37 protein-coding genes (2 of these 37 cut by a window edge) are annotated in these 57,671 nt (G+C 68.0%); 25 read left to right on the top strand and 12 right to left on the bottom strand.

From position 1 onward, the window contains the following. Positions 1 to 2,839, top strand: the 3' portion of a protein-coding gene (locus tag KIH78_RS04205) for a 5'-nucleotidase C-terminal domain-containing protein (RefSeq protein WP_219131399.1). It extends 587 nt beyond the left edge of the window; only the last 2,839 of its 3,426 coding nucleotides appear in the window; its start codon lies beyond the left edge, outside the window; its stop codon occupies positions 2,837 to 2,839. Positions 2,840 to 3,015: 176 nt separating this feature from the next. Next, positions 3,016 to 4,068: a PPK2 family polyphosphate kinase gene (locus tag KIH78_RS04200; protein ID WP_219131398.1), complete on the top strand. Its 1,053-nt coding sequence runs from the start codon at positions 3,016 to 3,018 to the stop codon at positions 4,066 to 4,068. Here KIH78_RS04200 and KIH78_RS04195 read toward each other — a convergent pair whose 3' ends face one another. After that, complete coding sequence (locus tag KIH78_RS04195) at positions 4,069 to 4,701, bottom strand: hypothetical protein (protein ID WP_219131397.1); 633 nt, start codon at positions 4,699 to 4,701, stop codon at positions 4,069 to 4,071. A 1,198-nt stretch (positions 4,702 to 5,899) separates the two neighbouring features. On the opposite strand from KIH78_RS04195, the gene KIH78_RS04190 reads away from it, so the two are divergent. The 3 genes from KIH78_RS04190 (at position 5,900) to KIH78_RS04180 (ending at position 11,859) form a co-directional block, all read left to right on the top strand. After that, the gene (locus KIH78_RS04190) at positions 5,900 to 8,644 is read left to right on the top strand and encodes a DEAD/DEAH box helicase (RefSeq protein WP_236034402.1); all 2,745 of its coding nucleotides are present in this window, start codon (positions 5,900 to 5,902) and stop codon (positions 8,642 to 8,644) included. 78 nt (positions 8,645 to 8,722) lie between these two features. Continuing rightward, entirely contained in the window at positions 8,723 to 10,090 is a 1,368-nt protein-coding gene (locus KIH78_RS04185; RefSeq protein WP_219131396.1) for a replication-associated recombination protein A, read from the top strand. Positions 10,091 to 10,311: 221 nt separating this feature from the next. After that, positions 10,312 to 11,859: an MDR family MFS transporter gene (locus KIH78_RS04180; protein ID WP_219131395.1), complete on the top strand. Its 1,548-nt coding sequence runs from the start codon at positions 10,312 to 10,314 to the stop codon at positions 11,857 to 11,859. Between the two features lie 143 nt (positions 11,860 to 12,002). On the opposite strand, the gene KIH78_RS04175 is transcribed toward KIH78_RS04180, so the two are convergent. The 4 genes from KIH78_RS04175 to KIH78_RS04160 all read right to left on the bottom strand — a co-directional run bounded on the left by KIH78_RS04175 (position 12,003) and on the right by KIH78_RS04160 (position 18,257). After that, positions 12,003 to 12,812, bottom strand: a complete 810-nt coding sequence (locus tag KIH78_RS04175; protein WP_219131394.1) for a TM2 domain-containing protein — start codon at positions 12,810 to 12,812, stop codon at positions 12,003 to 12,005. 138 nt (positions 12,813 to 12,950) lie between these two features. Continuing rightward, positions 12,951 to 13,262 (bottom strand): YhbY family RNA-binding protein, encoded by a 312-nt coding sequence (locus KIH78_RS04170; protein WP_214311006.1) that lies wholly within the window; start codon positions 13,260 to 13,262, stop codon positions 12,951 to 12,953. A gap of 140 nt (positions 13,263 to 13,402) precedes the next feature. Next, the gene (locus KIH78_RS04165) at positions 13,403 to 17,530 is read right to left on the bottom strand and encodes a DUF3418 domain-containing protein (protein WP_219131393.1); all 4,128 of its coding nucleotides are present in this window, start codon (positions 17,528 to 17,530) and stop codon (positions 13,403 to 13,405) included. Between the two features lie 70 nt (positions 17,531 to 17,600). Further along, a complete protein-coding gene (locus tag KIH78_RS04160) occupies positions 17,601 to 18,257 on the bottom strand; it encodes a class I SAM-dependent methyltransferase (RefSeq protein ID WP_219131392.1) in 657 nt (218 codons plus the stop codon). Between the two features lie 148 nt (positions 18,258 to 18,405). On the opposite strand from KIH78_RS04160, the gene hflX reads away from it, so the two are divergent. Together hflX and KIH78_RS04150 are read left to right on the top strand one after the other, a co-directional pair. Further along, the gene (hflX, locus tag KIH78_RS04155) at positions 18,406 to 19,887 is read left to right on the top strand and encodes a GTPase HflX (protein WP_236034416.1); all 1,482 of its coding nucleotides are present in this window, start codon (positions 18,406 to 18,408) and stop codon (positions 19,885 to 19,887) included. Between the two features lie 250 nt (positions 19,888 to 20,137). After that, positions 20,138 to 21,103, top strand: coding sequence for an L-lactate dehydrogenase (locus KIH78_RS04150; RefSeq protein WP_214311003.1), 966 nt, complete (start codon positions 20,138 to 20,140; stop codon positions 21,101 to 21,103). 223 nt (positions 21,104 to 21,326) lie between these two features. Here the strand turns inward: KIH78_RS04150 and KIH78_RS04145 are convergent, their stop codons facing one another. The 3 genes from KIH78_RS04145 to KIH78_RS04135 form a co-directional block, all read right to left on the bottom strand. Next, positions 21,327 to 22,292, bottom strand: coding sequence for a cation diffusion facilitator family transporter (locus KIH78_RS04145; RefSeq protein ID WP_219131391.1), 966 nt, complete (start codon positions 22,290 to 22,292; stop codon positions 21,327 to 21,329). 205 nt (positions 22,293 to 22,497) lie between these two features. Continuing rightward, positions 22,498 to 25,386, bottom strand: a complete 2,889-nt coding sequence (locus KIH78_RS04140) for an ABC transporter permease (RefSeq protein ID WP_219131390.1) — start codon at positions 25,384 to 25,386, stop codon at positions 22,498 to 22,500. Next, positions 25,383 to 26,255: an ABC transporter ATP-binding protein gene (locus KIH78_RS04135; RefSeq protein WP_219131389.1), complete on the bottom strand. Its 873-nt coding sequence runs from the start codon at positions 26,253 to 26,255 to the stop codon at positions 25,383 to 25,385. Before KIH78_RS04135 ends, KIH78_RS04140 begins: the two co-directional genes overlap by 4 nt. A gap of 72 nt (positions 26,256 to 26,327) precedes the next feature. On the opposite strand from KIH78_RS04135, the gene KIH78_RS04130 reads away from it, so the two are divergent. From KIH78_RS04130 to acnA, 12 genes are all read left to right on the top strand, one after another. Beyond that, positions 26,328 to 27,278 (top strand): tyrosine recombinase XerC, encoded by a 951-nt coding sequence (locus tag KIH78_RS04130; RefSeq protein WP_219131388.1) that lies wholly within the window; start codon positions 26,328 to 26,330, stop codon positions 27,276 to 27,278. 351 nt (positions 27,279 to 27,629) lie between these two features. Continuing rightward, positions 27,630 to 29,261, top strand: a complete 1,632-nt coding sequence (locus KIH78_RS04125) for a peptide ABC transporter substrate-binding protein (RefSeq protein ID WP_219131387.1) — start codon at positions 27,630 to 27,632, stop codon at positions 29,259 to 29,261. Between the two features lie 296 nt (positions 29,262 to 29,557). Continuing rightward, the gene (locus KIH78_RS04120; RefSeq protein WP_219131386.1) at positions 29,558 to 30,484 is read left to right on the top strand and encodes an ABC transporter permease; all 927 of its coding nucleotides are present in this window, start codon (positions 29,558 to 29,560) and stop codon (positions 30,482 to 30,484) included. Positions 30,485 to 30,500: 16 nt separating this feature from the next. Then, complete coding sequence (locus KIH78_RS04115) at positions 30,501 to 31,466, top strand: ABC transporter permease (protein WP_219131385.1); 966 nt, start codon at positions 30,501 to 30,503, stop codon at positions 31,464 to 31,466. A gap of 20 nt (positions 31,467 to 31,486) precedes the next feature. Next, the gene (locus KIH78_RS04110) at positions 31,487 to 33,502 is read left to right on the top strand and encodes a dipeptide ABC transporter ATP-binding protein (RefSeq protein ID WP_219131384.1); all 2,016 of its coding nucleotides are present in this window, start codon (positions 31,487 to 31,489) and stop codon (positions 33,500 to 33,502) included. 103 nt (positions 33,503 to 33,605) lie between these two features. Continuing rightward, positions 33,606 to 34,463 (top strand): exodeoxyribonuclease III, encoded by an 858-nt coding sequence (locus KIH78_RS04105; RefSeq protein WP_219131383.1) that lies wholly within the window; start codon positions 33,606 to 33,608, stop codon positions 34,461 to 34,463. Between the two features lie 96 nt (positions 34,464 to 34,559). Continuing rightward, on the top strand, positions 34,560 to 35,429 hold the full coding sequence (locus KIH78_RS04100) for a DUF3710 domain-containing protein (protein ID WP_219131382.1): 870 nt from the start codon (positions 34,560 to 34,562) through the stop codon (positions 35,427 to 35,429). A gap of 3 nt (positions 35,430 to 35,432) precedes the next feature. After that, positions 35,433 to 36,236 (top strand): DUF3159 domain-containing protein, encoded by an 804-nt coding sequence (locus tag KIH78_RS04095; RefSeq protein ID WP_219131381.1) that lies wholly within the window; start codon positions 35,433 to 35,435, stop codon positions 36,234 to 36,236. A gap of 7 nt (positions 36,237 to 36,243) precedes the next feature. Then, the gene (locus tag KIH78_RS04090) at positions 36,244 to 37,515 is read left to right on the top strand and encodes a class I SAM-dependent RNA methyltransferase (RefSeq protein ID WP_219131380.1); all 1,272 of its coding nucleotides are present in this window, start codon (positions 36,244 to 36,246) and stop codon (positions 37,513 to 37,515) included. After that, on the top strand, positions 37,512 to 38,168 hold the full coding sequence (locus KIH78_RS04085; RefSeq protein WP_338024110.1) for a type 1 periplasmic-binding domain-containing protein: 657 nt from the start codon (positions 37,512 to 37,514) through the stop codon (positions 38,166 to 38,168). The genes KIH78_RS04090 and KIH78_RS04085 overlap by 4 nt, the downstream gene beginning before the upstream one ends. A 28-nt stretch (positions 38,169 to 38,196) precedes the next feature. Beyond that, positions 38,197 to 40,737, top strand: coding sequence for an HAD-IC family P-type ATPase (locus KIH78_RS04080; RefSeq protein ID WP_219131464.1), 2,541 nt, complete (start codon positions 38,197 to 38,199; stop codon positions 40,735 to 40,737). Between the two features lie 155 nt (positions 40,738 to 40,892). Further along, on the top strand, positions 40,893 to 43,595 hold the full coding sequence (acnA, locus tag KIH78_RS04075; protein ID WP_219131379.1) for an aconitate hydratase AcnA: 2,703 nt from the start codon (positions 40,893 to 40,895) through the stop codon (positions 43,593 to 43,595). Positions 43,596 to 43,743: 148 nt separating this feature from the next. On the opposite strand, the gene KIH78_RS04070 is transcribed toward acnA, so the two are convergent. From KIH78_RS04070 to KIH78_RS04060, 3 genes are all read right to left on the bottom strand, one after another. Beyond that, a complete protein-coding gene (locus tag KIH78_RS04070; protein WP_219131378.1) occupies positions 43,744 to 45,849 on the bottom strand; it encodes a GmrSD restriction endonuclease domain-containing protein in 2,106 nt (701 codons plus the stop codon). Between the two features lie 185 nt (positions 45,850 to 46,034). Next, positions 46,035 to 46,736 (bottom strand): response regulator transcription factor, encoded by a 702-nt coding sequence (locus KIH78_RS04065; RefSeq protein WP_420830111.1) that lies wholly within the window; start codon positions 46,734 to 46,736, stop codon positions 46,035 to 46,037. A gap of 9 nt (positions 46,737 to 46,745) precedes the next feature. Then, on the bottom strand, positions 46,746 to 48,071 hold the full coding sequence (locus KIH78_RS04060; protein ID WP_420830115.1) for a sensor histidine kinase: 1,326 nt from the start codon (positions 48,069 to 48,071) through the stop codon (positions 46,746 to 46,748). 298 nt (positions 48,072 to 48,369) lie between these two features. On the opposite strand from KIH78_RS04060, the gene KIH78_RS04055 reads away from it, so the two are divergent. Then, positions 48,370 to 48,990 carry a hypothetical protein gene (locus KIH78_RS04055; protein ID WP_219131377.1) on the top strand — a complete coding sequence of 207 codons (621 nt, stop codon included), beginning with the start codon at positions 48,370 to 48,372 and terminating at the stop codon, positions 48,988 to 48,990. Positions 48,991 to 49,071: 81 nt separating this feature from the next. Further along, entirely contained in the window at positions 49,072 to 50,010 is a 939-nt protein-coding gene (locus KIH78_RS04050; protein ID WP_219131376.1) for a Bax inhibitor-1/YccA family protein, read from the top strand. Between the two features lie 141 nt (positions 50,011 to 50,151). Here the strand turns inward: KIH78_RS04050 and KIH78_RS04045 are convergent, their stop codons facing one another. Then, the gene (locus KIH78_RS04045) at positions 50,152 to 51,192 is read right to left on the bottom strand and encodes a LacI family DNA-binding transcriptional regulator (RefSeq protein ID WP_219131375.1); all 1,041 of its coding nucleotides are present in this window, start codon (positions 51,190 to 51,192) and stop codon (positions 50,152 to 50,154) included. Between the two features lie 243 nt (positions 51,193 to 51,435). Here KIH78_RS04045 and KIH78_RS04040 point away from each other — a divergent pair, with 243 nt between their 5' ends. The 4 genes from KIH78_RS04040 to KIH78_RS04025 all read left to right on the top strand — a co-directional run. After that, positions 51,436 to 54,447 carry a glycoside hydrolase family 2 TIM barrel-domain containing protein gene (locus KIH78_RS04040; protein WP_236034400.1) on the top strand — a complete coding sequence of 1,004 codons (3,012 nt, stop codon included), beginning with the start codon at positions 51,436 to 51,438 and terminating at the stop codon, positions 54,445 to 54,447. Position 54,448: 1 nt separating this feature from the next. Next, entirely contained in the window at positions 54,449 to 54,901 is a 453-nt protein-coding gene (locus KIH78_RS04035; protein WP_214310983.1) for a NanQ anomerase/TabA/YiaL family protein, read from the top strand. An 86-nt stretch (positions 54,902 to 54,987) separates the two neighbouring features. After that, positions 54,988 to 56,466, top strand: a complete 1,479-nt coding sequence (locus KIH78_RS04030; RefSeq protein WP_219131374.1) for an amino acid permease — start codon at positions 54,988 to 54,990, stop codon at positions 56,464 to 56,466. Between the two features lie 186 nt (positions 56,467 to 56,652). Beyond that, a protein-coding gene (locus KIH78_RS04025; protein ID WP_219131373.1) for a peptide ABC transporter substrate-binding protein crosses the window boundary here: on the top strand, positions 56,653 to 57,671 show its 5' portion. Its footprint extends 601 nt past the window's final position; only the first 1,019 of its 1,620 coding nucleotides appear in the window; it begins with the start codon at positions 56,653 to 56,655; its stop codon lies beyond the right edge, outside the window.

Raw genomic sequence — 57,671 nt, 5'->3', positions numbered from 1 at the left:
CGAGCACAAGAAGACGCCGCGCCCGGCGATTCTCTCCTATGACGTCAACGCCGCGGCCACGGACACCAACGGCGACGGCGCGCAGGACCTCACCGCCACCCACGAATGGGATCTCACCGCCGCGCTGAGCCAGTTCGGCGTCACGCTCGAGAAGGGCGACGACGCCAACCTCGGCGTCGAGGGCGTCGCGTTCATCCCCGACGCCACCCTCACCGCGAAGGGCTTCCAGGCGAACCTCGACCCCGGCAACGTGCACGCCTACGACCCCAAGGGCACCGCCAACGACTACGGCGGCCTGTTCTTCGCCGCGCTCGAGAAGACCAATGCCATCTACGCCTTCGCGCTCGCCACCGTCGGCGGCCAGGACGCCGCCTACCCGGTGGCGTCGATCCCGCTGCCGCAGGCCGCGAAGAACGCCGGCTACGACGGTCCGCGCGACCTCGTCTGGGACGCCGAACACGACCGGCTGCTCGCCGAAGGAGACAACGACGACGGCACCGGCGCGAAGATCGGCGTCTACACGTTCGACGGCACGGGCGCGCTCGCGCTCACCAAGCTCATCGACACGCCCAAGGAGATCTCCGGACAGAACTCCGAAGGCTTCGCCATCACGCCCGACTCGTACGCGCAGACCGTCGCCGGGGGAGCAGCGGGCAAGACCTACAAGCCGGTGTTCTGGGCCGACGACGGCGTGACCGGCGGCCACTCGCTGCGCCAGGGCTGGCTTGAGGCCGGCGCTTCGGCCGATTCCGGCAAGACCGTCATCAACCTGCTCAACGTCAACGACTTCCACGGCCGCATCGACACGGGCCTGACCGTGCCGTTCGCCTCCACCGTGCAGAAGCTCAAGGGCGAATACCCCGACTCCTCGCTGTTCCTCGGCGCCGGCGACCTCATCGGCGCCTCGCTGTTCAACTCGTCCGTGCAGCTCGACCAGCCGAGCATCGACGTGCTCAACGCGCTCGACCTCAAGGCGTCCTCCGTGGGCAACCACGAGTTCGACAAAGGCTTCGCCGACCTCACCGACCGCGTCATCGGCAAGGACGGCGCGCGCAACGCCCAGTGGGACTACCTCGGCGCGAACGTCTACGACAAGGCCACCGGCAAGCCGGCCCTCAAGGAGTACAGCATCCAGGACGTGGACGGCGTGAAGGTCGGCGTCATCGGCGCCGTCACGCAGGAGACGCCCACGCTCGTCTCCCCGGACGGCGTCAAGAACCTCACCTTCGGCGACCCGGTCGAGGCCGTGAACCGCGTGGCCAAGCAGCTCACCGACGGCGACCCGTCCAACGGCGAGGCCGACGTGCTCGTGGCCGAATACCATGAGGGCGCCCCCGCCAACGAGGACGACAAGACCGGCAAGCCCACGCTCGACGAGCAGAAGGCCTCCAGCCCCGTCTTCAAGCACATCGTCGACGACACGGACGCGAAGGTCAACGCCATCTTCACCGCCCACACGCACATGAAGTACGCGTACACCGACCCGTCGAAGAACGGCCGCCCAATCATCCAGACCGGCAGCTACGCCGCGAACGTCGGCCAGGCCGTGCTCTCCTACGACAAGGCCTCCCGCAAGGTGAGCGTCGTCAAGTCCGGCAATGTGGCCGCCCCGGCCGTGCCGGACGGCACGGGCAAGGCCGACTTCGACCAGCAGCTCGCCGACGAGGACAAGACCGGCGTGACCGCCAAGGTCAAGGCGATCGTGGACGCCGCCGTGGCCAAGGGCACCGAGGAGGGCAACAAGAAGGTCGGCTCCGTCTCCGCGGACATCACCACCGCCTTCAAGGACGGCAAGCGCGATGACCGCGGCTCCGAATCCACGCTCGGCAACCTCGTCGCGGATTCGCTGCTCGACTCCCTGAAGGACAAGGACCGTGGCGGCGCCCAGATTGGCGTCGTCAACCCCGGCGGACTCAGGGCCGAACTGTGCAGGACCGGCGCGAACGCCTCCTGCCCGCTCGCCGCCGACGGCACCATCACCTACGCGCAGGCGAACGCCGTGCTGCCGTTCCTCAACAACCTGTGGACCACCACCCTCACCGGCGCGCAGTTCAAGGAGGCCTTGGAGCAGCAGTGGCAGACCACGACCGACGGCTCCACGCCGTCGCGCCCATACCTGCAGCTGGGGCTGTCCCACAACGTGTCCTACACGTACGATCCGGACGCCAAGCAGGGCCATCACATCACCTCGGTGACCGTCGACGGCAAGCCGCTCGACCCCAAGGCCGAATACCGCATCGGATCGTTCAGCTTCCTGCTGCAGGGCGGCGACAACTTCCGCGCCTTCGCCCAAGGCAAGGACACGAAGGACACCGGTCTGGTGGATCGTGACGCGTGGATCGCCTACATCGGCAAGAGTTCGCCCCTGAAGCCCCGTTACGACCGCCGCGCCGTGGCCGTGACCGGACTGCCGACCGCCGCGGTCAAGCCCGGCGACTCGTTCACGCTGAAGTTCTCGAAGCTCACGCTCACTTCGCTGGGCGTGCCCGCCGAGACGAAGCTCACCGCCACCATCGGCGGCGCGAAGGTCGGCGAGACCGACGTCGAAAACGGCGACACCGCGACGCTCACGGTGACCGTACCCGCCGACGCCAAGGCCGGCGACGTGACGCTCACCGTCACCGGCGCCACCGACGGCACGACCGTGACGATTCCGATCGCCGTGGGCGCAGGCTCCGGCACCGGAACGCCGCAGCAGTCCAAGCCGCAGCAGACCGGCGACGCCGGCCGGCCGAAGCAGCTGTCCCGCACCGGGTCGGCGGTCACCGTGGCCGTCGCCGTCATGGCGGTGCTCGCCGCCGCGGGCGTGACGCTCGCCAAGACGCGCCGCAGCCGCTGACCGGCGGCGCGATGCCGATTCCACCGACCCGTGCGGTCGCGACGCAGCCGCGCCGCGACCGCACGGGCCGTTCCGTATTCGCGTATGCAGGTGACGCCCGCTGGGGGCGTCTGCTGGGGCGTCCGCCGGGAACGTCCGCGGCATCGGACGTACGTGGCGGCGTACAATCGGGACCTATGGCCAAGGACGACATCAAGGACGACAGGAAGACCGGCAAGGGCGGCAAGGACAAGGACCGTGCGGAGACGGACAAGGCGACCCGCAAACGCGTCGACAAGGCGCTCGACGCCGCCGAGGCGCGGATCGGCATGATCGAGGAGAGCGGGACCGTGGCGGAACGGCTCGCCAACGCCGCCAAATCCAGCGAACTGCTCAGCGCCGTATGGTCGCTGCCGCCCGCGCAGCGGCTCATGTTCCACCACGGGGTGAACGTGGGGGAGATGGCCGCCGTCGGCGCGGGGGAGACGCCCGGGTTCGACGGCGACAAGTTGGACGGCGAACGGTTCATCGACCTGAGCTCGTCCGGCATCGCCCGCTACCAGCGGCTCATGTACGCCAACGGCGTGAAGGGGTCGCCGCGGCGGCTGCTCATCGTGCTGCAGGGCATGGACGCCTCGGGCAAGGGCGGCATCGTACGTCACGTGTTCCGGCAGGGCGACCCGATGGGCATCCACTACCACGGCTTCGGCAAACCCACCGAGGAGGAGGCCTCCCACGGGTTCCTGTGGCGCGTGGAACGGGAGCTGCCCGAACCGGGCTGGATCGGTGTGTTCGACCGTTCCCATTACGAGGACATCGTCATGCCGCATGTGTACGGCACGTTCCCCGAGGACGTGTGGCGTGCGCGCTACGACCTCGTCAACGCGTTCGAACGGAACCTCGTGGCCTCCGGGTGCTCGATCATCAAGATCTTCCTCGTCTCCAGCCGCGAGGAGCAGCGCAGGCATTTCCTCTCCCGGCTCGACGACCCCACGAAATACTGGAAGTTCGACGTATCCGACCTGGATGCGCGCGACCGTTGGGACGACTACATGGCCGCATGGCAGGAGGTGTTCGAACGGACGAGCACGCCGGAGGCGCCGTGGTATCTCGTTCCGGCGGACAACCGCTGGTATTCGAGGGCGGTCGTCTCCGAGCTGCTGCGCACCACGCTGAGGAACATGAACATGTCCTGGCCGCCGCTCGAGGCGGAAGTCGACCCCGACGAGGCGCGCCGCCGGTTGGGATAGTTACAGGTCCCGTTCCGGATTGCGCTGTGTGGTATCGGGGAGGTGACGGTGCGACGGGCGGGCGTCGGGAAGATCCATGGCGGGGATCAGCACGTTGTAGGCGAGGAAATCCCGAGAGAACGAGGAGTTCGGCGGTTCGCCCCTGCGCGCCGACCGTTCGCGCTCATGGTCGATGATGGACGGCGGCAGTGGGGACCAAGGGGCCGTGAGACGGTAGCGTCGACCCGGCGTTACACATGTCGTCGCCATGATGCGGCGGGACGTGCCGTCGCCCCAATGCAGATGACGGTAGACGCCTGCCAACGTGGCGATCCAGCGTCGGTCCTGTATGCCGTAGGCGGCTTGCGTGAAGGCGATGCATTGGAGATTGCGGTCGGCGGCGTGGAAGAGGTCGTCGATGTGCGATGACAGTGAACGCCATGTCGCGCCGTTGTCGATGAGCCGTTGGTCGATCGGACGGCGCAGTTCGGTGAGCAGGGCATGGAGCTCGTCCTCCGGAAGATGGTCGAATGGAGCCGAACGTTCGACGCGGATCGTGAACCCGGCCTTCCTCAGGCCTTCGGCGAACAGATCGAATCCCATGCTTCTGTCGCCGCGAAGCGCCTTGGCGAGCGACGATTTGTCGATGTCCATATGTTGGGCCAGCTCGGCCGTATTCCATCCCGTCTCGTCCACAATCGACCGCAGGATCCGCTTGGACGGTCGCACCTCGGTCTCGGACGTTGGTGCTTCGGTTGTTGACGTTGGTGCTTTCGATTGGTTTGTCATCATCGCATCCCCTCTATGCGCATATGGAGGGCGACCATGCCCCCCCCCCATACGTCGATTCTATCCCCGCTCCGCTTGAAGGAGCTTGGCGATTGGTCGTTGCTGATTCTTCGGGGGTGAGTGTTCTTTCGTGGTCGTGGCAAGCTGGTGTCCGATGGGACACCGTTTCGTTTGTGCGGGTGCGGGGCGTGCAGGCGGATATGCGGCGTGGTATGTGTGGCCGCGTGTACGTTGCGGCAGGATCACGTGCCGTGATGTGTCGGGGTTTTCGGCAGGGTGCGTGGTCGTGCCCGCAGGGTTATGACAGTCTGGTGTCCGATGGGACACCATCTCGTCCAATGGATGACGGGGCGGCGCGATTGCACCGGTGGCGCGGTGTGTGTCGGGTACGGCTGGATGCGCATATGGCCGGATGAAGCGGTGACCCAAGGTATTCATACTGCCAGTTCCTGCTTTAGGGTGGATGCGCGCATGGCCGGGTGGTGACGTGGGTTGGATGTGTGTATGGCTGGGTGGTGGCGTGGGTCGGATGTGCGTATGGCTGGGTGGGGCGACGTGGCTGAATTATGACGGTCGGCTGTGTGGTGGTGCCTGGTGTCTTATCGGACACCGGGTTGTCATGAGCCGTGATGGTTTTGCGTTCTGCCGCCGTGTGTCCGAGATTCTTTCCGGCTTCCTGTGATGCCGAGGATGGCCGGACCTCTTCTCCGTGGAGCCGAGAACCCTTCGGGGGTGCTCCTTTGTGGTAGGGGGTGTTTCATGTGACGGCGTGGTCGGGTGTGCCACGGTCGGTTTTTGCGGTAAAGCCGGTGTCTTATCGGACACCGGGTTGCCATCAGCCGTGACGTCCGTATGTGTTGCGGTCGGTCTGGAAAGATATGGGAGAAGGGCGGTGGCAGCATCTCGCCGCGAAGAAGCAGATATGTCGAGCGAGACGGAAGAAGCAGGCATGTTGAACGAGACAGAGGAAGCAGGTGAATTGGGCAAGAAGGAGAGGCGGGCGAGACGGAGAGGGGGCGGGTTGACCGCGGGTGGTGCGCTCCTGCGGCTAAGCTAGGAAACCATGACCGACGGGAAGGAATACGGCGACATGGGCCGCGACGATGCGAGGTACGACGTGATGGACGATGCGAAGTACGACATGAACGACAACATGAAGGACGATACGAACGGCGGTGCGGCATACGGCGATGCCGCACGCGACGCGACGCGCGAAGGAGCCGATGGCGCGGACACCACGGCCCGATACGGGTCGCTGGGACGGCTCGCCCCGGAATGGGACGGCGACGAACGGGAACGCAACCTCACGGCCGACGACATCTACGAACGCTTCTTCGGCTGGGTGACGGACGTCAAGGGCATCGAACCATGGCCCCACCAGGAGGAGGCCATCATGGACATCCTCGCCGGCGACCACGTGATCCTCAACACGCCCACCGGCTCCGGCAAGTCGCTGGTCGCGCTCGGCATGCACTTCGCTGCCCTGTGCACCGGCCGCCGCTCCTACTACACCGCACCCATCAAGGCGCTCGTCTCCGAGAAGTTCTTCGACCTCGTCGAGGTGTTCGGCCGCGACAACGTGGGCATGATCACCGGCGACAGCCACATCAACGCGGACGCGCCCATCATCTGCTGCACCGCGGAGATCCTCGCCAACCAGGCGCTGCGCGAAGGCGAGCACGCGGACATCGGCCTCGTCGCCATGGACGAATTCCACTACTACGGCGACCCGGAGCGTGGCTGGGCGTGGCAGGTGCCGCTGCTCACCCTCCCGCAGACCCAGTTCCTGCTCATGAGCGCCACGCTCGGCAACGTCGACGCCATCGCCGACAAACTCGCCGACCTCAACGACACGCCCGACGTGGACGTGATCGCCGACGCGCCCCGGCCCGTGCCCCTGAGCTACGAGTACACGCTCGACCCGTTGGAGAAGACCGTCGAACTCGCGTTCCGCAACGGCGAGACCCCCATCTACGTCGTCCACTTCTCCCAGGACGCGGCGCTCGAGACCGCGCAGGCGCTCGCCTCCACCGGCGTCTCCTCCAAGGAGCAGCGCACCGCCATCGCCGAGGCCATCAAGGGAGTGAAGTTCACCACCGCATTCGGCAAGATCCTCCAACGGCTCCTCAGGACCGGCGTCGGCATCCATCATGCCGGCATGCTGCCACGCTACCGCCGACTCGTCGAGCAGCTCGCCCAGCAGGGCCTGCTGCCGGTCATCTGCGGCACCGACACGCTCGGCGTCGGCATCAACGTGCCCATCCACTCCGTCGTGCTCACCGCCCTGACCAAGTTCGATGGCACCAAGATGCGCCGCCTCAAGGCCCGTGAATTCCATCAGATCGCCGGCCGCGCCGGCCGCATGGGCTTCGACACCGAAGGTCTCGTCATCGCCGAGGCGCCTGAGTACGAGATCGAGAACCAGAAGGCCATCGCCAAGGCCGGGGGAGACCCGAAGAAACTCAAGAAGGTCAAGCGCAAGAAGGCGCCCGAAGGCTTTGTCACGTGGAACCAGAACACGTTCGACAAGCTCATCGACGCCGCTCCCGAGACGCTCGTGCCGCACCTCAAGATCACCCACTCCATGGTGCTCAACGAGGTCGAACAGGGCGGCGACGCCCGCGCCCGCATCGACGACCTCATCGACGATTCCGCACAGACCCCCGATCAGAAGGAGAAGCTCCACCAGCGCGCCGACGAGATCTTCCAGACCCTGTTCGACACCGACGTCATCGAGGTCCTCGAAGGCCGCGACGGCGGCAGGGACTATGTGATGACGCTCGACGTGCCCGACGACTTCGCGCTCGACCAGCCGCTCTCGCCGTTCCTGCTCGCCGCGCTGGAACTGCTCGACCCCGAATCGGACACGTACGCGCTCGACGTGATCTCCATGGTCGAGGCCACGCTCGACGATCCCAAGCAAGTGCTGCGCGCCCAGGAGCGCGCCGCCCGGGACAAGGCCATGGCCGACATGAAGGCCGACGGCCTCGACTACGACGAGCGTATGGACCGTCTCCAGGAGATCACCTATCCGAAACCGTTGGAGGACATGCTCGACGCGGCGTTCGACCAGTACCGCCATGACGTGCCATGGGCCAACGACTACTGGCTGAGCCCCAAGTCGGTCGTGCGCGACATGGTCGAGACCGCCTCCGACTTCACCGGCTACATCGCCCGCTACAACATCGCCCGCTCCGAAGGTACGCTGCTGCGCTACCTGTCCGACGCGTACCGGGCGCTCGCCCGCACCGTGCCGCCGGAGAAGCGCGACGAACAGCTGGACGACATCATCGCCTGGCTGCGCGTGCTCGTGCGCTCCATCGACTCCTCGCTCGTCGACGAATGGGAGAACGCGGGTGCAGACGGCTCCACGGACGCCTCCGAGGCGGCCGCCTCGCTCGCCGCGCCGGGCGCGAGGAACGCGGTGGTCGAGGACCGCCGCGGCCTCACCGTGCTCGTGCGCAACGCCCTGTTCCGCCGTGTCCAGCTCATGGACCTCGACGATCCGGACGCGCTCGGCGCGCTCGACAAGGACTGGGGCTACGGCGTCCACGAATGGGAGGACGCGCTCGACGACTACTACGACGAGCACGAATACGTGAACACCGACGCGAAGGCCCGCTCCGCCGAGCTGTTCATGCTCGACGACGCCCACGAGAGGGACGAGCACACGTGGAAGGTGCGTCAGATCATCGACGACTCCGACGGCGACCATGACTGGGCCATCGAAGGCGTCGTCGACCTTGACGCCACGCAGGAGAGCGGCGAGGTCGTGTTCCTCGACTACGCCGTCGGCGACGGCGACTGACCGGTGACGACGGCGTGCGGCCGCAACGCCCGGCCGCATGATAGAACGGATGTTCGAATCGTGGGGTAGGCTGGAGCCATGACCGACCATGACCTGTTCGCGGCGTCCGACGCCCCCGAGGACGTGACCCGTCCGCTCGCCGTACGCATGCGCCCGCGCACGCTCGACGAGGTGATCGGACAGGGGCACGTGCTCGGCCCCGGCTCCCCGCTGCGCCGGCTCGCCAACCCGGCGAGCCGCGGCAGCCTCACCGCGCCCAGCTCCATCATCCTGTTCGGGCCTCCCGGCGTCGGCAAGACCACGCTCGCCACCATCGTGGCGCGTCAGTCCGGCCGCGTGTTCGAGGAGCTGTCCGCCGTGACCAGCGGCGTGAAGGACGTGCGCGCCGTGCTCGACCGCGCGCACGAACGCCTCGTCTCAGGCGGACAGGAGACCGTCCTGTTCATCGACGAGGTGCACCGCTTCTCCAAATCGCAGCAGGACGCGCTCCTGCCGGCCGTGGAGAACCGCGACGTCACGTTCATCGGCGCCACCACCGAGAACCCGAGCTTCTCCGTCATCAAACCGCTCCTGTCACGTTCCGTTGTCGTCAAACTCGAATCGCTGGAATCCGCGCAGCTCACCGAACTGGTCGAACGTGCCCTCACATCCGAACACGGCCTCAAAGGCGAGGTGAAGGCCACCGACGAAGCGGTCGCCGAAATCGTGCGGATGGCCGGCGGCGACGCGCGCAAGTCGCTCACCATCCTCGAGGCGGCCGCGGGCGCCGTCACCGGCGACAAGGCGCGCGAGAAGGGCAGACGCCGCCCGATCATCACGCCGGACGTCGTCTCCACCGTCATGGACGTGGCCACCGTGCGCTACGACAAGGACGGCGACGACCACTACGACGTGATCTCCGCGTTCATCAAATCGATGCGCGGAAGCGACCCGGACGCGGCCGTCCACTATCTCGCGCGCATGATCCGCGCCGGCGAGGACCCGCGGTTCATCGCCCGACGCATCATGATCGCCGCCGCCGAGGAGGTCGGCATGGCCGCCCCGCAGATTCTCCAGGTCACCGTCGCCGCCGCGCAGGCCGTGGCGCTCGTCGGCATGCCGGAAGCGCGCATCATCCTCGCCGAGGCGGCCATCGCCGTGGCCACCGCACCCAAGTCGAACGCCAGCTACAACGCCATCAACGAGGCGCTGGCGGATGTGGACGCCGGACACATCGGCGCCGTGCCCCTGTACCTGAGGAACGCGCCCACCAAGCTGATGAAGGAGTGGGGCAACCATGAGGGCTACAAGTACGCGCACGACTGGCCGGGCGCCGTGGCCCCGCAGGAGTATCTGCCCGAGGAGCTGCGTGGGCGGGAGTACTACCGGCCCAACGACCGCGGCTACGAGCATGAGGTGAGGCCGCGGCTGGAGAAGATCCGCAGGATCCTTCACGAGGGGGAGTGACGCTGCCGGGACGGAGCCGTCCCCCGGCTTGATTGTCCACCATGATTGGCTAAGGTATCCGGTTGGTGAGGGCGGATGCGGGCCGCCGGCATGTGCAGGCCCGTCGAGACAAGGCGCCCGAACGGTTGGCAAACCACATTCCGCACGATTCATGACGCATGTGGTCGCCACCATGCGACCGGCCGTCATGACGAGGTTGAAGACAGGAAACGGAAGCACGCATGGAATCGCCTACAACGCATCAGACAGCGCATCGCACGGACCGCGAACGCGTCGCGCGGACCGCGGACGGACAGGGCGCCCCCGCAGCACAGCCGGACGAGCGCATCCCGCTGCACCTCATCGGCTCGATCGTCGCCGTCGGATCGCTCGCGTTCGTCGGCATCCTCACCGAAACCGTCATGACCGTGCTGTTCCCGCAGCTCATGCGTGAATTCCACGTGGATACGGCCACCGTGCAATGGATCACCACGATCTATCTGCTCGTCGTCGCGGCGACGATGCCGCTCTCGTCGTTCCTCAACCGGCGGTTCAGGCTGCGCTCGCTGTTCGTCGCCGCCGTGGCGTTGGCCGTGCTCGGCTCGCTGCTGATGATCGTCGGCCACGCGTTCCCGCTGATCCTGGTCGCGCGCGTGATCCAGGGCGTCGGCTCGGGCGTCGCCACGCCGCTGATGATGAACATCATCCTCCAGCAGTCGCCGCGCTCCAAGGTCGGCCGTCTCATGGGCGTGGGCTCCCTGGTGATCACCGTGGCGCCGGCCATCGGACCGACCGTCGGCGGCGCGATCGCCAGCGTGCTGCCGTGGCGTGCGATTTTCGTCATCGTCATCCCGATCGTGCTGTTCGTCTCCCTGCCGGTCGGCCTGAAATGCATCCGTCAGACCAGCCCCACCGAGGAGGCGCGGCTCAATCCGCTGCAGTTCGTCGCCATCGTGCTCGCCCTGTGCGGGCTGATCTTCGCGCTCAATCAGGCCGGCGTGGCGGTCGGCGAGGCCGTGTCCGGCGGTTCCGGCGCGGTGCGCTCTGGGATCCTGGCGGTGGTGAGCCTGATCGTCGGCGTCGGCTCCCTGCTGTTCTTCGGCTGGTCGTCGAAGCGTTCGTTCTCCCCGCTGATCCGTCTGGGCTGGCTGCGTGACCCGGTGGTGCGGCTGCATCTGCTGCCGTACCTGCTCATGCCGATCATCGGCATCGGCTTCGGCTACGTGGTCACCAACGTGGCGCAGCTGTCGCTCGGCACGACGGCGTTCACGGCCGGCGCGCTCGTGCTGCCGGGCGCGCTCATCGGCGCGTTCTTCGCCCCCGTGGGCGGCATGCTGTACGACCGGTTCGGCGCGCCCCGTCCGGTGCTCGCCGCGATCGGCACGGCCACGCTCGGTCCCGTCCTACTGCTCGTTTTCTCGATGCATCTGACGCCCGCGCTGTTGTCCGGCTTCTACTTCATCTTCGGCCTGTGCTATTCGCTCGGCTATTCGAATATCATGGCCAGCGCGTTGGGCGGCATCGACCATGAGTTCACACCGGACGGCAACGCCGTGTTCCAGACCTCGCTGCAGTTCGGTGGCGCCGTGGGCACCGCCCTGTTCTCCACGATCCTCGGCGTGGCGCAGGCCGGCGCCGGCGAGGAGGGGACGGCCGCGTTCCGCCATGCCACCGCGGTGGGCGGCGCGTGGGTGTTCGCCGTGATGATCGTGATCTGCGTGGTCTCGATCGTCTCGTTGGTCGCCGCGTTCCGCATCCGTTCGTCGCGTGCGGTGCGCGCGGCGCGGTAGACGGGTCGGCTCCGGCCCGTCTACGGGCCTTGTTCGCCGCCGATATGATGAAGCCCCGCAGGGACCGTCCGGTCCGTGCGGGGCTTCATCCGTCCATGCCGTTTCAAGCCGGCCGGGGCCGGCATGCGGCCATGGATGGAACGTCAATCCTGCAGTTCGTAGCCGTTGGCGTCCTTGTGCATGGGGGTGCCGGGCTTGCTGCACAGAATCATGATGCCTTCGACCAGTCCCCAGATGGAGGCGGCCAGCGGGCCGATGAGGATGATCCAGCCGATGAGGGTGAGCAGCAGCTGGGCGACGGCCTTGCCGGTGTAGCCCAGATAGAAGTTGTGCACGCCGAGCGAGCCGAGGAAAATGCCGAGCAGGCCGGCGGCCATCTTGGACTTGGTGCCGACGGCCATCTGGCCGTATCCCGCGGTGGCGTAGCCCGGGGCTGCGGGCGTGCCGTAGGCTCCCGCGGCGGGCGCGCCGTAGGCGGGGGCTCCGTACGCGCCGGGCGCGGGCTGCTGGGCTGGGGCGCCGTACTGCGGTTGGGTGGGGGAGCCGTATGCGCCGGCGGGTGCGCCGTATGCGGGCTGCGTGGCTCCGTAGGGGGCCTGGGTCTGGGCGCCGTACTGCGGTTGGGCTGGGGCGCCGTATGCGGCGTTCGCCGCCGGCTGGCCCGGGGTGCCGTACGTGGGGGCCTGCGTGGCGCCGTACTGCGGTTGGGGCTGGGCGCCGTAGGCCTGGGCCTGCTGTTCGCCGTACGCGGGCTGCGTGGCTCCGTACGCGCCGGCCGCGGGCTGCGGCTCGGCCGGTGCGGCGGCTGTGGCCGGTTCGGTGGCCGGGGCGGCGGGCGCGGCCGGTTCCGCGGCGGTGGTCTGTTCGACGTGTTCGGCGACGGCGTCACTGCCGTACGGTGCCTGCGCGGCGTTCGGATCGACGCCGGCGGGGGTGATTGTTGGTTCCGTCATGAGAATTCCCTTCTACGATGAATGTACCCAGTCCCATCATTGCACATTTCGGCCCCGAATGCACGAAATCCTCCTGTCCTGCGGCCCATCGAGCCGCAGGACAGGAGGATTTCACGGCATGCCCGTCCCGCGCGGAGGCTACTCGCGCACGAGGCGGATGTGCTCCACGTCCTTGCGCTTGGAGGCGCGGTACAGGGTGAACCGGTTGCCGATGGTCTGCACCACCTGCGCGCCGAGCTGGCCGGCCAGGTTCTCCGCGGCCTCCTTGGCGTCGAGGCCGGAGCCGTCCTGGATGCTGAACTTGACGAGCTCGCGCTTCTCGAGGGTCTCGCTCGCCTGCTTGACGAGCGCGTCGGTGATGTCGTTCTTGCCTACGCTGATGAGCGGCTTGAGGCTGTTGGCCATGCCGCGCAGCTGACGGGTCTGCTTCTTGGTGAGTGTCGTCGCCATGGGGCGTCCGTTCCTTTCCTTTTGGGTGTTCCGTGCGGCGTCTCGCGGCGCCGCGTCGTTCATATCCTTATTGCGTTCCTCCGTCCGTATTGTATCGGGACGGGTGCGATGCGACATACGGCGCGATGCGCCGCGACGGTTCAGGCGAGCGCCTTCTTGATGCGGTTGAGGCTCGCAGGCTTCGGGGTGCCGAGCTCCTGGGCCCACAGGCTCACGTAGAACTCCTCGAGCATCCACCGGGCCGTGACGGCCTTCCCCATCAGACGTTCGTGCGAGGGGCCCGCCGGTTCGGCCTTGGCTTTGGCCATCGCCTTGTCGACGAGCCGTCTCGCCTCGTCGGCCTCCCACGCCCATCGCACGTCACGGTTCTTGTCCTGCTTGGCCTTGTTCAGACGCATGAGGTCCGCGTGGAGGTAGCGTTCGATGGACTTCAGCGATGCCGGGGGAGCGGCGCCGATGAATCCGGGGAACACGAGCGTGGCGATGTGCTCGCGGATCGACTGGAGCACGGAGAGCATCGGCAGGTCCGCCTTGCCGGAGACCGCCTTGTCGACCTCCGCGTAGCGTTTGAGAATCGCGATCACGTCGTGCGCGACGGCGTACACAGTGTCCTCGTACACTTCGCGCACGTCGAGCACGGCGTTCGCGAGGGCCTCGTCGTCGGGCAGCTTGTCGACGTCCGGCAGCAGACGCTTGACGGCGGCGAGCTGCAGGTCCTCGACGAGGTCCTTCGTGGACTTGTATGGGGCGGAGGCGAGCATCAGCGCCTCGGCGCCGAGCCAGCGCGACGAGACGCGGTCCGATGGCAGCCGCAGCGCGTCCAACGCGCCGCGCCAGAGCATCGAGGCGCGCGATTCGGTGGTCGCGCCCGCCTTGTGCAGCAGGTCGGCGCGCTGGACGAGCTTGCCCGCGTCGCCGGCCTGATCGGCCTGCTTGCGCACCATCTTCCTCGCCGAGGCCTTCGCCTCCTCGGCGAACCGCACCTGCAGGGCCTTGAGGTCCTTGGAGCGGCCGAACGTCTTGACCTGCGCCCTGCCGCGGCGTCCGGGCCTGCCGTGTCCGGCCGCGCGCTCCTCGACGACGAACGTCATCCTGAGGTACGGCTGGAGGCGTTCGACGAGCTCCGGGCCCAGCACCTCCGGGTGGATCTGCGCGCCCAGGACGGCGATGGCCGCCTGCGTGAACACGTGGGCCAGGTCCGGCCATGCGGCCGCGTCGTCCGGCGGCGTGTTCGGCCTGCGCATGTCGCCCGAGCCGGGCAGGTCCGGGTAGTGTTCGTCGATCCACGCGCGGATCTTCCGCGCGGCGTCCGGCGCGGGCACGAACTGCACGCGCAGCTGCTTGGGCAGCGCCTTGATCATCGCGAGGATCAGCTCGTCCAGCAGACCCGGCACGTTCCAGGTGAACTGGTCGGGCAGGATGCGCGAGAGCGCCTTCATCGGCACGTGCACGGTCACGCCGTCGTTCTCGTCCGAGGGATCGTAGACGTAGCTGAGCCTGAGGTCGATGGGCTGACCGTCCGTGCCGAGCGTATGCCAGTGGTCGGGATAGTCGTCGAGGCTCACCGCGTCGGCCGACTGGAGACGCTCGACCTTCGAGGGGTCGAAGTCCAGCAGTTTCGGGTTCTCGTCATGGACGTCCTTCCACCATTTCGCGAGGGCGGCCACGGAGGTCACGTCGTTCGGGACGACGGCGTTGTAGAAGTCGAACAGGTCCTCGTCGGAGACGGTCTCGGCGATTTGGCGCGTGCGGTTCGCGTCGTCCGCGGCCTCCTCGAGAAGCTTCAGGTTCCGCGTGACGAAGTCGTCGTAGCTGAACCGTTGCTGGATGTCGCCCTCCAGGAGCCCCTGGCGGATGAGGAAGTCGCGCGCCTCCGGCGGATTGATGCGCCCCCACTGCACGGTGCGGTCCTGCACGATCGGCAGGCCGTACAGGAGCACGCGCGCCGTGGCGACGGCCGATCCGCGCGAACCGGACCAGTGCGGTTCGGCGTACGTGGTGCGGGTGAGCGTGCCGGCCAACGGCTCGGCCCACGCCGGGTCGATGGCCGCCGAATAGCGGGCCCACAGGCGCGATGTCTCCACCAGTTCGGTCGACATGACCCAGCTCGGCGTGGTCTTGGCCACGGCCGAGGCGGGGAACAGCGCGAAATGCGTGCCGCGTGCGCCGAGATAGTCGTTCTTCGACATCTTCTGCGCGCGTTTGAGGGCCTTCGCCCTCGCCGCACCCTTGAGGTTCGCGTAGTCGGAGGCCTTCGGCTCGCGGATGACCTGCATGCCCATCATGGACAGCAGTCCGGCGAGCATCGACTTGTGGATGCCGTCCGCGTCCCACGCGCAGCACAGGGAGTGCGCCGCCTGCTGGTTGATGGGAAGCTGGCGGATCTCCAATCCGGCGCGCGTGGAGGGCAGCGGGTCGCCCACCTTGAACTTCATCTCGCGGCACATCTGCCTCAGCTGCGCGACGAGGTCCTTCCACTGGCGCATCCTGAGCCAGCTGAAGTACTCGGTCTTGCAGATGCGGCGCAGCGCGTTGTTGCTCGGCTCGCCGTCCGCCTGGAACACGCGGTCCCAGATGTTCAGGGCCGTCAGGTAGTCGCTGGTCTGGTCGGCGTAGCGGTTGTGGATGCGGTCCGCCTCCTCGCGCTTGTCGTCCGGGCGTTCGCGCGGGTCCTGCAGGCTCAGGAACGCGACGACGACCAGGACCGCGGCCAGCGTGTTCGGCGACGCGGTCCGCGCCGCCTCGATGACCATGCGGCCGAGGCGCACGTCGATGGGGATGCGCGCGAGCTGCCGTCCGATGTGCGTGAGGGTCACCTCGCCGCGATGCCGGGCCACGGCCTTGAGCTCGGTGAGCTCGTTGAAGCCGTCGGAGACGGCCTTCATGTCCGGCGGGTCGATGAAGCCGAAGTGCGTCACGTCCTCGGCGGTGCGGGCCACGCCCACGGAGAGCATGTGGAGGACCACCGCGCCCAGCGAGGTGCGGAGGATCTCCGGCTCGGTGAAGCGGGGGCGCGTCTCGTAGTCCTCGCGCGAGTACAGGCGGATCGCGATACCGTCCGCCACGCGGCCGCATCGGCCGGAGCGCTGGTCGGCGCTCGCCTGGCTGATCGGCTCGATGGGAAGCCGCTGCACCTTCGCGGTCTTCGAATAGCGGGAGATGCGCGCGTTGCCCGGGTCCACCACGTAGCGGATGCCCGGCACGGTCAGCGACGTCTCGGCCACGTTCGTGGCGATGACGATGCGCTGGTGCGTATGCGATTCGAACACCTTGTGCTGGTCCGCGGCGGACAGGCGGGCGAACAGCGGCATGATCTCGATGGCGTCGGGCCGGCGCATGTCATCGACGCGCGGGCCGTAATGGTGCCGCAGCGCCGCCTCGAACTCGTGGATGTCGCGTTCGCCCGAGGCGAACACGAGGATGTCGCGTGGCCCCCGTTCGTGCGAGGAGTGGATGACGAGTTCGGCGCAGGCGCGTGCCACGGCCGTCGGCATGTCGGTGATCGCGTCCTCCTCGTAGGACGCGTTGCGGTTGGATCCGCGGCCGCGCGGCCCGTCGGAGCCGTCGTCGGCGATCGCGTTCGCCAGCTCCTCGTAGCCGGCGTCGCCGGGGCGGGCGCCCGTCGCGAAGCCCGGCACCTCGCGCATGAGCGCGGGGGCGGTGCCGAGCGGCTCGTAGACGACCTGCACCGGATAGGTGCGGCCGGACACCTCGATGACCGGCACCTTCTCGTGCAGCGCGTCCTCGAAATGCCGCTGGAACTTCTCCGAATCGATGGTGGCGGAGGTGATGACGAGCTTCAGGTCTCGGCGCCTCGGCAGCAGCGCCGTGAGGTATCCGAGCAGGAAGTCGATGTTGAGGCTGCGTTCGTGCGCCTCGTCGATGATGATGGTGTCATAGCGGCTCAGCTGCGGGTCGCGCTGGATTTGGGCGAGCAGGATGCCGTCCGTCACCACCCGCAGGCGGGTGTTCGGCGAGCTTTCGTCGGTGAAGCGCACCTGATAGCCGATCTCGTCGCCGAGGCGCACGCCCATCTCGGAGGCGATGCGTTCGGCCACCGTGCGCGCCGCGATGCGCCGCGGCTGCGTGTGCACGATCTGCCGGCCGTGCGTGCCGCGGCCGATCTCGAGCAGGATCTTCGGTAGCTGCGTGGTCTTGCCCGAACCGGTCTGTCCGGAGACGATCACCACCTGCGAGGAACGGACGGCCCGCGCGATGTCGTCGCGCGCGGCGGAGACCGGCAGTTCGGACGGATATTCGAAACGCATTCCCTTGACTTCCCGCCCCTGTCCGTCATCCGGCGCCGGGGCTGTGGCGGGCCCTCCGCCCGCCTGGACATTACTGGTTATTTCGCAAAACCTCAATGATACGGAAGCCCTTGGAGCTTGCGTACTTGGAGACCTCGAACCCTTCGCCGAGCGCGTCCGCCAGCCAGGGGATGAGCGAATCGGAGCCGAGGTTCCGCTGGACCACCAGATAGGCCGCGCCGCCCGTCCTCAGGCGCGGCAGCCACGTCATGAGCAGCGTGTGCAGCGCCTCCTTGCCGATGCGGATCGGCGGGTTGGACCAGATCACGTCGAACGTCAGGTCCGCGGGCATCGTCTCGCATGCGCCGCCGGGCTGGTCGGCGAGCGGCGCGCCCTGCGCGTCGGTCGCGGTCACATGCACGTTCGCGGCGCCGTTGCTGCGTGTGTTCCCCGCGGTGAGCTCCAACGCGCGTTCGTTGACGTCCACCGCCCACACGTCCAGTCCGGGGGCCTCGAGCGCGAGCGCGAGGGCGATGGGTCCCCAGCCGCAGCCGATGTCGAGCGCCGCGCCCGTCTCCGGGGGTTCGGGTGCGTGACGGAGCAGCACCGACGTGCCTAGGTCCAGGCGCGATCCGGAGAACACGCCGTTGGACGTCTCCATGTCCGCGTCGTGCCCGCGCAGCGTGACGTGCAGCGTGCGGCGCACGTCCTTCGATGATGGTTCCGCGGAGAAATACTGTTCCGCCATGATGGGCCTCCCGCCGTTCGTCGTCCTTCGCCGTGCACGGCCGGGCGGCCATGTCACCTCAATGATGATAATAAGGAACGTCAATCGAACCGCGCACAGCGACGCACAGTGAGGAATGGGAGTGCCTTTGACCCGCAACGCCGAAACCATGGGGGAGTCCAGCGAGGGGATGACGTCGATGGACGGCGGCGTGCTCGCCGAATCGTCCGACGTCCTGCTCGACCAGGGCGACAGGGAGCGGAGCGTCGAGCGGCATGACGAGGCGTGGCAGGAGCGTGAGTCGCGCAACCAGTTGAAGCACGTCGCGGGTCTCGGTGAACTCAAGGACGTCACCGAGGTCGAATACCGCAAGGTGCGTCTCGAACGCGTCGTGCTCGTGGGCGTCTGGTCCTCGGCCGTCACCACGCAGGCCAAGGCGGAGGAGTCGCTGCGCGAGCTCGCGGCGCTCGCCGAGACCGCCGGCGCCGAGGTGTGCGACGGTCTGCTCCAGCATCGTCTCAAGCCGGACGCCGCCACGTACGTGGGCTCCGGCAAGGCGCGCGAGATCGCCGACATCGTGGCCCGCGAGGAGGCGGACACCATCGTCGTCGACGACGACCTGCCGCCGAGCCAGCGTCGCGGATTGGAGGATGCGGCCAAGGTGAAGGTCGTCGACCGCACCGCCGTCATCCTCGACATCTTCGCCCAGCATGCCACCAGCCGTGAGGGCAAGGCGCAGGTGGAGCTGGCGCAGCTCGAGTACATGCTGCCGAGGCTGCGCGGCTGGGGCGGGTCCCTGTCGCGTCAGGCGGGCGGCCGCGCCGCCGGCGCGGACGGCGGCATCGGCTCGCGTGGCCCGGGCGAGACGAAGATCGAGATGGACCGTCGCGTCATCCGCACGCGCATCGCCCGCCTCAAACGCCAGATCCGCGAGATGGCGCCGGCGCGCGAGGTCAAACGCGGCTCGCGCCGCCGCTACGGCCTGCCCACCATCGCCGTCGTCGGCTACACGAACGCGGGCAAGTCGTCGCTCACCAACCGTCTCACCGGATCGGCGGAGCTTGTCGAGAACGCGCTGTTCGCCACGCTCGACACGGCCGTGCGCCGTGCGAAGGCGCACGACGGGCGTCTCTACGCGTACGTCGACACCGTCGGGTTCGTGCGCAGGCTGCCCACGCAGCTCGTCGAGGCGTTCAAATCCACGCTGGAGGAGGTGGCGGAGGCGGACGTCATCCTGCACGTCGTCGACGCCTCGCATCCGGACCCGTTCTCCCAGATCGACGCGGTCAACGAGGTGCTCGCCGACATCCGCGGCGCCGAGTCGATCCCGCGCATCCTCGCGTTCAACAAGACCGACCTGTGCGACGACGCCACGCTGCGTCGCCTCGCCGCGCTCGAACCGGACGCGCATCTCGTGTCCGCCTACTCGGGCGAGGGCGTGGACGGGCTGCGCGGCGCCGTGGAGGCTCTGCTGCCGGTGCCCGGCGTGCACGTGGAGGCGCTGCTGCCGTACACGGCCGGCGCGCTGCTGTCTCGCGTGCGCGAGTACGGGAACGTCGGGACGATCGAGTGGCGCGACGACGGCGTGTGGCTCGTGGCCGACGTCGACGCCCGTCTCGCCGCGGCCGTCGTGGACGAGGCCATCGGCTGAGCGTGGACGCGGCGGTCCGGCGGTCTGGTCCGCGCGTCCGTCCGCGCATCTGTCCTCGGACCGGTATGTGAGGTTGGTCACACTTTGGCGACGCGGTGATTGTGAGCGATAACAACCCAATGGCCGCAATGGTTTAGACGTCGCGCCCATGTTGCCGTGGTCAGGTTGTGGGAGTACATTGGTCACTGTTGGTTGAATGACGTCCCCGGCGAGGAACCGGGGCGTCCACTCGAAGAGAGGTTCATGAATCATGGCTGAAACCCTGGTTACCAAGCCCACGAAGCTTGCTGTCATCGGTGCCGGCGCCGTCGGCTCCACCCTGGCCTTCGCCGCCGCCCAGCGCGGCATCGCCCGTGAGATCGTGCTCGAGGACATCGCCAAGGAACGCGTCGAGGCCGAGGTGCTCGACATGCAGCACGGCTCCAGCTTCTACCCGACCGTCTCCATCGACGGCTCCGACGATCCCGAGATCTGCCGTGACGCCGACATGGTCGTCATCACCGCCGGTCCGCGCCAGAAGCCGGGCCAGTCCCGCCTCGAGCTCGTCGGCGCCACCGTCAAGATCCTCCAGGCCATCATCCCGAACCTGGTCAAGGTCGCCCCGAACGCCATCTACATGCTCATCACCAACCCGGTCGACATCGCCACCCACGTGGCCCAGAAGATCTCCGGTCTGCCCGAGCACCAGGTCTTCGGCTCCGGCACCAACCTCGATTCCGCCCGTCTGCGCTTCCTCATCGCCCAGCAGACCGGCGTCAACGTCAAGAACGTCCACGCCTACATCGCCGGCGAGCACGGCGACTCCGAGGTCCCGCTGTGGACCTCCGCCACCATCGGTGGCGTCCCCATGCTCGACTGGACCCCGCTGCCGGGCCACGAGCCGCTCGACGCCGACACCCGCGAGCAGATCCACCAGGACGTCAAGAACGCCGCCTACAAGATCATCAACGGCAAGGGCGCGACCAACTACGCCATCGGCATGTCCGGCGTCGACATCATCGAGGCCGTCCTCAAGGACTCCAACCGCATCCTGCCGGTGTCCTCCATGCTCAAGGACTTCCACGGCATCTCCGACGTGTGCATGTCCGTCCCGACCCTCATCAACCGTTCCGGCGTCAACACCGCCATCAACACCCCGGTCTCCGACAAGGAGCTCGCGGCCCTCAAGCGCTCCGCGGAGACGCTGAAGGAGACCGCCGCCCAGTTCGGCTTCTGATGAAAACGGCGATGCGCGGAGCGTCTTCGGCGTTGCGGGAGGCTTGACGTATTTTTCGTACGCCTGCGCCTCCCGCGCCTTGAAGCCGCACACGCGCATCACCATTTTTCGTGAACGAAACAACCCCTGTACGGATGCCTTGTGTGGCCGTACAGGGGTTGTTCTTTCCCGCTTCCGCCGGCGGGAGCTGTCGGACGGAGTCCGGCTGAGGGCGGTCCGCCCGCTACGCGTGAAGGGATTCGTCGGAGCGGGAGTGATACCCCTCCGGCTCCAGCTGGAACGTGGTGTGTGGCACCGAAACGGGGAAATGCCCGCGCAGACAGTCCTGCAGCTGCCGGAGCACCACGGCCGCCTGCTCCATCGTCAGGTCCCGCTCCACCACCACATGCGCGGTGAGGATCGGCATGCCCGTCGACACCGTGCTCGCATGCAGGTCGTGCACCGCCACCACGTGCGGCACCCGCTCCAGATGCGTGCGCACCAGGTCCAGGTCCAGGCCCTCCGGCGTCTCCTCCAGCAGCACGCGTACCGCGCCGTGCAGCAGCTTCGCCGCGCGCGGGATCATGAGCAGCGCGATCGCCGCGCCGGCCACCGCGTCGAACCGGTCCCATCCGGTGCACAGCATCACCGCCGCGGACGTCACCACGGCGACCGAGCCCAACGCGTCGTTGAGCACTTCGAGGAACGCGGCGCGCATGTTCATGTTGTCGCCTCGCCGCGCCGCGAGGATCAGCATCGAGACCACGTTCGCCGCCAGACCGAGCAGACCGACGAACAGCAGCAGCCGCACGTCCGAGATCTCGTCCGAAGCCATGCCGAGCAGGCGCATCGCCGCCTCGTACAGGGCATACACGCCCACCATGAACAGCATGACCGCGCCGCCGGTCGCCGTCAGCACCTCGAGACGCGCCCATCCCCAGGTGCGCGTGCTGTTCGGACGCCGCCGCATCAGCGCCGCCGTCACCGTCGAGGCCGTCAGCACCGACATGTCCGTGAGCATATGGCCCGCGTCCACGAACAGAGCCAGCGAGCCGGTCAGCGCGGCCGTCACCACCTCCACCAGGAACACGGTGGCGGTCACCGCCAGCGTGGCCGCGAGCCGATGCTGATGCGCCGCCGCATCGCCCGCCGCGCCGCCGTCCGTCCCGGTCTTCCGGGCTGTTCCGTCCTGTCCATGCACATGCGCCATCGGACCACACTCCTTCGCCGCTTCCCGCGGCCGTAGAACGCGGGCGGACGGTCGCATGGAGCGGCGCACGGCCCCGCGAAATGAGACCGTTTCTCACTACCATTCCCGTTTCGCCCGGAAACGCGGGGAGCCCCGGCGTGATGCCGGGGCTCCCAAAGACAATCGCCCAGTGTACACCGTCGCGGCGTGGGGCGGAGGACGCATCTCAATCGGCGTCCACCGCGTCCAGCACGGGCACCTTGAGCGCACGGCGCGCGGGCGGCAGCGCGGCCACCACGCCCACCAGCACCGACGCCGCAAGGAACACGCCGAGCTGGTCCCATGGCACGGCGAGCCGCTCCAACCCGTTCGCCGCGTAGACGCGTTGGATGACGGCGCCGGCCGCGACGCCCACGACGACGCCCAGCAGCGTGCCCAGCACGGCGATGAGCGACGCCTCGATGGCGAGCATGCCGCGCACCTGCCCGCGCGACGTGCCGATCGCGCGCAGCAGGCCGATCTCCCGCGTGCGTTCCGACACGCTCAACGCCAGCGTGTTCACGATGCCGAACACGGCGATGACGATCGACAGCGCGAGCAGCGCGTACAGGATGATGAGGATCTGGTCGACCATCGAGCTCATCGACGACTTGAATTCGTCCCGGTCCTGCACGGTGACGACGTAGAACGGTTTGACGGCCTTGATCAGACGCGCCTTGACCGCGGCCGCGTCCGCGCCGTCGCGCGCGTTGATGAACAGCATGATCGTGAACATCGTCGCATCGTCGGCGAGCTTCTCCGCGGCGGCGTCGTTCATCAGCACCATCGAGCGGTACACCGAGTTCTCGATGACCGCGCCGACCCGCATCCGCCGGTGCGTCGTCTCGGTCTTCGTCCTGACCAGCGTGGACGGGTCGATGTGCTGCGCCTCGTCCGCGGTCCGTCGCGCCTCATCCGCCTTGGTCTGCGCGCCCGCCGCGTCGCCGGCGGCCGCGAGGCGCCGCGCCTCCGTCTCGAGGCCGGCCACCTTGTCCTGCACCTGCGCCTGGTAGTCGGCCTGCGCCTTGGCGGTCGCCTCCTCGTCGACGACGACGCGTTTGCCGTTGACCCGCACCGTGTCGCCGACCTTCCAGCCGTGGTCCTTCGCCACCGTGAGGCCGACGACGAGTTCGCCGTCCCTGAGGGCGCGGTCCGCGTCGCCCGCGTTCTCGACCGGCGCGAACACCTTCGAGAACAGGGACGGCTGTTCGGCGAACGTCATCGCCTGCGCCGCGTCATCGTCCGAACCGTAGGTGACGCCCAGCAGCATGCGGCTCCTCGAGACCGACGCCACGCCGCGCGTCTTCTCGATCGCCGCGACCGCGTCGTCCGGGATGCGTCCGGAGGACGCGGACATCGCCGTGAAATCGGATTTCAGGCCGGTGTCGACGATGCCGGCCACCGACGTCTTCGCCGACGAAGCGACCACGCCGAGGCAGCTCACGATGGCGACGCCGACGAACAGCGCCGCCGCCGTGTTCGCCGTGCGCCGCTTCTGGCGGGCGAGGTTGCGCGTGGCGAGACGCCCCGTCACCGGGAACACGTGCGACGGCAGCCAGCCGAGCACCGCGCCCGCCGGCCCCACCAGCGCCGGGGCGAGGACGATCACGCCGACCACGACGAGGCCCGCGCCGACGCCGAGCGGCCATCCGGCGCCGAGCCTCGCGGCGAGGCCGTCGAGGAACGCGACATGCGTCGGCCTCCCGTCGTCGCCGGCGGCGGCGATCGCCAGGCAGAACGCCCACGAGGCGGCGCCGAGCAGAATCATCACGACGCCGAGCACGCCGCGTGGCAGCACCGGCCGCTCCGGGTTCACGGTCTCGTTCATCGCCTGGATCGGCGGGGCCGTCGCCGCACGGCGGGCGGGCAACGCCGCGCCGACGAGCGTCACCAGCACGCCGACGGCCACGCCGGCCAGCATGTCGGCCAAGCCCGGCGCCGCGGCGCCGTCCATCGGCGTGCCCATCCGTGCGAGCCCGGCGACGATGGCCTTCACCATGCCCCAGCCGAGCCCGATGCCGGCCGCCGAACCGACGACGCCCAGCAGCAGCGCCTGGACGATCACCGTGGAGAACACCTGCGCGGGGGAGGCGCCCACCGAGCGCAGCAGCGCGTAGCCGCGCATCGACTCGCGCACGATCATCGAGAACGTGTTCGCGATGATGAACGAGCCGACGAACAGCGCGATCACCGCGAAGATGAGGATGAGCGGCTGGATGAAGCCGAGCTGGTCCTTGATGGCCTGCGCGTATTCGTCGCGCAATCGGTCGCCGGTGATCGCGGTCGCCTTGGAGCCCTTGGGCAAAGCGTGCCGCACGCGGGCGGCGAGTTCGCGCTGCTGCGCGTCCGTCAGCGGCGCGCCCCCGTCGCCGGAACCGTACACGCCGATGTACTGCGTGACGCCGATCTCGCCGGTCCGCTCCTGCTGGAGCTCCTTGGCGACCGAGGGCGCCAGGCCGATGATGATCGCGCCCGCCTGCGAGGAGTCGGTGTCGAACACGCCGACGACTTTCACGTCCTTCGGGCCTGAAGGATAGACGAGCTTCGTCACGTCGCCGACCTTGAGCCCCGCGGTCTCGGCGGCGAACGCGTGCAGGGCGATCTCACCCTCGTTGTGCGCCCAGCGGCCGTGCGTGAGATGCGCGGAGCGCCACGTGCCCTTCGCGAGTCCGATGCCCATCGTCGGCGAACCCATCGTGGAGACCGCGTTGCCGTCCTTGGCGACGAGCACCAGCGATCCGGACACCGAATACGTGACCTCCGCTTTGGCCACGCCGTCCACTTTCGCGACGTCGTCCACGAGCGAGACGTCGATGTCGTTGTAGGTCTTCAGGGACGAACCGGAGGACGACGTGCCGGAGGATGCGCCCGACGCGTCGTCCTTCCGCTCCGTCACGCCGCGCACGTACACGTCATGGTCGGTGTTCGAGCCGAGCATGCGGTCGACCTGGTCGTTCATCATCGCGCGGAAGCAGAACGAGCCGATCACGAAGGACACGCCGAGCGCGATCGCGACGATCGACATCAGGAACCGTGGGAAGTGCGCGCGGGCGTCGCGCAGGCCGATGCGGATCATGCGTCGCGTCCCGTCCCGCGGGCGTCCGTCGCGGCATCCTCGTCGCCTTCGCTGGCGAACACCTCGAGGATCTCCTCGTAGCTCGGATGCCTGAGGTCGCGGGTGATGCGCCCGTCGGCGAGCACGAGCACGCGGTCCGCATAGCTGGCGGCGCGCGGGTCATGCGTGACCATCACGATGGTCTGGCCGTAGTCACGCACCGAATCCTTGAGGAAGCCGAGCACCTCGCGGCTCGAGCGTGAATCGAGGTTGCCGGTCGGCTCGTCGGCGAAGATCACCGAGGGACGGGCCATGATGGCGCGCGCGCATGCGACGCGCTGCTGCTGGCCTCCGGACAGCTGGCTCGGCCGGTGCGTGAGACGGGAGCGCAGCCCCGTCACGTCGACGACCCTGTCGAACCAGGCGCGGTCGATGGGGCGTCTCGCGATCTGCAGCGGCAGGAGGATGTTCTCCTCCGCGGTGAGCGTGGGCACCAGGTTGAACGACTGGAAGATGAAGCCGATCCGCTCGCGCCTGAGCTTCGTCAGCTGCCGCTGGTTCATCGACGACACCTCGAGCCCCTCGACGACCACCCTGCCGGAGGTGGGACGGTCGAGGCCGGCCATCAGGTGCATGAGCGTGGACTTGCCCGAACCGGACGGTCCCATGATCGCGGTCATCTCGCCGCGGTCGAAGCCGACGTCCACATGGTCGAGCGCCGTGACGCGCGACTCGCCGTCCCCGTACGTCTTCGTCAGGTCGATGGCGCGCGCCACGACGCCGTCGGTCTCCGTGCCGTCGTGCGTGCGCGCCGCTCCCGCCGTCCGTGCCGTCCGGGCGTCGCCCGCCCTGCGTGACGCCTTGGCCGCCTTGGCCGAATGTCGTGCCATGAATGCCTCTTCCCCGATGTTGCGAACGGTTATAGTCTAATGGAACACGGCATCGGGAGAGAAGGGGACGGCATGCGGTTCGACGGCGAGTTGGAGGCGTTCCTCGCGTTCCTCAAGGCGAACCGGGGGCTTTCGGACAACACGGTCCGCGCCTATCGCACGGACGTCGCCTCCTGCCTGCGCTTCCTCGAATCCCGCGGCACGGCCGACCTGCGCGAGGTGACCGGGGACGACCTGCGCGGATGGATGGCGTCGGAGACCGGTTCGCACGCCCGCTCCAGCATGGCGCGCATGACCGTGGCCGTGCGCCGGTTCTTCGATTGGGCCGCCGCCCACGGCGTCGTCGCCGTCGACCCGGCCTCCTCGATCATGACGCCGAAGACCGGCAACGCGCTGCCCGTCGTGCTCACCGAACGCCAGGCGGGCGAGCTCATGGACGAGACCGAATCCGAAACCGACGGCGCGGAACCGACCAAGGGGAGCGACGGTAGGAGAGAGGAGGAGACGCCGACGGCGCGGGCGCTGCGCCTGCGCGACGCGGCGATCCTCGAACTGCTGTACGCCACCGGCATGCGCGTCGGCGAGCTCGTCGGACTCGGCGTGGGCGACGTCGACTGGTCGTCGCACACGGTGAAGGTCACCGGCAAGGGCAACAAGCAGCGCGTGGTGCCGTTCGGCATGCCGGCCTGCCGGGCCCTGGAACGCTGGACGGAGGAGGGACGCCCGGCGCTCGCCGGCCGAGCCTCCGGGGATGCGCTGTTCCTCGGGTCCAGGGGAGGGCGGCTGGACCAGCGCGTGGCCCGCAGGGTGGTGCACAGGCAGGCGGAGCGCGCGGGCGTTCCAGATATTGGACCCCATGCGCTAAGACATTCCGCGGCCACCCACATGCTCGACGGCGGGGCCGATCTGCGTGAGGTGCAGGAGCTGCTCGGGCACTCCTCGCTCAAGACCACGCAGCGGTATACGCACGTCTCCATCGACCAGCTCAAAGCCCGCTATTCCCGAGCGTTTCCCAGGGCATGACCATGTGTCCGCAAGGCGGCCGCGGTATGGATCGGCGTCACGTCGGCACGGGGGCGCCGGCCCGTCCGCAGCCCGGAGGGGCATGGGGGAGGAGGGCCGTTCCCGGCATGCCGGCGCCGTCCGTCGGACGCCGTCGCGCCCACCGGTATTCACGTAACGTCCACAATTCGGTAACGTGCTGTCTCCAACCCGCGTCACAATGGGTCACGGTCAACGAGGGGGTGAGGTGCTGACGGCCACGCCGGCGCCGAACCTCTTTTTCGTTCCTCAGCGGGCCATGTCCGCAATGCGGGTGAGAGTCCCGTCCCGCGGCCGAACCCCGCGGGCAGATGAATAGGAGAAACAAGAAATATGAAGAAGCAAGCCTTCGCGATCGCTGCGGCCGTGTGCGCCGTCGCGACCATGCTCGGCGGCTGCGGCTCGACCGGCACCGCCTCCAAGGATGCGGCCTCCGGCAACATCATCACCGCGTACGCCTCCGAACCGCAGAACCCGCTCATCCCGGGCAACACCAACGAGACCGGCGGCGGCAAGCCGGGCGACCTGCTGTTCGCCCGCCTCGTCTCCTTCGACGCCAAGGGCAACGCCTCCAACGAAGTGGCCGAGTCCATCACCCCGAACGACGACGCCACCCAGTTCACCATCAAGCTCAAGGACGGCTGGAAGTTCACCGACGGCACGCCGGTCACCGCCGAGTCCTTCACCAAGGCCTGGAGCTACGTCGCCAACGCGAAGAACGCCCAGAAGTGCTCCTCCTTCTTCTCCACCATCGCCGGCTTCGACGACCTGCAGAAGGACGGCCTGAAGGGTGACGAGCAGCTCTCCGGCCTCAAGGTCGTGGACGACAAGACCTTCACCGTCGACATGAACCAGCCCGACGCCACCTTCCCGATCAAGGTCGGCTACCTGGCGTTCGCCCCGCTGCCGGAATCCTTCTACAAGGACCCGAAGGCCTTCGGCCAGGCCCCGGTCGGCAACGGCCCGTACAAGTTCTCCAAGTGGGACCACAACAAGGAGATCGACCTCGTCAAGAACACCGACTACAAGGGCAACGACGTTCCGAAGAACGACGGCGTGACCTTCAAGATCTACACCGATGACAAGGCCGCCTACGCCGACATCCAGGCCGGCAACCTCGACGTGATGGAGTCCGTCCCGGCCTCCGCCACCAAGACCTTCCAGAAGGACCCGAAGGTCCAGGCCTACAACAAGGCCGGCTCCGTCTCCCAGACCTTCACCATCCCGTCCAACCTCGAGCACTTCCAGACCAACACCGAGGAAGGCCAGCTCCGCCGCCAGGCCATCTCCATGGCCATCAACCGCGAGCAGCTGACCGACAAGGTCCTCGGCGGCATCGCCACCCCGGCCAAGGACTTCACCTCCCCGCTCACCCCGGGCTACTCCGACTCCCTCAAGGGCGTCGACAACCTGAAGTTCAACGCCTCCAAGGCCAAGGAGCTGTGGGCCAAGGCCGACGCCATCTCCAAGTACGACGGCCAGCTGACCTTCGCCTACAACGCCGACGGCGGCGCCAAGCCGATCTACGACGCCATCGTCAACCAGCTCAAGAACAACCTGGGCATCGACGCGGCCACCAACCCGATGCCGACGTTCCAGGAGTTCCGTGACGCGGTCACCAACCGCCAGATCAAGGGCGCCTTCCGCACCGGCTGGCAGCCGGACTACCCGTCCGCCGAGAACTACCTGTTCCAGCTGTACTCCTCCAAGGCCGCTGACGGCAACGGCTCCAACGACGGCGACTACAAGAACGCCGACTTCGACAAGCTGATGGACGAGGCCTACGCCGCCAAGTCCACCGACGCCGCCAACAAGATCTACCAGCAGTCCCAGGAGATCCTCCTCGAGCAGCTGCCGGCCATCCCGCTGTACTACTCCAACGCCGCGGGCGTCGCGAGCACCGGCGTCAAGGGCTTCGAGATGAACTGGCAGAACCTGCCGGTCTACGAGGAGCTGACCAAGTGAGCCTGACGCTCGCCTGATCGTCTTCCCGTCATCGGAAAGCGCACCGGAAGGGGCGGAACCCGCCAGGGGTTCCGCCCCTTCCTTTATATATGTGCGGGCACCATATGCGCGTGGGACGCCGTGGCGGGACGACCTTGGAGAACCCTGGTTTTCAGCCACGATTCACCTTCGTGAAACATTGGTGTCAACCCGTGGGGTAAACTTACGGGGTACTTAGCGACCGGCAGGGGCGCCCACGTCGCGCGCGTGCGCGTGCGGCGACGCCCCCGAAGGTCCGTAGATTCAAGGAGAAACCGATGGGCAAATATCTTCTGCGCCGCATTCTGCAGATGATCCCCGTGGTTCTCGGTGCGACGCTGCTGGTCTATGCCCTCGTCTTCGCCCTGCCCGGTGACCCGGTCAAGGCGATGTTCGGTGACAAGCCGGTCAACGAAGCCGTCGCCGCCCAGATCCGCGCCGAATACAACCTCGACAAGCCGTTCATCATCCAGTACCTGCTGTTCCTCAAGAACGCGTTCACCCTGGACTTCGGCCAGACCTTCGCCGGCCAGCCGGTCATCGCCGAGATCGGACGCGCGTTCCCGGTCACCATCAAGCTCGCCTTGATGGCGTTCGTGTTCGAAGCGGTCTTCGGCGTCGTGTTCGGCATCATCTCCGGCCTCAAGAAGGGCAAGTGGTACGACTCGGTCATCCTCATCGTCTCGCTGCTGCTCATCTCCGTGCCGACCTTCGTCACCGGCTTCGCCGGCCAGTACTTCCTCGGCGTGCAGTGGAGCCTCATCCCCGTGACGGTGAGTGCCGACACCACGTTCGGCGAGATGCTGTTCCCCGCGATGGTGCTGGGCTCCGTCTCCATGGCGTACATCATCCGACTCACCCGTTCCGAGGTCTCCTCGAACATCGCCGAGGACTACGTGCGCACCGCGCGCGCCAAGGGCATGTCCAACGGTTCCGTGATGCTGCGCCACGTCCTCAGGAACTCCCTGATCCCCGTGGTCACCTACCTCGGCCAGGATCTCGGCGCCCTCATGGGCGGCGCGATGATTACCGAGCAGATCTTCAACATCCACGGCGTCGGCTTCCTCACCTACCAGTCGATCCTCAAGGGCGAAGGCAACCTCGTGGTGTCCATCGTCACGATCCTGCTGCTGGTGTTCGTGATCTGCAACCTCATCGTCGACATGCTGTACGCGGCCCTCGACCCGCGCATCCGTTACGAGTGACCGGGAGGACAAGGACATGACCGACAACAACCAGACCGTGTACGAGACCCTCCCCGGCCAGGAACGCTACGTCGCGCCGATCGACGAGACCCCGCTCCAGGACGTCGACAAGGTCGACGAATCCGCCCCCGCCGCCAGCATGTGGGCCGACGCGTGGCGCACGCTGCGCAAGAACCCGCTGTTCATCATCTCCGGGCTGCTCATCATCTTCATCGTCTTCGTGGCCATCTTCCCGGGCGTGCTCACCAAGACCGACCCGAACTACTGCAACCTCGACAACTCGCTCGAGCCCGCCGAGGCCGGCCATCCGTTCGGATACGACTTCCAGGGCTGCGACGTGTTCGCCCGCACCGTGTACGGCACCCGCACCTCGCTGTCCGTGGGCCTGCTCACCACGCTCATCGTCGTGCTCATCGGCACGCTCATCGGCGCCGTCGCCGGCTTCTTCGGCGGTTGGGTCGACGCGCTGCTGAGCCGCATCATCGACATCTTCTACTCCATCCCGTTCCTGCTCGGCGCCATCGTGGTCCTCCAGATGTTCCGCACCTCCAGTTCCATCTGGAAGGTCGTGCTCGTGCTCGCCCTGTTCGGCTGGGTCTCCACGGCCCGCATCGCCCGCGGCTCCGTGATGGAGGCCAAGAACCTCGAGTTCAACACCGCCTCCACCGCACTCGGCTCCACGCCGATGAGGAACCTGTTCAGCCACATCATCCCGAACGCGCTGGCCCCGATCATCGTCATCGGCACCACGTCCCTCGGCTCGTTCATCGTGTCCGAGGCCACGCTGAGCTTCCTCGGCGTGGGTCTGCCGACCACCACCGTCAGCTGGGGCGGCGACATCTCCCAGGCCCAGGTCAACCTCATGACCAACCCGATGGTGCTGTTCTACCCGTCCATGGCTCTGGCCATCACCGTGCTGAGCTTCATCATGATGGGCGACGCCGTCAAGGACGCCCTCGATCCGAAGAGCCGCACGGCCTGAGAGTGAGGTAGGGAATACTCATGGAAAACACGAATGACGCCAAGCTGGTCGAGATGCAGAAGGCCAACGGCCCGCTGCTCGAGGTGAAGAACCTCGCCATCGACTTCACCACCGACGACAAGCGCGCCGTGCACGCCGTGCGCAACGCCTCGTTCTCCGTCTACCCCGGACAGTGGGTGGCCATCGTGGGCGAATCCGGCTCCGGCAAGTCCACGTCCGCCATGGCCGTCCTCGGTCTCCTGCCCGGCACCGGCCACGTGGTCGGCGGCTCCATCAAGCTCGACGGCCAGGAGCTCACCGGCCTCAAGCCCAAGGACTTCGACAAGCTGCGCGGCGACAAGATGGGCCTCGTGCCCCAGGACCCGATGAGCAACCTCAACCCGGTGTACCGCATCGGCACCCAGGTCAAGGAGGCCCTCAAGGCCAACAACATGGACGTGGCCCACGAGAAGCGTTCCGCCCTCGCCAAGGCCCTGGCCGGCGAGGAGGCCGACGTCGAGCTCAAGGGCAACGACGACGAGACCTTCATCGGCTCCGCCCAGCTGCCCGCCCTGATGGACGCCGCCAAGGCCGCCCTCGCGGAGGCCGGCGTGACCGGCGAGGCCTTCGACAAGGCCGTCGCCCACTTCACGGATGAATGGGTGCCGGGCTCCGAGACCCGCTGGCGCGTCGCCGACGACCTCATCAAGGCCGGCGTGAACGACGACAAGGCCTGGGCCATCGCCAAGGCGCACGTCACCGGCTCCACCATGGACGACCGCATCGCGGGTCTGCTTTCCGAGGCCGGCCTGCCTGACGCGGCCACCCGCGCCCGCCAGTACCCGCACGAGTTCTCCGGCGGCATGCGCCAGCGCGCGCTCATCGCCATCGGCCTGGCGTGCCGTCCCGACCTGCTCATCGCCGACGAGCCGACCTCCGCGCTCGACGTGACCGTGCAGAAGAAGATCCTCGACCACCTGCACATGCTCACCGACTCGCTCGGCACCGCCGTGTTGTTCATCACCCACGACCTGGGCCTCGCCGCCGAGCGCGCCCAGCACATCGTCGTGATGTACAAGGGCCAGGTCGTCGAGTCCGGCCCGTCGCTCGAAGTGCTCCAGCACCCGCAGCACCCGTACACCAAGCGCCTGGTCGCCGCGGCCCCGTCTCTGGCCTCCCAGCGCATCATCTCCGCGCACGAGCGCGGCGAAAACACGGACGCGCTGCTCGAGCACCATGTCGTCGGCGAGGAGAAGCTCGAGAAGAGCGAGAACATCATCGTCGTGGACCACCTGACCAAGGAGTTCAAGCTCCCGCGCAGGAAGGAGATGTTCAAGGCCGTCGACGACGTGTCCTTCTCCGTCAAGCGCGGCTCCACGCTGGCCATCGTGGGCGAATCCGGCTCCGGCAAGTCCACCGTGGCGAACATGGTGCTGAAGCTCCTCGAGCCCACGTCCGGCAAGGCGTTCTACGAGGGCGAGGACATCGCCACGTTCCACGGCGCCAAGCTCCTCGAGTTCCGCCGCCACGTGCAGCCGGTGTTCCAGAACCCGTACGGTTCGCTCGACCCGATGTACTCCATCTACCGTTCCATCGAGGAGCCGCTGCGCATCCACAAGATCGGCGACGCCAAGAGCCGCGCCAAGCGTGTGCGCGAGCTGCTCGACATGGTGGAGATGCCCGAGTCCGTGATGACCCGCTACCCGAACGAGCTCTCCGGCGGCCAGCGCCAGCGCATCGCCATCGCGCGAGCCATGGCCCTGAACCCGGACGTCATCGTGTGCGACGAGGCGGTCTCCGCCCTCGACGTGCTCGTGCAGGACCAGGTGCTGCACCTCCTCAACGACCTGCAGGCCGAAAAGGGACTGAGCTACCTGTTCATCACCCACGACCTCGCCGTCGTCCGCCAGATCGCCGACGAGGTCGTCGTCATGCAGCACGGCAGGCTCGTCGAGCACGCCACCACCGACGAGGTCTTCAACCACCCGAAGCAGCAGTACACCAGGGACCTGCTCGACGCGATTCCCGGCGGCAAGCTGAAGCTCGGCCTCGACTGATCCGAATCCCCGCCGGCGGTCCGCCTGCGGCATGAGACAACGTGGAGCCTCCCCGTCCATGGACGGGGAGGCTCCACGCGTTCCGGTGGTAGTCTCGGGAGACATGATCACCATCACCACCTCGAACATGAACGGGATCCGCGCCGCCGAGCGCAAAGGCATGACGGACTGGGCGAAGCGCCACACGCCCGACGTGTGGTGCATGCAGGAGGTCCGCGCCCCACAGCCGGACGTCGACCGCATCTTCTCCTCCATCGCCTTCGAATACGCGGCCGAAGGACGGGTGGCCGACCCGAACGCGCTGAACCGCGACAACGAGGTGTGCCGCGTCAAAGGCCGTGCCGGCGTCGGGCTTCTCACCGACCTCGAGGTCGTCGCGACCCGACACGGCCTGCCCGGACTGGACGAGGACGTCGACTCCGGGCGGTGGATTGAATCGGACGTCGTCACGCCGCAGGGCTACACGCTTACCGTCGCCTGCGTGTACGTGCACGCCGGCAACGCCGACGACGAGACGAAGATGGCGCAGAAGTTCCGCTTCCTCGACGCGATGTGCGCACGCATGGGGGAGCTGCGCGACGAGGCGGCGCGCGGCGGACGCCAGGCCGTGGTGTGCGGCGACTGCAACATCGCGCACACGCCGCTCGACATCAAAAACGCGAAGGCCAACGAGAAGCACGCCGGATTCATGCCCGTTGAACGCGTCTACGTGGACCGGTGGCTCGGCGAACTCGAATTCGTGGACATGACCCGCTACCTCGCCGGTGACATCCAGGGACCGTACACATGGTGGAGCCAACGCGGCCGCGCCTTCGACAACAACGTGGGATGGAGGATCGACTACCAGCTCGCCACGCCCGAGCTCGCCGAGACGGCGCGCGGCTTCGTCATCGACAAGGCGCCGTCCTACGACCTCAGATGGTCCGACCACGCGCCGCTGACCGTCACCTACGACGTGTGAGACCGGCGGGTCCGCCCACCGGCTCCATCCAGCCAAACGCAAGAACGGGTGCTACGCTAGGCAAGGTTGCAACCGCAAGACACGAAATGAGGAACCATGGGACTGTTCGGATTCGGCAAGAAGAAGGACAAGACGGACAGGAAGGCCGAGCCCGTCGAGGACGAGGACGCCAAGGCCGCCGAAGCCGCCAACGCCGCCGCCAGGGCGGACAGCGAGACCGCCGAGAAGACCGCCGCCGAGGCGCTCCCCGAGGCCAGCGACTCCTATGAGGGACGCGGCGAGGAACGCGGTCCCTGGGACGTGGACGACGAGGACGTCCCCGACTACGACGACTACCTCGACCTAGGCGCCTACTATCTGCCGTTCATGCAGCACATCGAGCTGCGCATCAAGGCCAACCGCGCCACCCGCGCCATCCTCGGATCGACCATCACCTACAAGCATTCCAGCCTCGAGATCGAGGCGTACGCCGCGCCGAAGACCCTCGGCCTGTGGGAGGACTGGCGCGAGGACTTCCTCGAAGCCAACCCGAAGGCCTCCGCGTCCGACGGCGTGTTCGGCACCGAGATCACGTTGCCCGTCGAAGTGAAGAACGGGCGCACCCTCATCACGCGCATCGTCGGCGTGGATGGCCCCCGCTGGATGCTGCGCGGCATCTTCTCCGGTGTGGCCGCCACCGACCCGGACGCCGAGGAGACCAAGGCGCTCAACCGGTTCTTCTCCGACATCGTCGTCGAGCGCGGCGAGGAGCCGCTCGCTCCGCGCGACCTCATCCCCATGCACCCGCCCGTCGCCCCCGCCGAGCGCAAGGCCGCCAAGGCTGCGGCCGAGCAGGAGGATGCCACCGAGGGCAAGGAGCACCTCAAGGACGTGCCCACCCGTCCGAAGGGACCGCTGAGCCAGGACCAGGAGACCCAGGTGAAGACCACGCTCTCGCGCGGCCCGATGTTCTCCGAAGTCCGCTGACGCATGGGCGAAACGAGGAAACGCACCGGCCTGGGCGCGCTCGCCCAGGCCGGCGGCGACGAGGACTTCTCCGTCATCGACGCGATCGGCGGGCCGCGCGGCGTCGTCGAATCGATGCTGCCCGGCGTGGTGTTCGTCGTGCTGTTCGTGGTGACGAACGACCTCGACCTCACCATCGGCGTGTCCGCCGCGCTGGCCGTGGCGCAGGTCCTCATCCGTCTCGTCCAACGCCAGTCCGTCATGGGCGCGCTGAGCGGGCTCATCGCCGTGGGCATCTGCCTCGTCTGGGCGTGGAAGAGCCATGAGGCACGCAACTACTACATGTTCGGGTTCCTCACCAACGGCGTGTACGCGGTGCTGCTGGCCGTCTCGCTCGCCGCGCGCGTGCCGGGGCTCGGACTCGTCATCGAATTCATCCGCCAGCTGCCCACCGAACGGTTCGGCGCATGGTTCCATGACTGGATGGACGACGCTCCGCTCAGACGCGCCTACACGGCCGTCACCGCATTGTGGTTCAGCCTGTTCGCGCTGCGTCTCGCCGTGCAGGTGCCGCTCTACCTCACCGATCATGTGGCCGCGCTCGGCGTGACCCGCCTCATCATGGGCATCCCGTTCTGGGCGTTGGCCATCTGGGTGAGCTATCTCGTCATCGCCACGCCGCTGCACCGCCACAAGGCGGCCGCCAAAGCCGCGGAGACCGCGGACGCGGACGCTGCCGGGGCCGCCGGGCCCACCGGGCCCACCGGGGACGCCGAGACCACCGCCGGGACGGACGGTCCGGCATATCAGACAGGTCAAGACAGGTAAGGAACGTATGGAAGCTGAAGTCCGCATCGAACGGTACGCCGACCAGGGCCGCTGCGTGGCCCACATCGACGGGCGCGTCGTCTTCGTCCGCTTCGCCCTGCCGGGCGAGCTCGTGCGCATCGTCCTCGACGAGCCGCACGACCGCGACGAACGGTTCTGGACCGGCGAGGTCGTCGAAGTCGTCGAGGCGAGCCCGGACCGTGTCGACCCCGCATGGCCGCTCGCCGGACCGCTCGCCACGGGCGGCGGCGTCGGCGGCGCGGACCTCGTCCACGTCTCCCTGCCCGGACAGCTGACATGGAAGGCCGTCGCCGTCAGCGAGCAGATGAGCCGACTGGGCCACGTCGACGTCACCGTGCCCATCGAACGCGCCGAAGGCGACGAGGCGCTCGGCGGCCTCCACTGGCGCACCCGCATCGAGATGATTGCCGACGACGACGGCAGGCCCTCGATGCGCCGGCGCGGCAGCCATACGCGCATGCCCATCGACACGATGCCGCTCGCCACAAAGACCCTGCTCAAGGTCGCCGACGACGCTCACGTGTGGGACGGCGGCTTCACGCCCGGCGCACAGATCCGCCTGTCCGTACCCGAACCGCGCGCCGGCGCGCCCCTGCCCGACGATTACGCCGTCCTCGTCGACGGCGAGCTCACGCACGGCTCGCAGACCCTCACCGAACAGGTCACCGTGTCCGGCATCACCTTCACGTACGAGGTCGACGCGAACGGCTTCTGGCAGGTGCACCGCGAGGCGCCCGTCGCCCTCGCGAACCACGTCATCGACCTCGTGCGCGCCGAACTCGACGGCGCCGACGCCGCCGTCATCTGGGACCTCTACTCCGGCTCCGGCCTGTTCACACTGCCGCTCGCCACGCTCGCCGCCGACCGTGCGCGCGTGTTCAGCGTCGAAGGCGGCCGCACCGCCGTGAGAAGCCAGCAGCGCAATCTGCGAGCCCTGGGTCTGGGCGATGTGGACGCCCGCTGCGGCGACGTCGCGCGCACGCTCGCGCACGTGCCCGCCAACTTCGCGCATCCGGACGTGGTGGTCCTCGACCCGCCGCGCGCCGGCGCGCACGCCAAGGTGTGCCGTCAGATCGCCGCCGCCGGGCCGCGCGCCATCGTCTACATCGCCTGCGATCCGACGAGTCTCGCCCGCGACACGGGCACGCTCGTCCCGCTCGGCTACGAGCTCGCCGACATCCGCGCCTACGACATCTATCCGATGACCCATCACGTCGAGACGGTCGCGTTGTTCCGCCGCGGAGGGGACGTCGCGTGACGTCGCGGCCCATCGGGACGGAGGGGCGTCGGCCCGGGCCGGCGCGCATGATGCGCGGCCCGCGCCGCGCCGCGGCCCGGATGATGGCCCGCGTCGGCGCGTCGATTGCGTGCATGGCGGCGGTGCTGTCGCTCGCCGCGTGCGTGCCGCACGGCACCGCCGTCGGCGACACGCAGGGGCATACGCCGTCGACCGCGCATATCGGCACGGTGCGTGACGACGCGGTGGTCGGCGTCGTCGGTTCGTCCACGGCCGCCGCCGACAAGACCGTGCTGGACGCGTTCGCCGCCGCCGACATCGACGCCGTGTACGTGTCCGTCAAGGACGCCGCCGATGCCGCCGACGCGGCCCATCGGGCGCAACAGGGCGTGCGCGACATGATCTCGCGCGTCGTGAGCCTCGTCATCGTCTCCGACATCGACGTGACGGCCGACGCGGACGGCTGGGATTCCGCGTTGCGGGATGCCCGGAACGCCGGCATCCCCGTCGCGCTGCTCTCGCCCGTTCACGCACCCTCCGACGCCACGCTCTACGCGGCCACGCTCGTCATCAACGACCGCGCCGCCGACGCCACGCCCATCGACGAGGCCGCCATGACCATCCTCAACGACGAACCCCATGCCCGCGAGATCACCGTCAGCACGGTGAGATAGACGAACCGAGGTGGATGATATGGACGCGATGCCCAAGACCAAGGAGACCGGCCTCGCCGCCGACGAGGTGGCGGCGCGCGTCGCGGCCGGAGCCGTCAACAAGGTGAAGGACTCCACGTCGCGGTCGGTGAAGGACATCGTGCGCGCCAACGTGTTCACCCTGTTCAACGGCATCATCCTCGCGGCGATGATCCTCGTGCTCGCCACCGGATCGTGGAGGGACGCGGTCTTCGGCTTCGTCATCATCATCAACACCGGCATCGGCATCGTCACCGAGCTCAAGGCGAAACGCACGCTTGACCGGCTCTCCATCCTCGTCGCCTCCGACTATCTCGTGCGACGCGACGGACGCGACGTCACCGTACCGCACGACGGCATCGTCATGGACGACCTGCTGTGGGTGCGCGCCGGCGAACAGGTGCCCGCCGACGCCGAGATCGTCGGCTCCTGGGGGCTCGAGGCGGACGAATCGATGCTCACCGGCGAATCGTGCACCGTGCGCAAACGCGAGGGCGACGACGTCTACTCCGGATCCACCGTCGTCTCCGGCGCGGCGCTCGCACGCGTCACCGCCGTCGGCGCGCACTCGTACGCGGCCACGCTCACCGCGAAGGCCAAGGTGTACAAGAAGACCGTCTCCGACCTCAACAAGGGCATCAACACCATCCTCAAGGTCATGACGTTCCTCGTCGTGCCGTTGTGCGTGCTGCTCATCATCTCCCAAATCCACACGGTGGGCGGATGGTCGGTGGCGCTCGCCACCGGCCAGTGGCGGCAGGCGGTCGTCTCCGCCGTCGCCGGCGTCGTCGGCATGATTCCCGAGGGGCTCGTGCTGCTCACCTCGCTCAACTTCGCGGTCGCCGCGATGCGTCTCGCCCGGCATGAGACGCTCGTCCAGGAGCTTGAATCCGTGGAGACGCTGGCGCGTGTCGACTGCCTCAACCTCGACAAGACCGGCACGATCACCGACGGCGGCATCGCGTTCGACCGCGTGGTCATGCTGGGTGGCGACGATGCGAACGGCGGCGATGCGACGGTCCGGGAACGAGAGACGATGCAGGCGCTCTACGACCTTGCCGACGAGGCGCAGCCGAACGCCACCGGCCGCGCCGTGCTCGACGGCCTGGGGGAGCGGGGATACGCGCCGGGCGAGGTCGTCTCGCGCGTGCCGTTCTCCTCCGCGCGCAAGTGGAGCGCCGTCGTGAAGCCGGCGCCGTCCCGTCGGGACGTCGCCGCCGCGTCCGATGCCGTCGCGTCCGCCGGCGATGCGGTCGGGACGTGGTACCTCGGCGCGCCCGAGGTGCTGCTCGCCGCGATCGGCGGCGACCATGCGGCCGTGCTCGCGCAGGCCAACGCGCATGCCGCCGACGGCGGCCGTGTGCTGCTCGTCGCGTACGCGCCCGGCGTGGGCGCCGACGCCGACGACCCCGCGTTGGACGCCTCCGCCACGCCCGTCGCCCTCGTCCTGTGCGCCGAACGCATCCGCTCCGACGCGGCCGCCACGCTCGCCTGGTTCCGCGAACAGGGGGTGCGATGCCGCGTCATCTCCGGCGACAACCCCGTCACCGTCACGGCGATCGCCCGCAAGGTCCGGCTCACCGGCGACCGCGACCCCGTCGGCATGGACGCGCGCGAACTTCCCGACGACCCGGCCGAGATCGGACGCATCCTCGAGGACGTGGACGTCATCGGCCGCGTCCTGCCCGACCAGAAGAAACTCATCGTCGACGCGCTGCATGTGCGCGGCTACACGGTCGCGATGACCGGCGACGGCGTCAACGACGCGCTCGCCCTGAAGGAGGCGGACCTCGGCATCGCGATGGGCAACGCCGCGCCCGCCACCAAGGCCGTGGCACAGGTCGTGCTCGTCGATTCGAAGTTCTCCCACCTGCCCGATGTCGTGGCCCGCGGACGGCAGGTCATGGCCAATATGGAGCGCGTCGCCGGCCTGTTCCTCGTCAAGACCGTGTATTCGGCGCTCATCTCGCTCGGCGTGGTCCTGACGGCCATCCCGTACCCGTACCTGCCGCGCCACATCACCTACATCGGCGCGCTCACCATCGGCATGCCCGCCTTCATCCTCGCGCTCGCGCCCAACACGCGCCGATACATCCCCGGCTTCCTCGGCCGTGTGGTGCGTTTCGCGCTGCCCGGCGGCATCGCCACCGCGCTGTCCGTGCTGTTCGCCGCATGGTTCCTGCCGTCCGTCATGGGATGGGACGTCGCCGGTTCGTCGGCGGACCTCGCCTCGCTGCGCGCCACCGAGGCGATCATCCTGTTCGTCATGGGCGTGTTCGTGCTCGCCCGCGTCGCCCGTCCCCTCAACAGCTGGCGGGGTGTGCTCGTCGCCGTGTTCGCCGCGGCGGGCGTCATCGGCATGTTCATTCCGTTCGTGGCCCGGTTCTTCGCGCTCGTCGTCCCCACCGGCGCGCTCGTCGCGCCGACGTTGAGCGCGCTCGCCGGAGCGGTCGTCGTGTTCGTCATCTGCCTCGCCGTGGTGCCGTGGGCGTCGCGTACGGCGATCGCCGGACTGCTCGGCCGCGCGCCCGACGACCGCGGAGGGCGATGACCGCGGACGCGTCGCACCGGTCTCCCACCCGTGTGCGCGGGCGGCGTATTGTCTCACGTTTCAAGCCGACACGCCAGAGGCATGGTTACGTTCCCGTACCATTTCGAGTGGATAATCGGCGACATCATCAGCCGGTCCAATGATTCGGAGGAAGCATGTCCCTACGTGACGACCAATTGGCGACCCTCAATGCCGCCGGCAAGGATTTCGACTACTACAACATCGCCGACCTCGACGGCGTCGACCACCTGCCGTACTCGCTCAAGGTGCTCGTCGAGAACCTGGTGCGCAACATCGACGGCGCCAACATCACCGACGAACACGTCAAGGCGCTGCTCGGCTGGGATCCGAACGCCCAACCCAGCCACGAGATCCAGTTCACGCCGAGCCGTGTCGTCATGCAGGACTTCACCGGCGTGCCGTGCATCGTGGACCTCGCCACCATGCGTGACGCCGTCAAGGACCTCGGCGGCGATCCGGAGGTCATCAACCCGCAGGTCCAGTCCGACATGGTCATCGACCATTCCGTGCAGATCGACAAGTACGGCGTGGCCGACGCCGTCGAGCAGAACATGGACATCGAATACCGGCGCAACGGCGAACGCTACCAGTTCCTGCGCTGGGGCCAGCAGGCGTTCCGCAACTTCCGCGTCGTACCGCCGGGGACCGGCATCATCCACCAGGTCAACATCGAATACCTCGCCAAGGTCGTCATGACGAAGGCGGGGGAGCGGGGCCGCGAGCTCGCCTACCTCGACTCCTGCGTCGGCACCGACTCGCACACCACCACCGAGAACGGCCTGGGCGTGCTCGGCTGGGGCGTCGGCGGCATCGAGGCCGAGGCCGCCATGCTCGGTCAGCCGATCTCCATGCTCGTGCCGCGCGTCGTCGGCTTCAAACTCACCGGCTCCATCCCCGAGGGCGTGACCGCCACCGACGTGGTCCTCACCATCACCGACATGCTGCGCAAGCATGGCGTCGTCGGCAAGTTCGTCGAGTTCTACGGCGAGGGCATCGCCTCCGTGCCGCTCGCCAACCGCGCCACCATCGGCAACATGAGCCCCGAATTCGGCTCCACCTGCGGCATCTTCCCCATCGACGACGTCACTCTCGACTACCTGCGTCTGACCGGCCGGTCCGAGGAGCAGGTCGCGCTCGTCGAGGCGTACGCCAAGGCCAACAAGCTGTGGGGCGACGCCAAGGACCCGAACTACGTCGAACCCGAATACTCCGAGTACATGGAGCTCGACCTCGGTTCCGTCGTGCCGTCCATCGCCGGTCCGAAGCGCCCGCAGGACCGTATCAAGCTGTCCGAGGCGAAGAAGACGTTCGAGGAGACGCTGCCCGCCTACGAGACCGAGAAGACCGTCCACGAATCCGTGCCCGTCTCCACCGACTTCCGCGGCGACTTCGATCTCGACAACGGCGACGTGGCCATCGCCTCCATCACCTCCTGCACGAACACGTCCAACCCGTCCGTGATGATCGCCGCCGGCCTCATCGCCCGCAACGCGCACCTGAAGGGCCTCAAACCCAAGCCGTGGGTGAAGACGTCGCTCGCCCCCGGATCCCAGGTCGTCGCCGATTACTTGAAGGCCGCCGGCCTCCAGGACGACCTCGACGCGCTCGGCTACCAGCTCGTCGGCTTCGGCTGCGCCACCTGCATCGGCAACTCCGGCCCGCTGCTGCCCGAGATCAGCGAGGCCATCAACGCCAACGACATGACCGTCACCGCCGTGCTGTCCGGCAACCGAAACTTCGAGGGCCGCATCAGCCCGGACGTCAAGATGAACTACCTCGCCTCGCCGCCGCTCGTCATCGCGTACGCACTCGCCGGCACGATGGACTTCGACTTCGAGTCGCAGCCGCTCGGCACGGACACGGACGGCAATGACGTGTACCTCAAGGACATCTGGCCCACCAACGCGGAGGTCGCCGCCGTGGTCAACGGCACCGTCAGTCGTGAGATGTTCCTCAAGGACTACGCCTCCGTGTTCGAGGGCGACCACCGCTGGAAGGGCCTCGACGTGCCCGAGGGCGAACTGTTCGCATGGGATCCGAAGTCCACGTACGTGCGCCGCCAGACGTTCTTCGACGGCATGAAGGCCGAGCCCGATCCGGTCGCCGACATCCACGGCGCGCGCGTGCTCGCCCTGCTCGGCGACTCCGTCACCACCGACCACATCTCCCCGGCTGGCGCGTTCAAGGCGTCCAGCCCGGCCGGCAAATACCTGACCGAGCGCGGCGTGGAGCCGAGGAACTTCAACTCCTACGGTTCGCGCCGCGGCAACCATGAGGTCATGGTGCGCGGCACGTTCGGCAACATCCGCCTGCGCAACCTCCTGCTCGCCTCCACCGGCAACGAGGTGACGCCCGGCGGCTTCACCTATGACTTCACCACCGGAGAGCCGTCCACGATCTTCGACGCCTCGCGCAACTACAAGGCCGCGGGCACGCCGCTCGTGGTCCTGGCCGGCAAGGAGTACGGCACCGGCTCCTCGCGTGACTGGGCCGCGAAGGGCACGTTGATGCTCGGCGTGAAGGCCGTCATCACCGAGAGCTTCGAACGCATCCACCGCTCCAACCTCATCGGCATGGGCGTGCTGCCGCTCCAGTTCCCCGAAGGCGAGTCCACCACGTCGCTGGGACTCGACGGCACCGAGACGTACGACATCGCCGGCGTCGAGAAGCTCAACGAGGGCGTCACCCCGAAGACCGTCCACGTCACCGCCACGCACAAGGACGGCTCCACCACCGAATTCGACGCGGTCGTGCGCATCGACACGCCCGGCGAGGCCGACTACTACCGCAACGGCGGCATCCTCCAGTACGTGCTGAGGAACCTCATGCGCCGCTGACGGGAGCCCGCGCCGCGCGGCGTAGGCCGTCCGTCGCGAGGGGCCTTGCATGACGAACCATCGTCATGCAAGGCCCCTCGTCATGTACACGTCGTATGCGGGAGATCGTCCACCGATCGTTCGTAGGGCGACCGGCCGCCACCTGCCGTCAGGCGGCCTGCCGACGGTACTCTTTCCAGATGTCCGCGAGCCCGCGGCCGTCGGAGACGCGCTTCCACACGTCCAGGCCGCCGCTGGCCCGGCCTCCGGCGGCGGCCTTCGCGGCGGCCGTCGGGCTGGCGTGCTCCGAACCGTCCTCGAGACGGAACCTGCCGTCCTCGGTGACGGTGGCGTACCAGCGTTCGCCCTTGCGTGGGCGCTCCCATACGAGTTTCTCGCCGGGGATGAGCAGTCCCGCGGCCACCACCTGACGGATGGTCACGCGCCGCGAGCTGTGCGCTGGCTTGGGGGAGTCCTTCGCCAGGACGTCCACGGTCTGACGGGTCAGATCCGTGTGGTTCTCGTCGTATCGGATATCCCAGTAGTCGGCGAGCAGGCGGATCGTCTCCGCCTGACGGTGACGGAGCATGGCGGGCGTGCACTCGCCGAAGTCCTTGAGCTCGGCGGTGAGCGGGAACCGGCGTGAATCGGCCCGCATGAGGATGCGGTCCCTGCGCTGGTCGTATTCGGTCATCCGGTCCAGCTGGTTGCCGGCGCCCTGCGCGAGCACCATGTTGCCCAGCCGGTACGCCCAATGGTCGTGCTCCTCCTGCGGCCAGTTCCCGAACGACGCGGAGCGCTCGATGTCCACCGGCATGATGGGCAGCGCGCTCAGGCGCCGGGGCCTGGCGAGAAGGGCCTGGGCGGCCTGCTCGTTCGCGCGGATGAGCAGCAGACGCACCAGTTCGTCGTCGCCCTGCATCTCGCCGTGCAGCCGCACCAGCGCGCCGGCACGGTCGTCCGGACGGATGGCGAGCCCCCGCACCAACCGCACCGGGTAGCCCTTGTCGAGGTCCCGGATGGCGGCGGCCGCATGGCCGCGACGGTCCGCCGTGGGGGTGCGGTTCAGCGTGTCGATGCCGCTCACCCGCTCCAACGCGGCGAGCACGTCGTCCAGCCGCTGCAGGTCGTGGGCGCCCAACGCCTGCAACGTGGCCTCCGCATGCGCGGACCGTCCCGCGCGCCGTGCGAACGGGGAGACGTCGGGCAAGCCGAGATGACGGAACGAATGCGTCAGCACCCACATGGCCACCGGCTTCCACTCATGGTTCCGGTAGTCGTTCAGCGCCTCGAGCCGCAGACGCGGCCCCTCGGGCAGAATCGTGTCCGAAGGGTGCGTGATGACCTGCCACGCCGCCGCGTACGGGGCGAGCACGCCGTCGATGAACGCCGGCACCGTGCCCTTCTCCAGAGGGCCGGCGAGCACGTCGGCCAGGAACTCCTCGATGAGACGGTCCGTGACGGGCTTGTGCGTGAGGATGAGGTGCAGGAACGCGAAGAACTCCTCGGTGCCCGCGGAGTCGTCGCCTAGTGGGTCCATGATGTCGTCCCACCGTTGCGCGTAGGCGTCGAGTTCGGCCGGCTTCAGCCCGCTCGTGGCCCGCGCCTTGAACACGTCCGACGAGGTGAGCGGCAGACCGCGCATGTTCATCACGTCGAAGATGCGGTGCGCGCCGTCCAGGTCGTCGGTGGTGACGATCACCAGCGTCACCGCGTTCACCAGATAGGAGGCGAGGGCGTGGCGCTCCTCGTCCGAGAGGACGGACAGCTCGTCGTACACCTTGCGCGTGTTGCGGGTGATGTTGCGCTGCGCCGTGCTCGTCCAGTCGTCGTCCGACAGGTCGAACAGCGCCTCGAGGTTGCCTTCCTGCACGTATTCGCGGAAGAACGCCTCGTCCCGTTCGCGCAGCGTGAGCCTCGGCTCGTTCGCGATGCCGCGCATCTTGTCGCCGGGCTCCACGATGAGGGCGTCCAGCAGGCGCATCCACTCCGGGTCCTTCTCCAGGTCGCGCAGCACGGCGATGACGATCGACAGCGACACGAGGCGCTGCTGGCCGTCAATCACCTCGAACCGCGTGCCCTCGTCGTGCACGAGGATCAGCGAGCCGAGGAAATAGGGGGTGGCGGGCGTCAGGCTCGCCCCGCGCAGGTCGTCCACCAGCTGCAGGATGTTCTCCGGTTTCCAGATGTACGCACGCTGGAAGGACGGGATGAAGAACCGGTAGTCCGGCGTGAACACCTTGCCCAGCGACAGCTCCTTCGCATTGATGGCCATTGACGGTCCCCTTCCTGCGTTCGTCCTCCGCCTCGCGGCGGCTTCCATGGTGTTCAGCCTAGCAGCGTCGTCGGCGGCCGGGCGATATCCACCGGTTTCCGCTCCCATGCGTGGCGTCCGCGTGTCGCCGCGTCCCGGCCGGTGCGGCATGCGGACGCCACGTCGGTGCCGTCGGCGCCGACCCGTCAATCCCGCGACGGCAGGTCGGCCCGCTCCACCAGCCGCGCCATCTGCACGCGTCCCATGGCGAGCTTGTCCGAGGCGGAGGAGAGATGCGCCTTGGCGGTGCGCTCCGAGATGAACATGCGCGCGGCGATCTGCGCGTTCGTGAACCCCTCCGCCGCGAGCAGCACCGCCTCGCGCTCGCGTTCGGGCAACGCGTCGAGCATGGCGCGCGCCTCGTCCCGCCGCGCCGTCGACTGCCGCGCGTGCAGGTCCCCGATGAGCTGGCGCTGGCTCGCCGTGTTGAACTGCGGCGCGTCGGCGCATACGCCCAGCACCCTGCGGATGATGTCCTCCGGGGCGTCGGTCTTCGAGACGAACCCTTCGGCGCCCGCCTCGACGGCCCGCTCCACCGTGTTCGAGGGGCTCAGCGAGGTGAGGATGAGCACGTGAGGGGGATCGGGCAGCCCGCGCAGTGCCCGTGTGGCGGCGATGCCGTCCATGTCGGGCATGGCGATGTCCATGAGCACCACGTCCGGTCGTTCGGCGGCGGCCCGGCGCAGCGCCTCGGCGCCACCGGTCGCCGTGAACGCGACGGCGATCCGCCCCCGCGAATAGTCGGTGAGGATGAGGGCCATCGCCTGACAGATCATCGGATCGTCGTCGACGATGCCGACGGCGATCCGCCCCGGTTCGTTCCCATGCCGTTCTTCCCGTTCACTCACCCTGCCATCCTATGCCATGGACATGCCGGTTCCGCCGGGATGCGCCGCGCGAGTCCGCCACGGCAGGGCCACGTCCAGGTGGAAGACGCCGGCGTCGTCCGTGCCGAAACGGCACGATCCGCCCGCGGCCCGCGCCCGCGACGCCAACCCCGCGAGTCCCGCGCCGCGACGATGGGGCGTCGCGGGCGCCGTGTCCGACGCGTCCGTCGTGCCTGTGACGGGTGCGGCCGACGGAGGCGCCACGGTCCGCGCACGGTTGGCGGCGTGCACGTGGACGCCCCGTTCCGGCGAGGCCGTGACCTCGAGGGACACCGGGGAGCCCGGCGCGTGACGGCATGCGTTCGTCAGCCCCTCCTGGATCGCCCGATAGGCGACCTTCGCCGCCGCGTCGTCCAGTTCGCCCAGCTGCCGGATGTCGATCCACGTGTCGATGCGCATGCCCGCGGCCCGCGACTCCCCGAGCAGCGCGTCGAGCGATTCGCGCGTCAGCGCCGTCTCGGCCGTGGGGGCGAGCTGCTCCCACGCCTGTTGCGGATGCCGGAGCATGTCGATGATCTGATGCGCCTCGTCCAACGCCCCGGCGGCCTGCCTGCGGATCTCCTCCGCCTGCCGGGCGACGGCGCGCGTCCCGTCCGTCGGCTGCATGCGCAGGGTCTGCGCCTGCAGCGCGCTCGCGTTCAGGGCGAGCAGCGAGAGCGTATGTGCGAGCGTGTCATGCGCTTCGGCCGCGATCGCGTCTGCCAGCCGCTGGGCGGCCAGGTCGCGGCTCAGCTCCTGTGCGTGGGTGACGGCCGCGTCGGTGCGCGCCTGCGCCGTGCGCAGCCGGACCTTTGAGCGGATATGCAGGCCGATCAGCGTCGCGACCGTCGCGGCGACCAGTCCCGTCACCACGGCCGTCGCCGCAATCGTCGGATCCCCGACGAGCATGACGATCGGTTCGCCGTCCACGCCGGTGTGCGGCTTCGCGAACACCATATGCCAGAACGATTCGTCCGCCGGACGCAGGACGTCGCGCAGCTGCGCCCACACCGCCACGACGGCGCCCGCCGCCACGGCGCGCGCCGTACGCGCCCGGCCGTCCCTCCGGGCCAGCATCGAGGACAACGCGATGAGCGCCGGGGCGGAGCCGTAGGGGAACACCGCCACCACGGCGCAGCACGCCCAGAACGTCGCCTCGGGGTATGCGCCCCGCGCCAGCAGCGTGAACGGGAACGGGATGGCGATGAGCGTGGCGAGGACGAACCACAGGTACCGTGCGCCGTGCGGATCGTCGATGTACGGCTGCGCCGCGAACGAGACGTACGTCAGACAGGAGAGCATGGCCGCGGCGATCATGAGCGCGGTGCACCATCCTCTGGTACGTGTCGGCACGTCGTCGGCCGTCGGCGTGCGTGGGGCCGCGACGGGCGACGCGGGTGGGGGAATCGGTGCTCCATAGGTCATGCCTCCACTGTATGACCGCTCCTTCCATACTCGCCATGCCCCCTATGGGCGCGATGCGGCCGCCCCCGCCGCCCGTTCGGGCATGCGATTCGTCCCGTTCGTACACTGACGCCGCAGGGTTCGGACCGGTAGCGTCGGAGACGTCATCAGGGCGTCCCCTGCCGGGGCGCCGTACGAGAAAGAAGGAACCATGACAGACGCGAACAACCCGCAGCAGCCCTCGCCGGCCGCACCGCCCGCCGGCGCGCCGGCCCCCATGCCGGCGCCGCAGCCGTATCCCGTGCAGCCGGCGCCCGCGCCCAAGCCGAAGAAGCCCGTGTACCGTCGCTGGTGGTTCTGGGCCGTCGTCGTGGTGGTGGTCCTCGGCATCGCCGGCGCCGTCGGCGGCGGCTCGAACGCCTCGAACGGCGCGACCGGCTCCGGTGCATCGTCCTCGCAGTCGGCGTCGACGGACGGCAAGAGCGGGCGGACGCAGGACAAGTCCGACGGCTCCGCATCCGACGACGGCGGATCGCAGGAGACGAAGCCGGCGGAGAAGACCATCGAACTGCAGGCCACCGCCACCGGCAACGGCACGGTGATGTGGTTCAAGGGCAGCTCGAGCAGCACCGAGCAGTTCAACGGCAGCTGGTCGAAGACCTTCACCGGCGATGACGCCAAGGACATCACCGGCGTGAGCGTCACCGGCGACATCATGGGCGGCAACGACCAGAAGATGTCGTGCAAGGTGATCGTCAACGGCGAGGAGAAGGAGAGCCAGGAGGGCAGCGGCTCGGCGGGCAGCGCCTACTGCAGCGTGCCGTGGTTCTAAGGACGCCCAGGGCGTAGTCTCCCAGCCAACGCACAGTTGCCCGGGTAGGATGGGGCGTGACAGCAACGAGAAGGAGCGAACATGACATACGGTCAGCAGCCCCAGCCCAATCCGAACTACGAGCCGCAGGGCGGCAGCGGCATCAACACCGGCTATGGAGCCCAGCCGCAGTACCAGTACGCGAACCAGCAGCAGTACGGCGTCCCCTACGGAAACCAGCAGCAGTACCAGCAGTACCAGTACGCGCAGCAGGCCCCGCAGGGCCAGCCCTACGCCCAGCCCCAGTACGCCTACGTCGGCGGCGCGGGCGCGGCGGCCACCGTCAACGGCCAGGTGGCCTACTCGTACGAGCAGGCCCGCCGCGCCTCCGTCACCCGCGCGTACGGCGAGATGACGGCCGGACTGGTCGTCACCATGCTGGTGGCCCTGTTCGCCCAGGCCACCGGCGCCTACTACTACTTCCTCGCCGCCACCGGCATGATCGGACTCATCGGCCTGTGCGTCGTCCAGGTGGCCATGGCCGTCGTGCTCGGCATGCGCATCACGAAGATGAGCGTCGGCGCGGCTCGCGCCATGTTCTACGTGTACGCGGCGCTCATGGGCTTCACGCTGAGCTCGATCTTCTGGGTGTACACCACGGCGGACATCGTGGTGGCGCTCGGCATCACCGCCGCGTTCTTCCTGGCGCTCACGATGTTCTCGCTCACCACGAAGTTCGACATGCTCAAGCTGGGCCCGATCCTCATGGTGGGACTCATCGTGCTCATCGTCTCCCAGCTGGTGCTCCTGTTCATCCCGGGCGTCGGCGGCGCCACGCGCATCGTGTGCGCGTTCGGCATCCTCGTGTTCGCGGGCATGACCATGTACGACGCGCAGTCCACGCGCGCCCTGTTCGAGCAGTACGAGGCCCAGGGGCCGGAGATGGTCAGGAAGATCTCCATCCTGTGCGCGCTGAACCTCTACCTCGATTTCGTGAACATGTTCCTGTACATCCTGCAGCTGTTCGGCAGCAGGGATTGACGCGCCCCGGCCGGCCCGTGCCGGCCGCGCCATGACCGTGTCCCGCGTGGGGCCGACCCGTTTCGGCCCCACGCGGGACACGGTTTTTTCATGTCCGGATTCGTAGCGTCCCGTGCGCCATCGCACGCCTTGCGTGGCGCGTCACAGCGATTCGCGCTCGACGAGCGTCATCTGCAGCACCGTGGTGCCGGGCGCCTCGCCGTCGATCATGCGCATCGCCGTGTCGGCGGCGAGACGGCCCTCCTCGTAGAGCGGCTGGTGGATGGTGGTGAGCTTCGGCGTGGTGGTCATGGCGATGGGATGGTCGTCGAAGCCGATGACGGACACGTCGTCCGGCACGCAGATCCCGCGCCCCTGCAGCGCTTCGATGACGCCGGCCGCGATGCGGTCCGAGCCGGCGAGCACGCCGTCGATCCCGCACGTGGGGGAGTCTCCCTCGCTTGCGCGCTCGTCGAGCAGGCGAAGCATGGCGGTGAAGCCGTCGGAGGCGCCCCAGCCCGTGTAGACGACGTCCCGTTCGCCGAGGGCCGTGCCGTACACGGATCGGTAGCCTTCGACGCGGTCCGTGGAGGCGGGGTTGTCCTTTGGGCCCAGGATGGCGACCGGCCGCGTGCGGCCGCGTGCGGCCATGGCGTCCGCGGCCAGTTTCGCGCCGACCACGTCGTCGGAGTAGATGGTGGAGAACACGTGCTCGTAGGGCTGCCCGTCCAGCTGCCCGCACAGCACGGTGGGGATGTGGAGCCGCTGCAGCACGTCAAGCAGTTCGCTGCCCGTGTAGGGGGAGATGTCGATGACCGCGTCGAACGACTTGCGTTCGAGGTGGCGGCGCACGCGTTCGCGTTCGTGGTGTGTGGAGGCCTGGAGCAGCACCGGCAGGTATTCCGATTCGGACAGGCGTTCGGTGATGCCGCCAAGGAACACGCCGTACGTGGGGTCGGCGAACAGTTCGGGCAGCGGTTCGGTGACGAGCATGGCGATGGTTTCGGAACGGCCGACCGCCAGTGCGCGGGCCTGCGCGTTGGGGACGAATCCGATGCGGTCTGCGGCTTCGCGCACCAGTTGCTTCGTCCTCTCGCTGATGCGAGGCGAATCGTTGAGCGCCCGGGATGCGGTCGACCGCGAGACGCCGGCCGCCTCGGCCACGTCGGCGATGGTGGTCGTGCCGCTGCGGATGATGCTCATGATGTCCCCTTGTGTGTGGTGGCGTGCGCGATGTGTCGACGATGCTCAGGTCCGGTATGCCGTCCGCCCGCGTCGAGGAAGTGATGGCTCATATCGTAGTCGTCGCCGCAGGGGACAGGGGCGTGTGTCCCATGCCGACACGCGCGTATGACAACCGGTTGCACAGTCGAAGCGTCGTGTGCTATGGTTAGGGCAACCGGTTGCACAATGAAGTCAACACAACCCCTAAGGAGGGCCATTCACATGACCGCCAACGATTGGGAGAATCCCAAGCTCACGAACAGGAACAGGCTTGCGCCGCACGCCTACTTCCTGGGCTACGAGAGCGAGGATCTCGCCCGCACGTACAGCAGGGAGCTGTCGCGCGGATTCATCCAGCTGTCCGGACGGTGGCAGTTCAGGCTGTTCGCCGGACCCCGCGCCGTCGTCGCCGCCGATCTCGACGCCTATCACGAGGAGTGGGACGCCGTCGAGGTGCCGCACATGTGGCAGGTGGACGGATACGGCAAGCTCGCCTACACCGACGAAGGCTTCCCCTTCCCGCTCGACCAGCCGTACGTCCCCGGCGACGACCCCACCGGTGTCTACCAGCGCATGGTCACGCTCCACGTGCCGCAGGACGGCTCCCGGCTCATCCTGCGTTTCGACGGCGTGGAGAGCTACGCCGAGGTCTACCTCAACGGCGGGTTCGTCGGCATGACCAAGGGCTCCCGCCTCGCCGCCGAATTCGACATCACCGACCAGGCCAGGGACGGCGCCAACCTGCTCGCCGTCAAGGTGCTCCAGTACTCCGACGGCACCTACATCGAGGACCAGGACATGTGGTGGGCCTCCGGCATCTTCCGCGACGTGTACGTCATGGAGCGTCCCGCCGCGCGACTCGAGGACTTCCGCGTCCGCACGCACGTGAACGGCACGACGGCCGAGACCGAGGTCTCGGTCGCCACGACCGGCGCCTCCCGCGTCGACGTCCGGCTTGAACGCGACGGCGAGACCGTCGCCCACGGCGAGACCGCGGGGGACGGGACCGTCCGCCTCGACGTCGCCGACGCACGCCTGTGGAACCCCGAGGACCCGTTCCTCTACGACCTGTTCATCACCGTCCACGACGGCGAAGGCGACGTGTCCGAGGTCGTGTCCCACCGTCAGGGCCTCGACGAGGTCACCATCGAGGACGGCCACATCCTCCTCAACGGCACCTACTTCAAGATGCACGGCGTCAACCGCCACGACGTCGACGACCACAAGGGCCGCGCCGTCGGCATGGAGCGCGTCCGCCGCGACCTCGAGATGATGAAGCGCCACAACATCAACGCGGTGCGCACCTCCCACTACGCCAACGACCCGCGCTTCTACGAGATGTGCGACGAATACGGCATCATGCTCATCGCCGAGACCGACCTCGAATGCCACGGTTTCGAGAACGTCGGCGACATGACCCGCATCACCGACGACCCCGAATGGGAGGGCGCCTACGTTGACCGCATCGAACGCCTCGTCATGCAGGAACGCAACCAGGCGTGCGTCATCATGTGGTCCCTCGGCAACGAATCCGGCTACGGCTGCAACTTCAAGGCCATGTACCGCCGCTGCAAGGAGCTCGACCCGCGTCCCGTGCACTACGAGGAGGACCGCAACGCCGACAGCGTCGACGTGATCTCCACCATGTACTCGCGCGTCTCCCAGATGAACGACTTCGGCGAACACCCTGGCCCCAAGCCGCGCATCAACTGCGAATACGGCCACTCCATGGGCAACGGCCCGGGAGGCCTGAGCGAATACCAGCAGGTGTTCGACAAGTGGGACAGCATCCAGGGCCACTTCATCTGGGAATGGTGCGACCACGGCCTCGCCGCGTACACCGAGGACGGCCGCTACTACGACATGTACGGCGGCGACAACGGCGACTACCCGAACAACGGCAACTTCTGCATCGACGGCATGGTCTTCCCCTGGCAGGAGCCCAGCCCCGGACTCACCGAATACCAGCAGGTCATCTGCCCGGTCAAGGTCTCCTACGACGCGTCCCGCGGCGTGCTCCGCGTGACCAACAAGCGCTGGTTCACCACGCTCGACGACATCCGCATCACGCTCGAGACCCTCGTCGACGGCGAGCCCGTGCGCGGCGAGGCCGTCGAACCCGGCGCCGTGGCGCCGCAGGACTCCGTCGAGATCCCCGTCGCCGTCACCGCGGCCGAGCGCGGCGAGACCCTGCTCACCGCCCGCGTGTACTCCACCGCCGCCCACCCGTGGGCCGACCCGATGCGCCGCATCGGCATCTACCAGTTCCCGATCGCGAACCGGCCCCGCCCCGCCGTGGCCGATCGCACCCACGGCGCGCTCGCCGTCGAGGAGAGCGGGCTCACGCTCGCCGTCACCGGCGACGACATGCGCATCGCCTTCGACCTGGTCTCCGGCGACATCGCCGACTGGCACGCCGCCGGACGCCCCGTGCTCGCCTCCGGCATCCACCTCGGCTTCTGGCGTCCGCTCATCGACAACTACGGCCAGGAGTTCGAATCCATCTGGCAGCCGCGCCTGCTGCACGTCATGCAGACGTCCACCCGCGGTGTCACCTGGCGCCGCGAAGACGACGACGTGGTCGTCGAGGTCGAGCAGCGCATCGCCCCGCCGGTCTACGACTACGGCATGCGCACCCGCATGACCTACGCCATCCACCCCAACGGGCGCGTCGACCTCGCCGTCGAAGGCACGCCGTACGGCGACTTCCACGACATCGTCCCGCGCATCGGCGTCACCTTCGAGGTGCCTGGCGAGGACCGCAACGCGGAATGGTACGGACGCGGACCGGGGGAGAACTACCCCGACTCGCTCACCGCCAACGTCATCGGCCACTACCGCAGCGACGTCGACAGGATGTTCACCCCCTACGTGGTGCCGCAGGACTGCGCCAACCACGAGGACGTGCGCTGGGTGGCCATGCGCTCGCGGCACGGCGACGGCCTGCTCGTCACCCGCACCGGCGACGCGGCCGAGAACCCGTTCTCGTTCTCCGCATGGCCCTACACCTGCCAGGACATCGACGACGCCAAGCACGTCACCGACCTGGTGAGGCGCGACACCGTCACCGTCAACATCAACGACAGGATGCTCGGCCTCGGCTCCAACTCGTGGGGCTCCGAGGTGCTCGACTCCTACCGCATCCGCTTCGAGCGGTTCGCGTTCTCCATCAGCCTGAGGCCACTGACCTCCGCGGATCTCGCCCAGGCGCTCGTCGCTTTCAAGGAGGCATGACATGCACGTCTACGACACCCGGGAGCTCTTCGACGCCGAACTCGGCTCCGTCAAGAAATGGATGCGCGTCGGCCAGGCGCTCGACATCGCCACGACGCTCACCCGCAACGTCGCCTACTCCATCGGCGACTCGCTGGTCTACTGGTGGGACCGCACGCCGGCCATCGCCACGTCCGACATGACGGGCCACCGCCGCTACCTGTTCGTCTGCTCGCCGCAGGACGGCGACATGCGCGTCATGGTCGCGCCCAAGTCGCAGCTCACCTCCATCGAGGCGTACAGCGACCTGACCGACCGCGAACGGTTCATGGGACCCGCCAACATCGTCACCGTCCCCGCCGGCGGCGTCTTCGTCGCCGACATCGACGAGGCGTACAAGGTGTGCTCCGACCCGGACGTTCAGGCCGTGGTCCTGCACGTCACCGTCGAGGGATACAGCTTCCCGAACAAGTGACCCTCCCCGCGGCGGGGACGTCGACGTCCCCGCCGTTTCGACCACACAACACATAGAGAGAACAACATCATCCAAAGGAGCTCATCGTGAGCAGCACAGAGAAACGAGCGAAGATCGGTTCCGTCGCCCTGCTGGGCATGACCGTCGCCGCCGTGTTCGGCATCAAGAACGTGATCAACAACAACGTGGCGATCGGCCTGTCGGCCGCGCCGGCGTTCTTCCTGGCCACCATCCTCTATTTCGTCCCCTTCACCCTGGCGGTCGCTGAGTTCGTGTCCCTCAACAAGGACTCCGAATCCGGCGTGTACGCGTGGGTCAACACGTCGATGGGCGGCCGCTGGGCGTTCCTCACCGCGTTCTGCTACTGGTTCGTGAACCTGTTCTACTTCGCGTCCATCCTGCCGAACGTCATCATCTACTCGAGCTACGTGCTCTTCGGCGAGAACCGTGAGATCTCGCAGCTGTGGATCACCATCGCCGAGATCGCCCTGTTCGCCGTGGCCACATGGGTGTCCACGAAGGGCGCCAAGTGGATCGGCTCGGTCTCCTCGTTCGGCGCCATGTCGGCGCTCGGCCTGACCGTCGTGTTCGTCGTGCTGTCCGTGGCCGCGCTGTGCGGCGGCGTGACCCCCGCCACCCCGGTCACCCCGACCACCCTGTCCCCGGACCTGTCCACCTTCGCCACCACCTGGGCCTTCCTCGGCACCCTCGCCTGGATCATCCAGGGCGTGGGCGGCGCCGAATCCGTCGGCGTGTTCATCAACGACCTCAAGGGCGGCGTCAAGGCCTTCGTCCGCGTGATCGTCGTCTCCGGCCTGGTCATCGGCCTGCTGTACGCCGTGGCGTCCCTCGTCATGAACGTGTTCGTCACCTCCGACGAGCTCGACCTCGCCACCGGCATCTTCGTGGTCATGGGCAAGGTGTTCGGCTGGATCGGCATCCCGATGGCCGTCTCCACGCGCATCGTCGGCCTCATCCTGCTGGCCGCCACCCTCGGCTCCCTGATGATGTGGACCTCCGCTCCGGTCAAGGTGTTCTTCTCCGAGATCCCCGAGGGCATCTTCGGCGGCAAGCTCGTCGAGCTCAACGAGCAGGGCATCCCGTGGCGTGCCGCCTGGCTGCAGTTCTGCATCGTCGTGCCGCTGCTCATCATCCCGGCCCTGGGCGCCGGCAACGTCAACGACCTGCTGCAGATCGTCATCAACATGACCGCCGCCACCGCGCTGCTGCCGCCGCTGCTCATCCTGCTGGCCTACTTCATGCTGCGCAAGAACTTCGACAAGGCGGAGCGCTCCTTCCGCATGGGTTCGCGCGCCTTCGGCCTGGGCATCGCCACCTTCCTGCTCATCGTGTTCGCCTTCGTGTTCATCGCCGGCACCGTGCCGCTGGACCAGCCGCTGTGGCTCACCCTCGTCTACAACGTGGGCGGCGTGGTCGTGTTCATCGGCGCCGCGATGATCTGGTACGAGCACTACATCAAGAAGCTGCGCGCCTCCGACCCCGCGGCCGCCGAGCGTGAGCTCCGTCCGACCGCCAAGGACATGATCGCCGCCGAGGCGAAGTGACCCTGAAGTGACCATGGACGGCGCGGGCCCGTCCCGACACCATCGGGACGGGCCCGCGCCGTCTTCCGCCCCCATACAGGAAATCGCATGCTGGAGACGGAACCGGCCTATGATGGCAGCAACCGGTTGCACGACGCGACCGGACGGTTCCGCACCGAAAAACACAAGGAGACAGGAAGAGCAACCATGAAACGAAGCATCGCCATCTGCGCGGTCATCTGCGCGGCCGGCATGATGCTCGCCGGCTGCGGCGCGAACAACGCCGCGAAGACCGACGACGGCATCATCCAGGCCTACGACACCGAACCCCAGAAGCCCATCACCCCGGGAGACTCCGACGAGAAGGGCAGCACCCGCGTGGCCCAGATGATCTACGAGGGCCTCGTCAACTACAACGCGGACGGCTCCACCCGCAACGCCGTCGCCAAGAGCATCGAGCCCAACGCGGACTCCACCAGCTTCACCATCACCATCAAGGACGGCTGGAAGTTCACCGACGGCACGCCGGTCACCGCCGAAAGCTTCACCAAGGCGTGGAGCTACGCGGCCAACGCCACGAACGCCATGAAGAACGCCTGGTGCTTCTCGTCCATCAAGGGCTACGACGAGCTCCAGAAGAAGGGCGTGTCCAAGGACGCGCAGCTGTCCGGCCTCAAGGTCGTCGACGACCACACCTTCACCGTCGACATGACCGCCCCGAACTCCACGTTCCCCACGCAGCTCGGCTACATCGCCTTCGCGCCGGTGCCCGAATCCGCGTTCAAGGACATGAAGAAGTTCGGCGAGAGCCCCGTCGGCAATGGCCCCTACAAGCTCACCGGCTGGGACCACGGCAAGAGCATCACGCTTCGCCCGAACGACGGCTACCAGGGCGACCGCAAGGCGAGGAACAAGGGCATCGACTTCCACATCTACACGAAGAACGACGCCGCCTACTCCGACCTGCAGGCCGGCAACATCGACGTGCTCGACGACATCCCCACCGTCGCGCTCAAGAGCTTCCAGAGCAACAAGGCCATCACCTCCTACAACTCCGCCGGCGCCCAGTTCCAGGGCTTCACCATCCCGGTGGCGCTCAAGCACTTCGGCATGGACCAGGAGGGGCGTCTGCGCCGCGCCGCGCTCTCGTACGCCATCGACCGCGAGCAGATCGCCTCCAAGATCTTCTTCGGCACGCGCACGCCGGCCACCGACTTCCTCGCGCC

This window comes from Bifidobacterium saguinibicoloris, assembly GCF_019331725.1.
Lineage (GTDB): Bacteria > Actinomycetota > Actinomycetes > Actinomycetales > Bifidobacteriaceae > Bifidobacterium > Bifidobacterium saguinibicoloris.
The sequence above is the reverse complement of the archived record's forward strand: the minus strand, read 5'-3'. Positions and strand labels throughout refer to the sequence as shown.

What these genes read in the sequence shown, in the direction of transcription:
- KIH78_RS04200 (WP_219131398.1), top strand. Translation starts at nt 3,016, where the DNA reads ATGGCCAAGGACGACATCAAGGACGACAGGAAGACCGGCAAGGGCGGC.
- KIH78_RS04195 (WP_219131397.1), bottom strand. Translation starts at nt 4,701, where the DNA reads ATGGACATCGACAAATCGTCGCTCGCCAAGGCGCTTCGCGGCGACAGA.
- KIH78_RS04190 (WP_236034402.1), top strand. Translation starts at nt 5,900, where the DNA reads ATGACCGACGGGAAGGAATACGGCGACATGGGCCGCGACGATGCGAGG.
- KIH78_RS04185 (WP_219131396.1), top strand. Translation starts at nt 8,723, where the DNA reads ATGACCGACCATGACCTGTTCGCGGCGTCCGACGCCCCCGAGGACGTG.
- KIH78_RS04180 (WP_219131395.1), top strand. Translation starts at nt 10,312, where the DNA reads ATGGAATCGCCTACAACGCATCAGACAGCGCATCGCACGGACCGCGAA.
- KIH78_RS04175 (WP_219131394.1), bottom strand. Translation starts at nt 12,812, where the DNA reads ATGACGGAACCAACAATCACCCCCGCCGGCGTCGATCCGAACGCCGCG.
- KIH78_RS04170 (WP_214311006.1), bottom strand. Translation starts at nt 13,262, where the DNA reads ATGGCGACGACACTCACCAAGAAGCAGACCCGTCAGCTGCGCGGCATG.
- KIH78_RS04165 (WP_219131393.1), bottom strand. Translation starts at nt 17,530, where the DNA reads ATGCGTTTCGAATATCCGTCCGAACTGCCGGTCTCCGCCGCGCGCGAC.
- KIH78_RS04160 (WP_219131392.1), bottom strand. Translation starts at nt 18,257, where the DNA reads ATGGCGGAACAGTATTTCTCCGCGGAACCATCATCGAAGGACGTGCGC.
- hflX (WP_236034416.1), top strand. Translation starts at nt 18,406, where the DNA reads ATGGGGGAGTCCAGCGAGGGGATGACGTCGATGGACGGCGGCGTGCTC.
- KIH78_RS04150 (WP_214311003.1), top strand. Translation starts at nt 20,138, where the DNA reads ATGGCTGAAACCCTGGTTACCAAGCCCACGAAGCTTGCTGTCATCGGT.
- KIH78_RS04145 (WP_219131391.1), bottom strand. Translation starts at nt 22,292, where the DNA reads ATGGCGCATGTGCATGGACAGGACGGAACAGCCCGGAAGACCGGGACG.
- KIH78_RS04140 (WP_219131390.1), bottom strand. Translation starts at nt 25,386, where the DNA reads ATGATCCGCATCGGCCTGCGCGACGCCCGCGCGCACTTCCCACGGTTC.
- KIH78_RS04135 (WP_219131389.1), bottom strand. Translation starts at nt 26,255, where the DNA reads ATGGCACGACATTCGGCCAAGGCGGCCAAGGCGTCACGCAGGGCGGGC.
- KIH78_RS04130 (WP_219131388.1), top strand. Translation starts at nt 26,328, where the DNA reads ATGCGGTTCGACGGCGAGTTGGAGGCGTTCCTCGCGTTCCTCAAGGCG.
- KIH78_RS04125 (WP_219131387.1), top strand. Translation starts at nt 27,630, where the DNA reads ATGAAGAAGCAAGCCTTCGCGATCGCTGCGGCCGTGTGCGCCGTCGCG.
- KIH78_RS04120 (WP_219131386.1), top strand. Translation starts at nt 29,558, where the DNA reads ATGGGCAAATATCTTCTGCGCCGCATTCTGCAGATGATCCCCGTGGTT.
- KIH78_RS04115 (WP_219131385.1), top strand. Translation starts at nt 30,501, where the DNA reads ATGACCGACAACAACCAGACCGTGTACGAGACCCTCCCCGGCCAGGAA.
- KIH78_RS04110 (WP_219131384.1), top strand. Translation starts at nt 31,487, where the DNA reads ATGGAAAACACGAATGACGCCAAGCTGGTCGAGATGCAGAAGGCCAAC.
- KIH78_RS04105 (WP_219131383.1), top strand. Translation starts at nt 33,606, where the DNA reads ATGATCACCATCACCACCTCGAACATGAACGGGATCCGCGCCGCCGAG.
- KIH78_RS04100 (WP_219131382.1), top strand. Translation starts at nt 34,560, where the DNA reads ATGGGACTGTTCGGATTCGGCAAGAAGAAGGACAAGACGGACAGGAAG.
- KIH78_RS04095 (WP_219131381.1), top strand. Translation starts at nt 35,433, where the DNA reads ATGGGCGAAACGAGGAAACGCACCGGCCTGGGCGCGCTCGCCCAGGCC.
- KIH78_RS04090 (WP_219131380.1), top strand. Translation starts at nt 36,244, where the DNA reads ATGGAAGCTGAAGTCCGCATCGAACGGTACGCCGACCAGGGCCGCTGC.
- KIH78_RS04080 (WP_219131464.1), top strand. Translation starts at nt 38,197, where the DNA reads ATGCCCAAGACCAAGGAGACCGGCCTCGCCGCCGACGAGGTGGCGGCG.
- acnA (WP_219131379.1), top strand. Translation starts at nt 40,893, where the DNA reads ATGTCCCTACGTGACGACCAATTGGCGACCCTCAATGCCGCCGGCAAG.
- KIH78_RS04070 (WP_219131378.1), bottom strand. Translation starts at nt 45,849, where the DNA reads ATGGCCATCAATGCGAAGGAGCTGTCGCTGGGCAAGGTGTTCACGCCG.
- KIH78_RS04060 (WP_420830115.1), bottom strand. Translation starts at nt 48,071, where the DNA reads ATGATCGCCGCGGCCATGCTCTCCTGTCTGACGTACGTCTCGTTCGCG.
- KIH78_RS04055 (WP_219131377.1), top strand. Translation starts at nt 48,370, where the DNA reads ATGACAGACGCGAACAACCCGCAGCAGCCCTCGCCGGCCGCACCGCCC.
- KIH78_RS04050 (WP_219131376.1), top strand. Translation starts at nt 49,072, where the DNA reads ATGACATACGGTCAGCAGCCCCAGCCCAATCCGAACTACGAGCCGCAG.
- KIH78_RS04045 (WP_219131375.1), bottom strand. Translation starts at nt 51,192, where the DNA reads ATGAGCATCATCCGCAGCGGCACGACCACCATCGCCGACGTGGCCGAG.
- KIH78_RS04040 (WP_236034400.1), top strand. Translation starts at nt 51,436, where the DNA reads ATGACCGCCAACGATTGGGAGAATCCCAAGCTCACGAACAGGAACAGG.
- KIH78_RS04035 (WP_214310983.1), top strand. Translation starts at nt 54,449, where the DNA reads ATGCACGTCTACGACACCCGGGAGCTCTTCGACGCCGAACTCGGCTCC.